Raw genomic sequence first — 57,671 nt, forward strand, 5'->3', positions numbered from 1 at the left:
TCCATGTGATGGCGAATGGCAACTCATAGCAACATGAGAGCGGATGTTTCATGCCGAAATTTCTCGTCTGCAACGTTGACCTCAAACGTTGCCCGCGAGAGACACGCTTCGGCCATGCCCCCATCTTCCCCGACGAGAGCGGGCGAGTTGACCTAGTGGGTTGTTGACCTGGTGAGTTAGAGTGCGGGCGTAGCGATCCGAGGGCTTCGGCGTCGGATTTGCAGACTGAATTGAAATTGATGTGAGAGGACATCTCGGCGCGGTCCGTCGCAGCGAGGAGGGGATTTATGTCAAACAAAAACAACACTCATTCATGGAATTATCTCACTGACGTTTTCCCGAGCACGACGACATTCTTGCGCGCTGTCACGCAATCCGCGGCCGGATCATCGAGCCGCTGCTGACCCCTTCTTCGCTTTGTTTTCAGCCCTCCGAATCGCTTACGGTTCTCAGCCGAACGATGGGTCATGACTGAACGAGCGCACGGAAGGATCACGGCGAACGCTTGATCTTCAACAGAGCAGTCGCATCGCAACAACCTTTAACCAGAAAAGTCGTCACAAGACATGTCAGACACGGAACAGGAGCGCTGGTCGCGGGTGAAGGGTCGATTGCGATCGACCGTGGGAGAGGACATCTATTCAAGCTGGTTTGCGAGAATGGATCTTGAAAGCGTGCATGGCGAGAGCGTTCGCCTGTCGGTCCCGACCCGGTTTCTGAAAAGCTGGATCCAGGCGCACTACGCCGAGCGCGTGCTGTCCTGCTGGCAAGCTGAATTACCGGACGTTCACCGGATCGATCTCACCGTGCGTTCGGCCATGCGCTGCGCCGCGCCGGTCCGGGAAGCGCCCGCGACCGATGCGCGCCACCCCGAACGCAGCGAAGGCCGGAACGGCGTTGAGTTGAAAACGGTTGCGACCGCGCCGGCGTCCGCCAACCATGACGCGCTCGGCGGCTCGCCTCTCGACCCGAGGCTGACGTTTCAAAGTTTCGTCACCGGCCGCTCCAATACGCTGGCCCACGCGGCGGCGCGGCAGGTCGCCGAAGGCCGGCGCGGCGACAGCGTGATGTTCAACCCGCTCTACATTCACGCCGGCGTGGGCCTTGGCAAAACGCATCTGCTGCAAGCCGTCACATGGGCGGGAAACGCAGGCACGGAGCGCAGGGTGCTCTACCTGACGGCGGAGAAGTTCATGTATGGCTTCGTCGCCGCGCTGAAGACGCAGACGGCGCTCGCCTTCAAGGAAGCGCTCCGCGGCATCGACGTTCTGGTCATCGACGACCTGCAGTTCCTGCAAGGCAAATCGACCCAGGCTGAGTTCTGCCACACCTTGAATGCGCTGATCGATGCGGGCCGCCAGGTGGTCATTGCAGCCGACCGGCCGCCGTCCGATCTGGAAAGCCTCGACGATCGCGTGCGGTCGAGACTCGCCGGCGGGCTCGTGGTCGAAATGGGATCGCTCGGCGAGGAGCTTCGGCTCGGCATCCTGCGGTCGCGGGTTGAAGCCGCCCGAGTCCACCACGCCAGTTTCGACGTGCCGGAGCCGGTCCTGGATTACCTCGCGAAAGCGATCACGCATAACGGCCGCGACCTCGAAGGCGCGATCAACCGGCTTCTGGCGCACAGCAAGCTCAACGCCCAGCCGGTCACGCTGGAAATGGCCGAGCGCGAGGTCCGTGACCTGGTCCGTCCGCAGGAACCCCGGCGCATCAAGATCGAGGACATCCAGCGGGTCGTTGCGCGGCAGTACAATGTAAGCCGCTCGGACCTTCTGTCCTCGCGCCGCACCGCCAACGTGGTGAGGCCGCGGCAGGTCGCGATGTATCTGGCTAAAACGCTGACGTTGCGTTCCCTGCCCGAGATCGGCCGCCGGTTCGGGGGCCGGGATCACACCACCGTGCTGCACGCCGTGCGCAAGATCGAGGCGCTGGTGTCGAAGGACACGACGCTCTCCGACGAGGTCGAACTGCTGAAACGCCAGTTGCAGGAATAGGCGCGGAGCGGGAAAAATCCTTCCGGAAAAAGCCGGACCATGGCGAACCACAGGGGCTTGCGCAGGAAGCACTTCCGCGTCACCTTACGGCCCCGCCGGATTTAGGCGATATCAGCCTTGAGCTTCGAGGCATCGCTTGAACTCCGAGGTCTCGGCGCCGCGAGTCCTCGCGGCATTTTCAGCACACGACCTGAACCTGGATCGGACGGATTTGCAATGAAGGTCACCGTCGAACGCGCGCAACTGCTGAAATCGCTCGGCCACGTCCATCGCGTTGTCGAACGGCGGAACACGATTCCGATCCTGGGAAACGTGCTGGTCCGCGCCGAGAACGCCAAGCTGTCGCTGAAGGCGACCGATCTCGATCTGGAGGTGACGGAAACGCTGGCGGCGGAAACCGGCACTGTGGGCTCGACCACGGTTCCAGCGCATATGTTCTACGACATCATCCGCAAGCTGCCCGATGGCGCGCAGATCGTGCTGGAAGGCGATGGCGACCGCTCGGTTCTGACGATCCGCGCCGGGCGCTCCCGCTTCACCCTGCAGACGCTGCCGGAGAATGATTTCCCCGATCTCGCGGCCGGCGAGATGACGCATTCTTTCACATTGGCCGCGGCAGACCTGAAGCGGCTGATCGATCGTACCCAGTTCGCGATCTCGACCGAAGAGACCCGCTATTATCTCAATGGCATCTACCTGCACGGCGCGGGCACCGCAAACAACGCGACGCTGCGCGGCGTCGCGACCGACGGTCATCGCCTAGCGCAACTCGATCTCGCTTTGCCGAAGGGCGCCGAGGGAATGCCCGGCGTCATCATTCCGCGCAAGACGGTCGGCGAGGTGCAGCGGTTGATCGAGGATAGCGAGGCCGAGATCGGAATCGAACTGTCGCAAGGCAAGATCCGCTTCACCCTCGGCAACGTCGTGCTGACCTCCAAGCTGATCGACGGCACCTTCCCGGACTACGGCCGCGTGATCCCGCAGAACAACGACAAGGAACTGGTCGTCGACAAGAAGGATTTCGAGGCCGCGGTAGATCGCGTCTCGACGATTTCCAGCGAGCGCGGCCGCGCCGTGAAGCTGGCGCTGTCAGCGGGCAAGCTCGTTCTGTCCGTGACCAATCCCGATTCCGGCAGCGCCACCGAGGAGCTTGAGGTCGAATACGCCTCCGACGCACTCGATATCGGATTCAATTCACGCTATCTCCTGGATATCGCCGCGCAGATCGAGGGCGAAGCCGCGGTGCTGAAGCTCGCCGATCCCGGATCGCCGACGCTGGTGCACGACAGGGATTCCAGGGGCGCGCTCTACGTCCTGATGCCGATGCGGGTGTGAGGAATCTCTCGGATCGCGAGGTCTCCAATTTCGCTCTCTCCCCTTGCGGGAGAGGGAAATATTGCCCGGCGTCATGATTCCCTCCCGCGTTCGCCGCCTGAGCCTCACCCACTTCCGCAACTACCGCGCCGCGACGTTCGAGACGCGCAGCAACATGATCGTGCTGGTCGGACCGAACGGTGCCGGCAAGACCAATTGCCTCGAAGCCATTTCGCTGCTGTCGCCGGGACGCGGATTGCGTCGCGCGACACGCGACGACATCGCGGACAACACCGGAGACGGCTCCTGGGCGGTGTCGGCCGAGATGCAAGGCGCGCTCGGCCTTGCGACGCTCGGCACCGGCATCGACGCGCCGGGCAATGAAGCGGCTCCAAGCGGCCGGCGCTGCCGGATCGACCGCGAGCCCGTCGCATCGGCCGCCGCGTTCGGCGACCATCTGCGCATGGTCTGGCTGACGCCCTCGATGGACGGCCTGTTCACCGGGCCGGCGTCGGACAGGCGGCGTTTCCTCGACCGTCTGGTGCTGGCGATCGACAGTGAACACTCCGGCCGCGTCTCGGCGCTGGAGCGCAGCCTGCGCTCGCGCAACCGCCTGCTGGAAATGCGTCACCACGACGATCTCTGGTGCGAGGCCATTGAGCGTAAAACCGCCGAGCTTGCGGTCGCGGTCGCGGCGATGCGCGCGCAGACCGTGACGCGCCTTACGGCCGCGCTGGAGGCGCGCGGCGGGGGCTCCTCATTCCCCGCGGCAAGCATCCACCTCGACGGCTGGATGGAGAACGCGCTGCTGACCGAGCCGGCCACTGTGGTGGAGGATCGCTACCGCGAAATCCTGCGCGCCAGCCGCCCTCGCGACGCCGCCGCCGGCCGCACGCTCGAAGGCCCGCATCTCACCGATCTGGAGGTGATCTATGCGCCGAAGAACATGCCGGCGAAGGAGGCCTCCACAGGCGAGCAGAAGGCGCTCCTGATCGGCCTGGTGCTGGCCCACGCCCGCCTCGTGGCCGAGATGACGGGCATCATCCCGCTGCTGCTGCTCGATGAAGTCGTGGCTCACCTCGATCCCGACCGCCGCGGCGCGTTGTTCGGCGAGCTTGCCGGCCTCGGCGCCCAGGTCTGGATGAGCGGCGCCGACCCGGCCGCCTTCGCCAACCTCAGTGCCGGCAGCGAAACCTTCAGGGTGGACTCCGGCCGGATCACGCGCGAGCCGCCCACGTAATGCCATAGGAACCGCTCGGGACGGGAGCTGGAGAATCCCGCAGCTTTCGTCCCCGAGGCGACGGCTCCGATGGTTGCGAATCGCGATGTGGGAAGCTTCGCGAATCGCCTGTTTCCGCCCTTGAAAAACTCCACAAAAATACCATTTATTCAATATCTTACGTGGCACAACTTTGCGCTAGTCGCGGTGCCGCTTTCGTGCCAGAAATAGACTTCTCAGCCGCATCGACCGCGTCTGTCCCGGGACACCTCTGAAGGCCTTTCATGAACGAACCTGCCCGGCAGCAAATTGCCGATACCGAATCTGTCGCGGCCATCGAATATGGCGCGGAATCGATCAGGGTGCTCAAGGGCCTCGACGCCGTGCGCAAGCGGCCCGGCATGTATATCGGCGACACCGATGACGGCTCCGGCCTGCACCACATGGTTTATGAAGTGGTCGACAACGCCATCGACGAGGCGCTGGCGGGACACGCCACCGCCGTCGAGGTCATTCTCAACGCTGACAATTCAGTCACGGTGCGCGACGACGGCCGCGGCATTCCCGTCGACATCCACAAGGGCGAAGGCGTCTCGGCGGCTGAAGTCATCATGACGCAGCTGCACGCCGGCGGAAAGTTCGATCAGAACTCCTACAAGGTCTCCGGCGGACTGCACGGCGTCGGCGTCTCCGTCGTCAACGCGCTCTCCAGCAAGCTGACCCTGCGCATCTGGCGCAGGGACAAGGAACACCTGATCGAATTCGCCAACGGCGACGCGCTGGCGCCGTTGAAGGTCGTCGGCGACGCCAACGGCAGGCGCGGCACCGAAGTCACTTTTCTCGCCTCGACCGAGACCTTCACCAACATCGAGTATGATTTCGCCACGCTGGAGCATCGGCTGCGCGAACTCGCGTTCCTGAACTCCGGGGTCAACATCCTGCTCTCGGACATGCGCCACGCCGTCGAGCGGCGCGAGCAGATGATGTACGAAGGCGGCGTGGTCGAATTCGTCAAGTATCTCGACCGCAACAAGAAGGCGATGGTGGCGGATCCGATCATGGTCCGCGCCGAGATGAACGGCATCAGCGTCGAGGCCGCGCTGTGGTGGAACGACAGCTACCACGAGAACGTCCTGTGCTTCACCAACAACATTCCGCAGCGCGACGGCGGCACCCATCTCGCCGGCTTTCGCGGCGCCCTGACCCGGCAGGTCAACGGCTATGCCGATGCCATGGCCAAGAAGGAGAGGATCGCGCTGACCGGCGACGACTGCCGCGAGGGATTGACCGCGGTGCTTTCGGTGAAAGTGCCGGATCCGAAATTCTCGTCGCAGACCAAGGACAAGCTGGTGTCGTCGGAAGTGCGTCCCGTGGTCGAGAACGTCATCAACGAGGCGCTCGCCGCCTGGTTCGAGGAGCATCCGACCGAGGCGAAGCTCATCGTCGGCAAGGTGGTCGAGGCCGCGGCGGCGCGCGAGGCCGCGCGGAAGGCCCGCGAACTGACACGGCGCAAGGGCGCGCTCGATGTCGCCTCGCTCCCCGGCAAGCTCGCCGACTGCCAGGAACGCGATCCGGCGAAATCGGAACTGTTCATCGTCGAGGGAGATTCGGCCGGCGGAAGCGCCAAGCAGGGCCGCAACCGTGAATTCCAGGCCGTCCTGCCGCTCCGCGGCAAGATCCTGAACGTCGAGCGCGCGCGCTTCGACAAAATGCTGTCGTCCGAGCAGATCGGCACGCTGATCACCGCGCTCGGCACCGGAATCGGCCGCGAGGATTTCGACCTCTCGAAGCTACGCTATCACAAGATCATCGTGATGACCGACGCCGACGTCGACGGCGCGCATATCCGCACGCTGCTCCTGACCTTCTTCTTCCGCCAGATGCCGGCGCTGATCGAGGCCGGCCATCTCTATATCGCGCAGCCGCCGCTCTACAAGGTGACCCGCGGCAAGTCCGAACGATACCTGAAGGACGAGCGCGCGCTGGAAGACTACCTGATCGAAACCGGGCTCGACGACTGCGTGTACAAGCTCGCCACGGGCGAAGACCGCGGCGGCCGCGACCTGCTGGCGCTGGTGGATGACGCCCGCGTGATCCGGAACGTGCTGCAGAATCTGCATGGCCGCTACAACCGCGGCGTGATCGAGCAGGCGGCGATCGCCGGCGTGATGAATCCGAGGATCACCGAAAATCTGGCGACGGCAACCGCCGCCGCCGATTACATCGCCAGGCGACTGGATGCGCTGGCCGACGAGGTCGAGCGCGGCTGGGTCGGCCGCTTTGTCGAGGGTCAGGGCTTTTTCTTCGAGCGCACCGTGCGCGGCGTCAAGGACGTCGCCATGATCGACGACGCGCTGCTCGGCTCGGCCGATGCGCGCAAGCTCGATGAATACGCTGGCAGGCTGCAGGAAGCCTATCCGCGCCCCGGCCTCCTGCGGCGCAGGGATACCGAAACCGCGATCCATGGTCCGGTCAGTCTGTTCGAGGCGGTGACCGACGCCGGGCGCAAAGGCGTCGCGCTGCAACGCTACAAAGGCCTCGGCGAGATGAACCCGGACCAGCTCTGGGAGACCACGCTCGACGTCAGCGAGCGTTCGCTGCTGCAAGTGAAGATCAAGGAGGTCGACGAGGCCGATGACATCTTCACCAAGCTGATGGGCGATGTGGTCGAACCGCGCCGCGAGTTCATCCAGGACAACTCGCTCAGCGCCAATGTGGACGTGTGAGCCGGCGACGCCTCACCTTCCCTCAAAAAAGCGGTAGCGCTCGCGACAGCTATCGGATGACGCCGGAGGTGAAGCCGGGTCTGCGATGCGGCGGCTTGATTTCCTTTTTCAGGAAACATCGCGCGGCTTTGCCAGCGTATCCCGGCCGCGCATAGGTCCAGGCCCGGCACTTGCTATCGGCATCGCAGGCATGCCTGCAAACCTGATCGGCGTCGGCTCTCTCGTCTTTCCTGATCTCGAAATTGCGATAGTCGCCGCCCGAGCGATCGGTGGAGGTTTCCACCGGGCCTATCCGTCGCTCGATCACGCCCGCGCCGCGGACACCGGACACGCAGCACCGATTCGCGATCCGCTGGGGCACGGCGTTCTTGAGCCAGCATACCGCGGTTTCCGACCGTTCATTCGGATAGCTGAAGCTCCAGGCGCGGCAACGGCGGTCGCGTTCGCATGCCAGGCCGCAATCGACCGGATCGCCCGACCGCAGCGGCACCCGCAGATAGTCGGCGCCGGGCCGGTCAAAATTGACCTGAGCACTGGCCGGACGCACCGCCGGAACAGAGCTCCACAACAGCGCGGCCAGCAGAACCAGGCCCACCTTCAGTGCATGGACTTTCATCACCTGCCGTAAAGCAGCGCATCCCCAACGAGGACGTGCGCGGATAGGAGTCATTAAATCGCGCCCTCAATGTACGTTGGATGAACAACCGCAAGCCGCTGACCCGATGATACCCCGATTCGGCGGAGTCGATCGCTTCGAACCTGCGAAGCAACGGATGCGTCATCGCCAGCCGTTCCTCCGCAGTTCGTGATGCAAACCTCCTCTGTAGCGCTCCAAGCAAACACGTCGTGCGGCTTGAGCTTGGTGACCCGCCGCCCGCGTGAAGAAAACGCGTCAAAATAAAATCATCGATCCCCGCTCTGATTCCATCAGAAGCGAAATGCTCTAGGCCGGATCGACATTCACGGCAGCCAGATCAGGGCTGCGGCCAGGTGAACGAAGCCCGTGAAGTGAACGGTTCGCCTGTCGTAGCGGGTGGCGAAACGGCGGAAGTGCTTGAGACGGTTGAAGCAGCGCTCGATGCGGTTGCGGTGCTTGTAGAGACCGGCGTCATGCGGGATGATGATTTTGCGCGTCCTGTTTGAGGGGATCACCGCTTCGGCGCCCATGCCGGCGATGAGTGCACGCAAGGCGTTGCTGTCATAAGCCTTGTCGGCCAGCACGGCGTCCCCGGCCTGGGCTTCGAGCAGCGCGGGGGCTTGTGTGACGTCTCCGACCTGCCCGGCGGTGACGATGAAACGCAAGGGTCGGCCCAGCGCATCGGCGAGCATGTGGACCTTGGTGGTCAGTCCACCTCGGGAACGCCCCAGCGCCTGATCCTTGGCCCCCCTTTTCCGGTAGCCGCCTGCTGATGGGCTCGAACGATGGTTGAGTCGAGCATCAGATACTGGTTGTCGCGATCGGCTGTCAGGGTGGAGAACACCCGTTCCCACACACCGGCATGGCACCACCTGCTGAACCGCCGATGCACCGTCTTCCAGCGACCATAGCGCTCCGGCAGGTCACACCAGTGCGCGCCGGATCGCAGCACCCACAGGCAGCCGTTCACAAACAACCGATTATCCGATCCCGTCCGTCCCGGATCAGAGGCCTTGCCTGGCAGCAACGGTGCAATCTTCGCCCACTGATGATCGCTCAGCTCATACCGCTTGATCCCCATCGTGCAGCTCCGTGTCAGAATCACGGAACCCTATGAATCAGCGATCAGACCGCCTGGGAATCCTGAATGTCGATCCGGCCTAGAGCATGATCCGATCAAGTTGAATCGGACCATGCTCTGGAAATGATTGTCCGGTCGCATTTTCTTGCGGCGAACCGGGTATCCGGTTCGTCAGAAAAGGCTCTCACATCACTTCCACCACTTCGGTTCCAGTTGATTGCTTTTGATTGCTTTTGATTGCTTTTCCGCAAGCTGCTTGTCGGGGCAGCCTTTGCCGTGGCAGCATGGCGGCGGCTGGTTCAGCACCGGGACATGCATGAGCGCGCAACGCCGAAGCTACGAGAGCGGTCACAAGCCGAAATATCTGGTCGTGGTCGATGACAGCGCGGAATGGGATCGTGCCGTTTATTATGCGAGCCGCCGCGCCATCCGCGTCGGCGGAGGCATCGTGATGTTGCGCGTGGTGGAGCCGGAAGACCGTAATCAGGAATGGCTCGGCATCGCCGAGGTGATCCGCGCCGAGGCTTATGAAGGCGCGGATGCGGCGCTCGACCGCGCCTCCGGCCGGGCCAACGGGATCGCCGCGATCACGCCGGAGCGGATCATTCGCGAGGGCGATCCGCTCGAACAAATTCTGGATGTCATCGAGAAGGATTTGGATATATCGATGCTGGTGCTCGCCGCCAGCGGTGGTCCCGAAGGTCCGGGTCCGATCATCACGACGCTGGCCAAGACCGCCGGGAACTTTCCGATCCCGGTGACGATCGTGCCGGGCACCCTGACGGATGACGCGATCGACGCGCTGTCGTAGCATGTTCGTTTCTGACTGAATCAGGAAGCGAAGCGCTGGATTATTGTTTTGGCGCGTTTTCTTCACGCGAACCGGCATCCCATCCCCGGGTCAAGCCCGAGGACATGCTTCGCTCGAAAGCGCCATGGAGCATGATCCCGAGCGGTGGGAACCGGCTTCGGATAAGATCACGCCCGATCCGATCAAAATTGAGGATGCGGCTTCGGCTGCCCTCGCTTCAACGCCCTTGACCGTGCCTTTGCGATGGCTATCTGCTAGGGGAACCTACGCGCCGGCCTTGAACCGGCGACGACGGAGAGACCGATGTTCATTCAGACCGAAATTACCCCCAATCCCGCCACCTTGAAGTTCCTTCCGGGTCGCACCGTCCTCGGCAAGGGCACGATGGAGTTCACCAGCGCCAGCACCACCGCCCGCTCGCCGCTCGCCGTGAAGCTGTTCGCCGTGCACGGCGTCGCCGGCGTATTCTACGGCTCGGATTTCATCACGGTGACGAAAGACGAGGGCAGCGACTGGCAGCATCTCAAGCCGGCCATCCTCGGCGTCATCATGGAACACTATATGGCGGGTGCGCCGCTGTTGGCGGACGGCGAAGGGTGCAGTGAAGCGAACGCCGACAGCGACGTCGAATTCTTCGATGAAGCGGATGCCGAGACCGTGACCTTGATCAAGGACCTGATCGAGACGCGGGTGCGGCCGGGGGTCGCCGATGACGGTGGCGATATCACCTTCCGCGGCTTCAGGGACGGAATCGTCTATGTGAACATGAAGGGTGCGTGCTCCGGGTGCCCGTCATCGACGGTGACCTTGCGGAACGGCATCCAGAACCTGCTGAAACACTTCGTGCCCGAGGTCGTCGAAGTACGGCCGGTTTAGAGCTTGGCGACGACCACCAGCCGCTTGATTTTGCCGCTCTTGTAGGCGCGCAGGAATGCATCGTAGTTCTTGAACGACACGCAGCCGTTGGAGGCGCCGCTCGGCCCGAGCATATAAGTGTGCGCCAGCAGGCCAGTGCGCCCGTATATCTTGTCCTCGCCGCCGATCGGTTTCAGCCTGATCGCCTCCACCCCGTGGAACGGACGTTCCCGCAACGACAGGTCGTAGATATGCGGCGGCGTCACGCCCCGCATCTTTCTGTCGGCGTAGCGTGGATCGTCCATCATTTTGCCAAGCCCGGAATGCGCTTCGAGCCTGGTGCCGTCCGGCAGGTAGACGGTACGCGCGGAAATGTCATAAATGGCGGTGGATTCATGTTGCGGGATGCTCCCGAGGGTCAGGCTCTCACCGTCGCTGCTCACCCCGCCGTCGGGCGCCGCGAACGCCAGTTTCAGGCCGGCCGCGGGTCTGCCGAACAGTTTCTCGAAGATCGACGGTTTGTTCGGCTCCGGCGCGACAGCGGCGCTGGCCTGTGCGATCTCGCTGCGGGACGGGGCGGAGGCAGCCTGAAGCTGACGCAGTTCGGAGGGACGCGGCGCCGGCATCGGAACAATCGAGGAGATTTGCGACGCCTGCGGAAGCGGCAGGATCTCCGGCGGAGCCTCGGCGAGAGAGGAGACGGCGATCTGCGAGGCCGCCGCGGGCTCGAAGGTGCCGGGCGGGGGACCGAGCAGGCGCGGACCGTACAGCAACGCGGTGCGGGCCCTCGCTTGGGGATCCTCGGCACGGGCCTTGGTTACTCCGGCCTTGGTTACTCCGGCATTGGCTGCCCGGTTCTTGGAGACAGGAGCCTTGGAAACAGGAAACCTGGCCGCGCGGACCCCGGCGATAGCCTGTGGGGCGCGAACGCCCGGGATCTCCTCCAGGGCCTCATACGCGGCTGCGATGCGATGCACAGGCTCCGCTGAACGACCCGAGACAACTGGCGGCAATGAGGCCGTGACCAGCTCTGCGGGTTCAAATCCGCCGGAAACACGGGTGTAGAGCGTCCAGGCGCAGGCTAGCCCGATGCAGGCGAGCCCGGCGAAACCCAATATATTCTGAGGAACCGCCTTGCGGGGCAGATCGGCGGAGTGAGCCGCGGCCTCATAGTAACGTCTGCCCGTAACGTACGTCATTCGCCCCACGTCCAGAGTCACGGCCTTTCCGGTCTCCGCGGGCGGTGCACCAAGATGCTGCACGCCGCCGGCATGTCCGGATCAAGACTGCGCATGGCTGATTCGCTAAACCCCAAAGTTCCCCACGAAGCTGTGGTAGAGTGCTGAGCGCCATTAAGGCGACTTTTAGTTAAATGCGGATTAAATATGAGTCGGACCCCAGGCCCATGATAAACCGCGCGATCGCGGCAATCTCGTGTCTAAAACCCGGGTTCCTGCATCCAAACCGCAGGTAATTCTCGGGCAAGGGTGCTAGTCTGGTCCGATGCTCGTCCTTGCGATCGACACCGCCCTCGATGCCTGTGCCGCCGGCATACTGGACACCGACGAAGGCCGCCTGATCGCTCAGGAAACGCTCCCGATGAAGCGCGGCCACGCGGAAACCCTGATGCCGCTGATCGCCAGGGTCATCGAATCCGCGGGAATCGGCTTTAAGGCGCTGGACCGCATCGCCGCGACCACCGGCCCCGGCAGCTTCACCGGCCTGCGCGTGGGGCTGTCGGCCGCGCGCGGCATCGCGCTGGCCGCCGACAAGCCGGTGGTCGGCGTAACCACCCTCGCGGCCTTTGCGGCCCCGGTGATCGGCGAGGATCGGAAGCCGCCGGTGATCTCCGCCATCGATGCCCGGCATGATCAGGTTTATTTTCAGGCCATGAGCGGTGACGGCGCCGCGCTGATCCAGCCGCGCGTCGCGCCGGTCGCGGAAGCGCTTGCGGCATCCCGCTTCGGCGCGCCGCATCTGGTCGGAAATGCCGCGAGGCTTCTCGCCGATCGCTGGCCCGCGCACGCCCCGCCCCCGGTCGCGGTCGATCAGCAGGCAGCGCCCGATATCGTCTGGGTGGCGTGGCTTGGCGCGGCGGTCAGCCCGGATGCGGCGCCTCCGCGCCCGTATTACCTGCGCGCGCCCGACGCCAGGCCGACCGGCGACACCCTGCTAAAACCACGGACGCTGGCCGCATCATGATGACATGGTTCCCCGGGAGGGAACGCGCCGTTCCCATTGTCGAGCCCGCGAGCCCGAACGACGCGGCGCGCCTTGCCGCGATTCACGGCGCATCGTTTCATCGCGGCTGGGGTGAAAGCGAATTCGAGACCATGATCGCCGAGCGCAACACGCTGGTTCAGCGTCTGCGGCTACGATCGAACGTGATCGGTTTTGCCGTCTCCCGCATTGCCGCGGACGAGGCCGAGATCCTGTCGATCGCCATCGACGCCGGCTATCGCGGCCAGGGGTTTTCGCGCAACCTGCTGCTCACGCACCTTGGCCACCTCGCCGGGCGCGGCGTGCGGACGGTATTTCTCGAGGTGGAGGAAAATAATCAACCGGCGCGGCGTCTCTATGAACGCGCCGGCTTCGCCGTCGTCGGACGCCGCGAACGTTACTATCGCGAGGCGGGTGATCTGGAACTGAACGCATTGGTGATGCGCCGCAACTTGTCGTAACCTCTGCGGAGTGGCAAAAGGAGCCAGGGAGAACCACCGGCAACGGTGCATCGGTTTTTTCGTCCGGTCGCACTCCTTATATCGTTCGCGCGCATTATCTTACGCACATATGAGCGGATCATGCGCCATCGGAACCGGACACTAGAGATGATGGCCCTAAAATCGACGCCTGTGCAGAAGCCCACCACGATCGAGGCGCGTTGCGCGGCCGCCGGAATGCGCATGACCGAACAGCGCCGGGTTATCGCGCGCGTGCTCGCGGAGGCGTCCGATCATCCCGACGTCGAGGAGCTTTACCGGCGCTGCGCCGGGGTGGATGACAAGATCTCGATCTCGACGGTCTATCGCACGGTGAAGCTGTTCGAGGATGCCGGCATCATCGAGCGGCACGATTTCCGCGAAGGCCGCGCGCGCTATGAGACGATGCGCGACAGCCACCACGATCATCTGATCAACCTGCGCGACGGCCAGGTTATCGAATTCACTTCGGATGAGATCGAGAAACTGCAAGCCGAGGTCGCGCGCAAGCTCGGCTACCGGCTGGTCGATCATCGGCTCGAACTCTATTGCGTGCCGATGGATGACGAATAAGTCGCGGGTGCCTGTCGAAATGCCGGAAAGCCGCATGCCGCCGCGCAAGCTGCACATCAAATCCTACGGTTGCCAGATGAACGTCTACGACGCCCAGCGCATGGCGGACACGCTGGCGGTCGAAGGATATGTCGAGACCACCAGCGCCGAGGACGCCGACCTCGTCATTCTCAACACCTGCCACATTCGCGAGAAGGCGTCCGAGAAGGTCTATTCCGAGCTCGGCCGCCTGCGCGCAGCCAAGGATCAGGCGGCGCGTGATGGCCGCGGCATGAACATCGTGGTCGCCGGCTGCGTCGCGCAGGCCGAAGGCGAGGAGATCATCAGGCGCGCGCCCATGGTCGATGTGGTGGTGGGTCCGCAGAGCTATCATCATCTGCCGCAACTGCTCGCGCGCGCAAAGACCTGTGGCCGTGCGCTGGAGACCGAGTTTCCGGTCGCGGACAAGTTCGGCTTCCTGCCGCAGCCGTCGCGGCAGGCGATCCGTTCCCGTGGCATCTCGGCGTTCGTGACGGTGCAGGAAGGCTGCGACAAATTCTGCACCTTCTGCGTCGTGCCTTATACCCGCGGCGCCGAGGCGTCGCGGCCGGTGGCGAAGGTCGTCGAAGACGTGCGGCGCCTGGCGGACAACGGCGTTCGCGAGATCACCCTCATCGGACAGAACGTCAACGCCTATCACGGCGAGGGTCCCGACGGGCGGCCCTGGCCGTTCGGCAAGCTGCTGTATCGTCTCGCCGGGATTCCAGGCATCGTCCGGCTGCGTTACTCGACCAGCCATCCGCGCGACGTCGAAGACACCCTGATCGACGCCCACCGCGATCTCGACGCGCTGATGCCGTTCGTGCACCTGCCGGTGCAATCCGGATCAGACCGCATCCTCGCCGCCATGAATCGCAGGCATACCGCCGATGATTACCGCCGGGTGATCGACCGGTTTCGTCAGGCCCGGCCCGACATCGCGTTCTCCTCGGACTTCATCGTCGGCTTCCCCGGCGAAACCGAGGAAGATTTCGCCGCCACCCTCGCGCTCGTCGGCCAAATCGGATACGCTGCCGCCTATTCGTTCAAATACTCGCCCCGACCCGGAACGCCGGCGGCGGACATGCAGGAGACGGTGTCAACGGCCGACATGGACCAGCGATTGGTGCAGCTTCAGAACCTGATCGACAGCCAGCAATCCGCCTTCAACCGGACCGCGCTGGGCAGGACGATCGACGTGCTGTTCGATCGCGCCGGACGCAAGCCCGGCCAGATCGTCGGCCGCACGGCCTATCTTCAGCCCGCCCATGTGGAAGCGTCGGACGCCATCATCGGACAGGTGCTGCCCGTAACCGTCGCCAGTCTGGAACGCTACAGCCTGTTCGGAACGCTGGCGTCCAAGCCGACGTCCGGCGAACCTTCGAACCATGCCGCGACGGGCGGCGCGCAGTTCCAGACGACCGCCGGAGCCTGACCCCTTGCCCAAGAGCGCATCGGATTCCCCTCCGCTTGCTCCCAGCCGGAAACCCGAGATCCAGGGCCCGCCCGAAACGCAGGTCGTCATCGATTTCGAGGACAATCGCGCGGTATCGGCGCTGGTCGGCCCTTACGGACAGAATCTCTCGCAGCTTGAGCGCCGGCTCGGCGTGGTCGTCGATTCGCGCGGCAATCACATCACCATCGCCGGATCGCGCGACGGCTGCGACGCGGGGAAACGCGTGCTGGAAACGCTCTACGCTCAGGCGGCGCAGGGCCATGATCTCTCGCAGGGCGAGGTCGAGGGCGCGATTCGCGCCGCGATCGCGCAAGGCTCGCTGTTCGAGGACGACGTCAAGGCGCCGCGCTCAGGGTTCGAAGCCATCAATCTGCGCAAGCGTCCGGTGCGGGCGCGCACCGCCGCGCAGGATCTCTACATCCGCGCGTTGAAACGCCATGAGCTGGTGTTCGGCATAGGCCCCGCCGGCACCGGAAAGACCTGGCTCGCGGTGGCGCAGGCCACCCAGCTCTTCGAGCGCAAGGAAGTCGATCGCATTATCCTGACGCGTCCCGCGGTCGAGGCGGGCGAGCGGCTCGGCTTCCTGCCGGGCGACCTGCGCGAGAAAGTGGACCCTTACCTGCGGCCGATCTATGACGCGCTGTACGATCTGATGGACTCCCGCATCGTCGAGCGCGCGCTGCAAAGCGGCGAGATCGAGATCGCCCCGCTCGCGTTCATGCGTGGCCGCACCTTGACCAACGCCGCGATCATCCTCGACGAGGCGCAGAACACCACCTCGATGCAGATGAAGATGTTTCTGACGCGGCTGGGTGAAAACAGCCGTATGATCGTCACGGGCGATCCCTCGCAGGTCGATCTGCCAAACGGCCAGACGTCGGGACTGACGGAAGCGACGCGGCTGCTCGACGGGGTCGAAGGCGTGGCCCAGGTGACGTTCATCGCCGAGGACGTGATCCGTCATGAACTGGTGGCGCGGATCGTCGCCGCCTATGAGGGGCTGCCGCCACGGCCGGCAGCCGGCAAGCCTTGATGCCGAACATTACGTGCAGGGAACAGCCGGCCCGCGCAAGGCGCGGCGGCGAGAAACACATCATGATCCGCTCCGCTACTCCCGTGACTGAAATTCTCGTCGTCGCCGATTGCTGGCGCGCAGAGGCGGGTGCCGAGGCCGTCATTCATCGCGCCATCGCCACCGCCGCCGGGATGGTCGATAAGGACACCGGCGATGCCGAGCTTGCGATCATGCTGACCGATGACGCCGGAATCCGCACGCTCAACGCCAACTGGCGCGGTCTCGACAAGCCGACCAATGTCCTGTCGTTCCCGGCGTTGCAGCCGACCGGTCCGTGCCTGCCCGACGATCCGCCGCGTATGCTCGGGGACATTGCGATCGCCTATGAAACCCTGCGCCGCGAGGCCGGTGACGAACGCAAGACCTTCGATCATCACCTCAGCCATCTTGCCGTCCACGGCTTCCTGCATCTGATCGGTTACGACCACGAGACCGACGGGGAAGCCGAGGAAATGGAAAGTCTCGAACGTCAAATTCTGGCGCAGCTCGGAATCCCTGATCCCTATGCGCCCCCGGAACGGATGACCTGAGTGCCTTCGGAGGACCAGACCAGCGAGAGCCCGCCGGCGCAGGAGAGCCGCAACCTGCCGGTGCCGGTGCACAATGGCGAGGTTTTGCGCCCGGCCCCCGAGCGCTGGCTGATGCGCGCGATCCGCTCGCTGTTCGGATGGAAGGCGGGCTCCGTCCGGGCTGACCTTCAGGTCGTGCTCGACGCCTCAACCCCGGACGAGACCAGCTTCACCGCGGTCGAGCGCACCATGCTGCGCAATATCCTCAACCTGCACGAGCGACGCATCGCGGACGTCATGGTCCACCGCGCCGACATCGTCGCGGTCAAGCGCGATATTCCGCTCGGCGAATTGATCAACCTGTTCGAAAGCGCGGCGCATTCCCGCCTCGTGGTCTATCACGAAAACCTCGACGATCCCGAAGGCATGGTTCATATTCGCGACCTTCTCGCCTTCATGGCCCAGCGGGCGCGCACCGCGATGCCGTCCACGGCGAAACGCAAAAAGAAGACGCCACCGGCCGGTCTCGACCTGCGGGCCATTGATCTGGCGCTGCCGCTGAGCGAGGCCGACATTACCCGCAAGCTGCTCTACGTGCCACCGTCGATGCCGGCGATCGACCTGCTGGCGCAGATGCAGGCCTCCCGCATCCATCTGGCGCTCGTCGTCGACGAATATGGCGGCACCGACGGGCTGGTGTCGATCGAGGACATCGTCGAGCAGGTCGTCGGCGAAATTGATGACGAGCACGATAGCGACGAGCCGCCATCGATCGTGCGCCAGACCGAGAACTCCTTCATTGCCGATGCCCGCGCCAGCCTCGAGGACGTCCGCGCCATGATCGGCGAGGCGTTCGAGACCGGCGAAGCGGGCGAAGAGGTGGACACGCTCGGCGGCTTCCTCGTCACCTATGTCGGTCGCCTGCCGGTGCGTGGCGAGGTCATTCTGGGGCCGGGACCGTTCGAGATCGAAGTGCTCGACGCTGATCCTCGCCGCGTCAAGCGACTGCGGATCGGCCTGCGCGCCGAGCGCCCCCCGGTCCGGCCGCGCGACGGCCGACGCCGGGAGAACGCGCCGGATGCAACCTCGCAATCGCAGGGCGATCCGGCCTCTCCTTCATCGCCGGGCGACGGAGGCGACCCCCAGTGAGCCTGAGCATCGCGGGCAGCGCCAGGACGGCGGGTGTTGCCGTCACGTTGTCATGGGGATGGAAGCGCGCCTTCGTTGCGCTTGCCTCCGGCGCAGCCTCATCGCTTGCCATGGAGCCCTTCAACGCCTGGCCGTTGCTGTTCGTCACCTTTCCGGTCGCAACCTGGCTGATCGACGGCTCCGCCGGCCGTCTGCGCGGCGTGCCGGCCGCAGCGCTTGCCGGCTGGCTGTTCGGATTCGGCTATTTCGTCCCCGGCCTCTACTGGATCGGCAACGCCTTCCTTGTTGATGCGCAGACCTTCGCATGGCTGATACCGTTCGCCGTCCTTGGCCTGCCGGCCTATCTCGCGCTCTTTACGGCGCTCGGTTTCGCCCTCGCGCGCTTTATCTGGACCACGGACGCCTCGCGCATTCTCGCGCTCGCCGCCGCGCTGACGATCAGTGAATGGCTGCGCGGACACGTCCTGACAGGCTTCCCGTGGAATGCATTCGGCTACGCGCTGACGGAGCCGCTGGCGCTGGCGCAAACCGCCTCGCTGATCGGATTGTGGGGCTTGACGTTCATCGGCGTCGCCATCTTCGCGAGCCCCGCGGTGCTGATCGACGGCGGGAGCCGCGGCCGCAGACCGTGGCTCGTCCCGGTCACCGCGCTCATGCTGCTCCTCGCCATGAGCATCTACGGTTCAGTCAGGCTATCGCGGCATCCGACGGAATTCGCGGACAACGTGAAACTACGTATCATGCAGCCCAATCTGGCGCAGGACGCGCGGTTCAACTATTCCGCCAAGGCGGCGGTGATGCAGAAGTACCTGGCGCTGTCGGACCGGGCCACCGGACCGCACTCAACGGGCGTCAGCGGCGCGACCATCCTGATCTGGCCCGAATCGGCTTTCCCGTTTTTTCTGACCCGCGAAGCCGACGCGATGGCGGAAATCGCCGATCTCCTGCCGAAAGGCACGATCCTCATGACCGGCTCGGTGCGCGCTCCCGACCCGTCGCCGAACGGCAGGATCACCAGAGCTTTCAACTCGATCTATGTCATCGGCGATGACGGCGGCATCCTGTCGATCTACGACAAGCTCCATTTGGTGCCGTTTGGCGAATTCCTGCCGTTTCAGGGACTGATGGAAAAGCTCGGCTTCGTTCAACTCACCAAGGTCCAGGGCGGTTTCATTCCCGGAAAGAGCCGGCGGACCATCGAGCTTCCGAACGCCCCGAGCGTTCTCCCGCTGATCTGCTACGAGGCGATCTTTCCGGACGGGATGCAGACCAGGGGCGGTCGGCCGGGCTGGATCGTCAACCTCACCAATGACGGCTGGTTCGGCATCAGCACGGGGCCTCATCAGCATCTTCAGCAGGCGCGGCTGCGCGCCATCGAGCAGGGACTGCCCCTCGTGCGAGCGGCGAACACCGGTATTTCCGTAGTTACGGATCCCGTAGGGCGTATTGTCGCACGGCTCGATCTCGGCGTGGAAAGCGTTCTGGACTCTCGCTTGCCCGTCAACATGACGCCAACGCCCTACGCCCGCGCAGGTGATATTCCCGCCGCAATCATGGTGACCATGGCGCTCGTCCTGGTGATTCGCCGGCGTCGCGGGCACTAGCCGCGACGCGCACGTCATCTTGATCACCGGGTATCTTGATCACCGGGTACGATGTTCACGGCAGCGCTTCGTTCACACGATCGATATAATTCGTGTAACAACTTGCACGGCTGGTATAATGCAGCCGACTTATTAAATTAAGAATTGTTCTCAAGTGGTTGAGTCGAGTTTGACGATAATGGTTCGGCAAGCGTATCCACGGATCGCGGCCCCCTTCCGAGGAGACCTAGGAGATGTCTACCAAGGCGCCCAATCCTGTTGACAAGCATGTCGGCAGCCGTGTGCGCATGCGCCGCATCATGCTCGGTATGAGCCAGGAAAAACTCGGGGAAGCTCTCGGTCTGACATTCCAGCAGGTGCAGAAGTATGAGAAGGGAACCAACCGCGTCGGCGCCAGTCGCATCCAGCAGATCTCCGAAATCCTTCAGGTTCCGGTCTCGTTCCTGTTCGAGGGCAGTCCCGGCACCGGCGTCGTCAGGACCGGAGGCATGAGCGAGGCGCCCTCGCCCGCCTATGTTTCGGATTTCCTCGCGACATCCGAAGGCCTCGCGCTGACCCGCGCGTTCACCCGGATCACGGACGCCAAGCTCCGTCGCAGCATCGTCGACATGGTCGAACAGATCGCGGCGAGGGAGCCGTCCGACCAGCGCTAGCAGCCTCCCTCCAACGTTTGCAGTGACGGTTGTGGTTTCCGACCATCAGAATCCTCGTCCCCCAGGCGATGATGCTGCCCCGCTTGGCCGCACGGGGAATCGCGATCGCCCGCCAGGCTCGTTCTTCGGGCGTCGCAAGGGACACAGGCTGCGGCCGCACCAGAACGATCTGGTCGCGCAACTGCTGCCGCGCCTCGGTTTCGATCCCGCGAGGATCGGACCGTCCGGCCCGGCCGCGCTGTTCGACCCGCCGGTTGATGAGACCCGCATCGAGATCGGTTTCGGCGGCGGCGAACATCTTGTCGCCGAGGCGCTGGCGTTTCCCCGCGCCGGCTTCATCGGCTGCGAGCCCTACGTCAACGGCATGGCAAAGATCCTCGTGCAGATCGAGGCTCACGCCATCCGCAATATCCGCCTGTTCGCCGGCGATGCGTCGCAACTGCTGGCATGTCTGCCGCCAGCCTCGCTGGCGCGGATCGATCTGATCCATCCCGATCCGTGGCCCAAGCGCCGCCACTGGAAACGCCGCTTCGTTCAGGACGCGACCGTTGCGGAGATGGCGCGCGTGCTTCGGCCGGAGGGCGAATTCCGCTTCGTCAGCGACATCGACGATTATTGCGCATGGACGCTGACGCATCTGGCGCGATCACCGGACTTCCTCTGGCTCGCCGAACGCTCAGCCGACTGGCAGGATCCGTGGTCCGGTTACACCATGACGCGCTACGGCCGCAAAGCGATGCGCGAAGGCCGCCGCGCGGCGTATCTGAGGTTCCGACGCGAACGCACCGCCGTATAAAGCGGGAGCTATGGCGTTTTCGGGCGAGTGGATGCTCTGGCATCATCATTCGTCGATCGCCTGAATCGGCTTTTTGGCCTGCGTCGGCCTTGCCGAGGAGCACGAAAACAGCTATATCAGCGAAAATTTTCTCATACGATAACGTATCGAGAGTGGGCCCTTCCGGACCCGCTCTTTTTTGTTTCCTGAATGGACCCCATGCACGGGTTCCTTCAAGCAGCAACCGCCGATCGGGCGACAACGCGGTGGACGCCGTCCGCCACCATCAGGCTAATTCTTTGATCTTGAACATGACCGATCCATCTGCCCAGAACCCCGACCATGAGCTGCTCGACGAGCCGCGTCTGGTGGTCGAGCCCGGCGTCGCGGCGCGGGTCGCGGCCATCGCCGCGCCGGTGCTGCAGGGCATGGGGTATCGGCTGGTCCGCATCAAGGTCTCAGGCGAAGCGGGCTGCACGGTCCAGATCATGGCCGAGCGGCCGGACGGATCGATCCAGATCGAGGATTGCGAGGCGATCTCGAAGGCCCTGTCGCCGGTGCTCGATGTCGCCGATCCGATCGACAAGGCCTATCGGCTGGAAATCTCGTCACCCGGCATCGACCGGCCGCTGGTGCGCCGATCCGATTTCGAACGCTACGCCGGTCACCTCGCGAAGATCGAGATGGCGGTCGCCCATCAGGGCCGCAAGCGGTTCCGCGGCGTTCTTCAGGGCGTCGAGGACAACGCGGTGCGCCTGCATCGGGACGACATCCGGAATAATGACGACGAAAGCGAGGTCATGCTCGTCATGGAGGATATCGCCGACGCCCGGCTGGTTCTGACCGACGAATTGATCGCGGAATCGATGCGCCGGGGCAAGATCGCGGAACGCGAGATGAAGCAAAGCCTCGGAATTCTGCCGCCGCCTCCGCCGCACGCGAAAACCGATCCGGCAAAGCGCGGCACACCGAAACCGAAACTCGAGAACGGCAAGAAAGCACCGGGGAAAATCCCGCCGAAGAACACCAAGGAACATCGTCTGGCCGCGGAACGACTGCGGCGCGGCGACATCGATCCCATCGAAGGAGAATAAGTCATGGCCGCCGTCAGCGCCAATAAGCTCGAACTGCTGCAGATCGCAGACGCGGTGGCGCGCGAAAAGACCATCGACCGCGGCATCGTGATCGCGGCGATGGAGGACGCCATCGCGAAGGCGGCGCGGGCGCGGTACGGCAGCGAGACTGACGTTCATGCGGAGATCCACCCGAAGACCGGACAGCTCCAGCTCACCCGCCACATGCTGGTGGTCGAGCAGGTCGAGAATGCCGCGAACCAGATCTCGCTGAAGGACGCCCAGCGGGCCAATCCCGGCGCACAGATCGGCGACACCATCGCCGATACGCTGCCGCCGCTGGAATATGGCCGCATCTCCGCGCAGTCCGCCAAACAGGTGATCGTGCAGAAGGTGCGCGAGGCCGAACGCGACCGGCAGTATCAGGAGTTCAAGGATCGCATCGGCGATATCGTCAACGGGATTGTCAAGCGTGTCGAATACGGCAGCGTGATCGTCGACCTCGGCCGCGGCGAAGCCGTCATTCGCCGCGACGAGATGCTGCCGCGCGAGGTATTCCGCAACGGAGACCGCGTCCGGGCCTATATCTTCGACGTGCGCCGCGAAACCCGCGGCCCGCAGATCTTCCTGTCGCGCACCCATCCGCAGTTCATGGTGAAGCTTTTTACGCAGGAAGTGCCGGAAATCTACGACGGCATCGTCGAGATCAAGGCGGTGGCGCGCGACCCCGGTTCCCGCGCCAAGATCGGCGTGGTGTCGCGGGATTCCTCGGTCGATCCGGTCGGCGCCTGCGTCGGCATGCGCGGCTCGCGCGTTCAGGCGGTCGTCAACGAGTTGCAGGGCGAAAAGATCGACATCATCCCGTGGTCGCCGGATATCGCGACCTTCGTCGTCAACGCGCTGGCGCCGGCGGAGGTCGCGAAAGTCGTGATCGACGAGGACCGCGAGCGGATCGAGGTCGTGGTCCCCGACACCAACAACCAGTTGTCGCTCGCGATCGGACGGCGCGGACAGAACGTGCGGCTCGCCTCGCAACTGACGGGCTGGGACATCGACATCCTGACCGAGCAGGAGGAATCGGAGCGACGCCAGGCGGACTTCGAGAATGCGACCCGCATGTTCATGGAAACACTCAACGTCGACGAGGTCGTCGGGCAGTTGCTGGCGTCCGAGGGTTTCACCTCTGTTGAAGAACTGACGCTGGTCGACACGCGGGAAATCGCCGGCATCGAGGGCTTTGACGACGAAACCGCGACCGAATTGCAGAACCGGGCCCGAGAATATCTGGAGCAGCTCGAGGCCGAACTGGAAAACAGGCGCAAGGAGCTCGGCGTGGATGATGCGCTGAAGACCGTGCCCGGCGTGACCTCGAAGATGCTGGTGAAACTCGGCGAAAACGAAGTCAGGACCATCGAGGATCTGGCCGGCTGCGCCACCGACGATCTGGTCGGCTGGACCGAACGCAAGGAGGGCGAAGCGGTCAAGCACGCGGGTTATTTCGACGGCATCGAGATCTCGCGGGAGGACGCGGAGGCCATCATCATGCAGGCTCGCCTGAGTGTCGGCTGGATCAACGAGGCCGACCTCGCGAAACCGGCGGAGGCTGAGGATATCGCTGCTGAAGATCAGCCGGCCGAATGAAGAAAGCCTTGGAGCCCTTTCGCTTCTGGTGGAATCAGAAGCGAGGCTCCCAGATTTTGATTTGATGCGTTTTCTTCACGCGAACCGGTGTCCGCTTCGCTTGAAAAACGCTCTAGAGCGGGATGAGGAAAAGTGTGTAGCGGTTTTCCGCCCGCATCCCGCTCTAAAATGTTGGAATCGATCACGTTCATGGTTTTGGATCGATTCGATCCAAAACCATCGTGATCTGGGAGACGCTGAGGACATGCTCGCGATCGCCGACCCGGCAGATCTGGATCAGGGGCCGCGGACCAACAGGTCGGCGACGGCCCGGATGTGCGCGGTCACCCGGCAGGTGCGCCCGATCGGCGAGTTGATCCGGTTCGTGGTATCACCCTCGGGCGAGGTGATCGCGGACCTGAAGCGCAAGCTGCCTGGCCGGGGCTTGTGGATTTCGGCCTCGCACGCCGCTGTTGCGGAGGCGGTCCGCCGTAACCAGTTCAGCAGGGGCTTCAAGCGGGACGTCCGGGTGCCGGCCTCGCTGGCTGAGGACACCCGGCAGTTGATGGTCCGCAGCGCGATGGACGCGCTGGCCATGGTCGCCAAGGCCGGTCAGGTCGTTGCGGGATTCGCGAAAGTGGAGGACGCGCTGCTTCGTCGTCAGGCGGTGGCCCTGATCCACGCGGCCGACGGCGCCGCCGACGGAATCCGGAAACTGGACGCCGCCGTCAGGAAAATCGCCGGCCAATCCGGGGAAGCTCGGGAAATCCCGGTTGTCACCGCCCTGAACTCGGCAGAATTGGATTTGGCACTTGGCAGGGCAAATGTGATACATGCAGCCCTGCTCGCAGGTCCGGCGGGCAGGACGTTCCTGCAGCGCAGCCAGACACTGGTTCGATACCAGGATGGCGGGCAGCGGCAGGACAGCTGAACAAGGCAAGAATTCTAACGACACGACCCGTGCGAACGCGTACGGCGCAACAAGATTGGGACTGCTGAATGGTTGATACGAAAAATCCTGGCGACAAGACTCTGAGCGTCAGCCCGACCAAGACCTTGACGCTCAAGCCACGCGTCGAGCAGGGCACCGTGCGCCAGAGCTTCAGCCACGGCCGTACCAAGCAGGTGGTCGTTGAAAAACGGGGCAAGCGTCGAATCGGCGGCGACTCTCCGGGCCCGGAACCGGCTGGAACCTCGGAGCCGGCCAGCGCCAGGACGCCGGCCGCCAAGGCTCCGCCGGCTCGCGCGGCGACACCCGCCGCTCCACGCGCCGGTTCGGGCGTCGTGTTGCGGAAACTCACCGAGGACGAGCGCAGCGCGCGCGCAAGCGCTTTGGCCGAGGCCAAGGTGCGCGCCGAGGAGGAACGCCGGATCGCGGAAGCCGAAGCCGCCCGCCGCAACAGCAAGGAAGGCATCGAGCAGGCCGAGCGCGAGGCCGCCGAGGCCCGCCGCAAGGCCGAGGAAGAGCGCCACCGCCAGGAAGAAGAGGCCAAGCGCAAGGCCGAGATCGAAGCCAAGCGCCGCTTCGGACAAACCGAGTCCAAGCCCGCGCCGGCCAAGACCACGACGACGACCACGCGCGCGGCGCCTCCGGCGCGGCCGGCCGCGGTTGCAGCCGACGGCAGCGACGAGGACGAGGCTCCGCGCCTGGTGCGCCGTCCCGGCGGTCCCGCACGTCCCGTTATCGCCCCGAAGCCGGCCGCCAAGCCGGCGCCCGCCAAGCAGCGCGGCCGCCTGACGCTGGTGACGGCGCTCAGCGCCGACGACGTGCGCGAGCGGTCGATCGCCTCGTTCCGCCGCCGCACCCAGCGCCTGAAGGGTCATGCCTCGAACGAGCCGAAGGAAAAGCTGGTTCGCGAGGTCGTGGTGCCGGAAGCGATCACCATCCAGGAACTCGCCAACCGCATGGCCGAGCGCGCGGTGGACGTGATCCGGATGCTGATGAAGCAGGGCGCGATGCACAAGATCACCGACGTGATCGACGCCGACACCGCGCAGCTCATCGCTGAAGAACTGGGCCATACCGTCAAGCGCGTCGCCGCAAGCGACGTCGAGGAAGGCCTGTTCGATGTGGTCGACAACTCCACCGATATCGAGCCCCGCTCGCCGGTGGTGACCGTGATGGGTCACGTCGACCACGGCAAGACCTCGTTGCTCGACGCGCTGCGCCATGCCAACGTGGTGTCGGGCGAAGCCGGCGGCATCACCCAGCATATCGGCGCCTATCAGGTCACCTCGCCGGAGAGCGGCAAGAAGATCACCTTCATCGACACGCCGGGCCATGCGGCCTTCACCGCGATGCGCGCCCGCGGCGCCAAGGTGACGGATCTTGTCATTCTGGTCGTCGCCGCCGATGACGGCGTCATGCCGCAGACGATCGAGGCCATCAATCACGCCAAGGCCGCCAAGGTCCCGATGATCATCGCGATCAACAAGATCGACAAGCCCGAGGCGAAGCCGGAGCGCGTGCGCACCGAACTGTTGCAACACGAGGTGCAGGTCGAATCGATGGGCGGCCAGGTGGTCGACGTCGAGGTCTCCGCCAAGAACAAGACCAACCTCGACAAGCTGCTGGAAATGATCTCGCTGCAGGCCGACCTGCTCGACCTCAAGACCAATGCGTCGCGGCCCGCCGAAGGCACCGTGATCGAGGCCAAGCTGGATCGCGGCCGCGGGCCCGTCGCCACCGTGCTGGTCCAGCGCGGCACGCTGCGGGTCGGCGACATCATCGTGGCCGGGGCCGAGATGGGACGCGTCCGGGCCCTGATTTCGGATCAGGGCGAAACCGTCAACGAGGCCGGCCCGTCGGTGCCGGTCGAGGTGCTGGGCTTCAACGGACCGCCGGAGGCCGGCGACCGGCTTGCGGTGGTCGAGAACGAGGCCCGCGCCCGCCAGGTCACCAGCTATCGCGCCCACCAGAAGCGCGAAAACGCCGCGGCGAGCACCTCCGGCATGCGCGGATCGCTCGAGCAGATGATGTCGCAGCTCAAGACGGTGGGCCGCAAGGATTTCCCGCTGATCATCAAGGCCGACGTTCAGGGCTCGCTGGAAGCCATCCTCGGCTCGCTGGAAAAGCTCGGCACCGACGAAGTCGCCGCGCGCATCCTTCATGCGGGCGTCGGCGGCATCAGCGAATCCGACGTCACGCTGGCTGAAGGCTTCAACGCCGCGATCATCGGCTTCAGCGTCCGCGCCAACAAGGAAGCCGCGGCCGCGGCCAAGCGCAACGGCATCGAGATCCGCTACTACAACATCATCTATGACCTCGTGGACGACGTGAAGAAGGCGATGAGCGGATTGCTCGCGCCGACGCTGCGCGAAACCATGCTGGGCAACGCCGAGATCCTGGAGGTGTTCAACATTTCCAAGGTCGGCAAGGTGGCCGGCTGCCGCGTGACCGACGGCAGCGTGGAACGCGGCGCCAACGTCCGCCTGATCCGCGACAACGTCGTGGTGCACGAAGGCAAGCTGTCGACGCTGAAGCGTTTCAAGGACGAAGTGAAGGAAGTCCAGTCGGGGCAGGAGTGCGGCATGGCGTTCGAGAGCTACGGCGACATGCGCGTCGGCGACGTTATCGAGTGCTACCGCGTGGAGACCATCCAGCGCTCGCTGTGAGTCCAAATCTCGCGAGAGCGTCGGATCAACTCGAATGCGACGTCATGCCCGGCTTTGTCCGGGCATGCGCGTCTTGAGAAACTCTACAGGAAGAACAAACACGTCGATGGCCGGGACAAGCCCGGCCATGACGAGTGTTTTTCGAAGGACGTTCATGCCGCGTCGTCACCAGCCAGAGAAACATCCCGGCGGCTCGCACCGCCAGCTGCGCGTCGCGGAAACCGTGCGTCACGCGATCGCGGATATCCTGGCGCAGGGTCAGGTTCATGATCCCGTTCTTGAAGGACACCTCGTCACCGTGCCCGAAGTCCGCATGTCGGCCGACCTCAAGCTCGCGACAATCTACGTGATGCCGCTCGGCGGCCGCGACACCGCTGACGTGATCGATGCGCTGGATCGCAACAGAAAATTCCTGCGCGGCGAAATCGCGCGGCGCGTTAACCTGAAATTTGCACCTGACATCCGCTTCCGCGTCGACGAGCGATTCGACGAAGCGGAACGTATCGAGAAGTTATTGAGAACGCCTGCGGTACAGAGAGATCTCGCACCGGATACCGACGAAAGCTGACCGATCATGACCACGCCTGACGCCGCCATCGACTCCAAAATCAGCGATTCGAACGGCGCCGACAAAAATAAATCCGCGGCCGACGATAACGCCTTCAACGCGCCGGGCCGGAAAAGACACCACAACAACCAGCCGCGCCGCGACAAGCGTGACGTCCATGGCTGGGTTGCGCTCGACAAGCCGGTCGGCATGACCTCGACCCAGGCGGTCGCGGTGGTGAAGCGGCTGTTCTCCGCCAAGCGCGCCGGCCACGCCGGGACGCTCGATCCGCTCGCCTCCGGCGGCCTTCCGATCGCGCTCGGCGAGGCCACCAAGACGGTGCCGTTCGTGATGGACGGCCGCAAGCGTTACCGCTTCACGGTGGCCTGGGGCGAGGAACGCGACACCGACGACACCGAGGGCCGCGCGGTGGCGACCAGCGCCGAGCGCCCCACGGCGGAGGCGATCATGGCGCTGCTGCCGAGCTTCACCGGCAAGATCGAGCAAATCCCGCCGCAATATTCGGCAGTGAAGATCCAGGGTGAGCGCGCCTACGATCTGGCGCGCGACGGCGAGGTCGTGCCGCTGGCGCCCCGCCCGGTCGAGATACACCATTTAAATCTTGCCGATCATCAGGATAGCGGACATTCGGTGTTCGAGGCCGAATGCGGCAAGGGAACCTATGTCCGAGCGCTCGCCCGCGACATGGGGCGGCTGCTGGGCTGCTACGGCCATATCTGCGCGCTGCGCCGGACGCTGGTCGGCCCGTTCGACGAGACGAGCATGATTCCGCTGGAACATCTGCAGGCTTTGTGCGATAGAGCCGCGTCTGGCGAGGGAAACCTCGCCGACGCGCTTTTGCCCGTTGAGACCGCGCTGGACGACATCCCGGCACTGGCCGTCACACGGGCGGATGCGGCAAGGCTCCATCGGGGCCAAGCCGTTTTGTTGCGCGGACGGGATGCGCCCAATATGAGCGGCACGGTTTATGTCACGGTGGCGGGCCGGCTTCTGGCCCTTGCCGAGCTTGGCAATGGCGAACTCATCCCCAAGCGCGTGTTCAACCTCTCCGGACTGACCGCCAGTCCCCATCGCCAAGGATAGTTTACGATGTCGATTGCCGCAGAACGCAAAGCGGAAGTCATCAAGACCAGCGCCAACAAGCCCGGCGATACTGGTTCGCCCGAGGTTCAGGTCGCGATCCTGTCGGAACGCATCGCCAACCTCACCGCGCACTTCAAGATCCACACCAAGGACAATCACTCGCGCCGCGGGTTGTTGAAGCTGGTGTCGACGCGGCGCTCGCTTCTTGACTACGTCAAGAAGAAGGACGAGGCGCGTTACAAGGCGCTGCTCGAAAAGCACGGCATCCGTCGCTGATCGATCGCTCACATGGCCGGGGCTGGCGGATGCGAAACGTCGTATCCACCGCGCCCGGTGAATATCACCGCACCGGCGCGTTTGTGTCCGCCTGTGCGTTAGCCCAGCCGCATTCCGGCGGCTGGCGCAAATGGGCTTCGTGCCCAGCCGCGCGGGACGAAAGGCCGGAGGCCTGCGCCCGCACCCCCGGGAGGGACGAACGCCATTTCCACCTCGAGGCCATTTCCACCTCGAGGCCATGGCAGGATCGCCGGACGCTGCGCGAACCGCCAGCGTCCCGCAATCTTGGCATGGTCTTATGGCATCTGGCGTCCGCCATTCCGGGATCCGATGAAAGAAGGATCCGATGTTCAATCAACACTCCGTTGAAATCGATTGGGGCGGACGTCCCCTCAAGCTTGAAACCGGCAAGATCGCGCGCCAGGCCGACGGCGCCGTCGTCGCCACCTACGGCGAGACCGTCGTGCTCGCCACCGTGGTCGCCGCCAAGTCGCCGCGCGAGGGCGTCGACTTCCTGCCGCTGACCGTCGACTACCAGGAAAAGACCTATGCGGCCGGCCGCATCCCCGGCGGTTACTTCAAACGCGAAGGCCGCCCGACCGAGAAGGAGACGCTGGTCTCCCGCCTGATCGACCGCCCGGTCCGCCCGCTGTTCGCCGATGGCTGGCGCAACGAGACCCAGGTGATTGTGACCGTGCTGTCGCACGACATGGAGAACGACCCGGACATCCTGGCGATGGTCGCCGCCTCGGCGGCGCTGACGCTATCCGGCGCGCCGTTCAAGGGCCCGATCGGCGCCGCCCGCGTCGGCTTCATCAATGATGAATACGTGCTCAACCCGACGCTCGACGAAATCGTCGACACCCAGCTCGATCTGGTCGTCGCCGGCACGGCGGACGCGGTGCTGATGGTCGAGTCCGAGGCCAAGGAGCTTTCGGAAGAGATCATGCTCAAGGCGGTGATGTTCGGCCACCGCCACTTCCAGCCGGTGATCGACGCGATCATCGAACTCGCCGAGAAGGCCGCCAAGGAACCGCGCGAACTCAAGGTCATCGACGATACCGAGATCGAGAAGGAGATGCTCGGCCTGGTCGAGCAGGATCTGCGCGCGGCCTACGCCATTCCCGTCAAGCAGGACCGCTACGCGGCGGTCGGCAAGGTCAAGGAGAAGGCGCTTGCGCACTTCTTCCCGGAAGGCCAGGAGCCGAAATACGACAAGCTGCGCGTCGCCGGCGTGTTCAAGGAACTCGAGGCCAAGATCGTTCGCTGGAACATCCTCGACACCGGCAAGCGCATCGACGGCCGCGACGTCAAGACGGTGCGCAATATCGTCGCCGAGGCCGGCGTGCTGCCGCGCGCCCACGGTTCGGCGCTGTTCACCCGCGGCGAGACCCAGGCGATGGTGGTGACCACGCTCGGCACCGGCGAGGACGAGCAGTATATCGATTCGCTGGCCGGGACGTACAAGGAGACGTTCCTGCTGCACTACAACTTCCCGCCCTATTCGGTCGGCGAGACCGGCCGCCTCGGCGGCGCCAAGCGCCGCGAGATCGGCCACGGCAAGCTGGCGTGGCGCGCGATCCGCCCAGTGCTGCCGCCGCATCACGAGTTTCCCTACACCATCCGCGTCGTCTCGGAGATCACCGAGTCGAACGGCTCGTCCTCGATGGCGTCGGTGTGCGGCGCCTCGCTGTCGCTGATGGACGCCGGCGTCCCCCTGAAGCGGCCGACCGCGGGCATCGCGATGGGACTGATCCTGGAAGGCGAGCGCTACGCCGTGCTGTCCGACATCCTCGGCGACGAGGACCATCTCGGCGACATGGACTTCAAGGTGGCGGGCACGGAAGCGGGCATCACCTCGCTGCAGATGGACATCAAGATCGCCGGCATCACCGAGGAGATCATGAAGGTCGCGCTCGGCCAGGCCAAGGACGGCCGCATCCATATTCTGGGCGAGATGTCCAAGGCGCTCGATCGCGCCCGCGCCGAACTCGGCGAACACGCGCCGCGGATCGAGACCTTCAAGATCCCGACCGACAAGATCCGGGAAGTGATCGGCACCGGCGGCAAGGTGATCCGCGAGATCGTCGAGAAAACCGGCGCCAAGGTCAACATCGAGGACGACGGCACCGTCAAGGTCGCCTCCAGCGACGGCGAATCGATCAAGGCCGCGATCAAATGGATCAAGTCGATCGCCTCCGATCCCGAGGTCGGCGAGATCTACGAAGGAACGGTGGTCAAGGTGATGGAGTTCGGCGCCTTCGTGAATTTCTTCGGCGCGAAGGACGGCCTCGTTCACATCAGCCAGCTCGCCGCCGGCCGCGTGCAGAAGACCTCCGACGTCGTCAAGGAAGGCGCCAAGGTCAAGGTCAAGCTGCTCGGCTTCGACGACCGCGGCAAGACCCGGCTGTCGATGAAGGTGGTCGACCAGGAAACCGGCGAGGACCTCGAAGCCAAGCAGAAGGCCGAAGGCGACGCGCCGCGGGAAGCCGCAGGCGAGTAGGCATGTAGCGTTTTCGAGCGAAGCATGTCCCCGGGCTTGACCCGGGGATGGAATCCGGTTCGCGTGAAGAAAACGCATCACTCAATGTCATGGAGCCTCGCTTCTGATTCCATCAGAAGCGGAAAGGCTCAAGTGACGACGCTTCACCGGGGCACGGCGAACTCCCTCCCCCGCGAGCGGGAGACTCAAGGGCCGTTCGCCGCAACACACCCCTTCACGACCTCGCCCAGCGCCGCGAAATCGGCCCTGCGCGGCGAGGTCCTGCGAAACGCCAGCCCGATGCAGCGGCCGGGCTGCGGATCCTGAAGCCGCAGAATCTTGACGCGCTCATCGCGCGCCTCGACATCGGCCGCGATCTGCGGGATCAGCGTCAGGCCGTAGCCGCCGGCCACCATCTGCATCACCGTGGCGAGGCTGGATGCGCCGAACGTCATGCCGGTCGCGCCGGATGATGGCCCCCGCGGGATCGTGGCGCAGAACGCGAGAGCCTGATCGCGCAGGCAATGGCCGTCCTCAAGCAGGATCAGCCGCGACTGATCGATGTCGCGCGCCGCCACGCGGCGTCCGCAGGGCCGGGGATCGCTCGCCGGCACCGCGAGCAGAAACAGGTCGTTGAACAGTTCAAGCGTATCGATATCGGGTTCGCCGAGCGGCAGCGCCAGCATGGCGGCGTCAAGCGCACCGCCCTTGACCTCCTCGACCAGCAGCCGGGTCTGCGTCTCGCGCAATTCCAGTTCGAGATCAGGAAATTGCGACTGAAGCGCCGGCAGGATGCGCGGCAGCAGGTACGGCGCGAGCGAGGGAATAATGCCGAGGGTCAGGCGTCCTGTCAGAGGGCGGCCGCGGTGACGGGCGAAATCGACGAGATCGCGCACTGAGGCCAGCACGTCCTCGGCACGGCGGGAAATCTCGCGGCCGATCTCGGTCAGCATCACCTCGCCCGGCCGTCGCTCCACCAGCGTCACGCCAAGAAACTGTTCCAGTTCCCGGATCTGCATCGACAGCGCCGGCTGGGTGATGGCGCACGCCTCGGCTGCGCGCCCGAAATGACCGTGTCGGGCGAGCGCGGCGAGGTAGCGGAGCTGTCGGAGGGTGACCATTCTCGATCAGATATACTTATCATGATACAAAGACAAATCGAATGGACCTTATCACTGATCTCCTTCACACTTGCCGCATCCTCATGTTGCCGGAGGACCGCTGCTGGCTGACCCGAACTCTATCCACGACCGACGCCGGCGCGCCCGGACAAAAGGCGAGCATAGCTCCACGTCGATCACTCCCTCGGTGAACCGCGGCTTCTGAATGGCGATGGCGGCCGACCGGCAACGCGACAGCATGGCATCGGAGACAATCATGGACGCAAAGACAAATGACGGAAAAGCGGGTCAATGCCCGTTCACGAGCGGTCGCGGACACAAGAATCGCGACTGGTGGCCGGAGCAGCTCGATGTTCAGGTCCTTCATCAGAAATCAAACCTGTCCAACCCGATGGGCCGGGACTTCGACTACGCCAGCGCGTTCGCAAGCCTCGACCTGAACGCCGTCATCGCCGATCTGAAGGCGCTGATGACGGATTCGCAGGACTGGTGGCCGGCCGATTTCGGCCACTACGGCGGACTGATGGTCCGCATGGCATGGCATAGCGCGGGCACCTATCGCATCACCGACGGCCGCGGCGGCGCCGGTGGCGGCCAGCAGCGTTTCGCGCCGCTGAACTCCTGGCCGGACAACGTGCTGCTCGACCGGGCGCGCCGCCTGTTGTGGCCGATCAAGCAGAAGTACGGCCGCAAGATTTCCTGGGCCGACCTTTATGTCCTCGCGGGCAATGCCGCGCTGGAATCGATGGGTTTCAAGCCCTTGGGCTTCGCCGGCGGCCGTGTCGACGAATGGGAGCCGCAGGAATTGTTCTGGGGTCCGGAAGGCGCCTGGCTCGGCGACGAGCGCTACAGCGGCGAACGTGAGCTGGCGGAGCCGCTCGCCGCGGTGCAGATGGGCCTGATCTACGTCAATCCGGAAGGGCCGAACGGCCAACCGGACCCGCTCGCTGCCGCCAAGGATATCCGCGAGACATTTCTCCGCATGGCGATGAATGACGAAGAAACCGTCGCGCTGATCGCGGGCGGCCACACCTTCGGCAAGACCCACGGCGCCGGCGACGCGTCGCTGGTCGGACCGGTGCCGGACTCCGCCCCGATCGAGGATCAGGGACTCGGCTGGAAGGGCCGGTTCGGCACGGGCAAGGGGGCTGACGCAATCGGCAGCGGCCTGGAAGTGACCTGGACCCAGACGCCGACCAAGTGGGACAACAACTTCTTCGACACGCTGTTCGGGTTCGAATGGGAGCTGACCAAGAGCCCTGCCGGCGCGCACCAGTGGAGGGCGAAGGACGCTCCGGCCATCACCCCGGACCCCTTCGACGAGTCGAAGAAGCACGTGCCGACCATGCTGACGACGGATCTGTCGCTGCGCTTCGATCCTATCTACGGCGAAATCTCGAAGCGCTTCCATGAGAATCCCGACCAGTTTGCGGACGCCTTCGCCCGCGCCTGGTTCAAGCTGACCCATCGCGACATGGGACCCCGCGACCGCTATCTCGGCCCGCTGGTGCCAAAGGAAGTGATGATCTGGCAGGATCCGATCCCGGCCGTGGACCATGAGTTGGTCGACGACAACGACATCGCCGACCTGAAGGCGAAAATCCTCGCCTCCGGCTGCACCGTGGCGCAGCTGGTCTCGACCGCCTGGGCCTCGGCCTCCACCTTCCGCGGCTCCGACAAGCGCGGCGGCGCCAATGGGGCGCGCATCCGGCTTGCCCCGCAGAAGGATTGGGAGGTCAACCAGCCGATCCAGCTGAAAGCGGTGCTGGCGAAGCTCGAAGAGATCCAGGCCGAATTCAATGACGCGCAGACAGGCGGCAAAAAGGTCTCGCTCGCCGACCTGATCGTGCTCGGCGGATCGGCCGCGGTCGAGAAGGCGGCCAGAGACGCCGGGATCGACTTGAAGGTGCCATTCACGCCCGGCCGCATGGATGCGTCGCTGGACCAGACCGACGTGGAATCCTTCGCGCCGCTTGAGCCGCGCGCGGATGGCTTCCGCAACTACATCAGCGACAGGCACCAGTTCATGGCGCCCGAGGAGGCGCTGGTGGATCGCGCGCAACTGCTGAACCTGACCGGACCGGAGATGACGGTTCTCGTCGGCGGCCTGCGCGTGCTGGGCGCCAATGCCGCAGACTCTAGGCATGGCGTCTTCACCACCCGCCCGGGCAAGCTGACGAACGACTTCTTTGTCAACCTGCTCACCATGGATACCGAGTGGCAACCGGTCGCCGGTCAGGACGGCGTTTACGAAAGCCGCGACCGCAAGACCGGCACGCTGAAGTGGACGGGCACGCGCGTCGACCTGATCTTCGGCTCGCACTCCCAGCTCCGCGCATTCGCGGAAGTCTATGCGTGCGCAGACTCCGGCGAGAAGTTCGCGAACGACTTCGCCGCCGCATGGGCCAAGGTCATGAACGCCGATCGCTTCGATCTCAAGGCCTGATCGCGACAACACACCTCAACGCCATAGCCCCTGCGATTTCCCGCAGGGGCTTTTCCATGAGAGCATGATATTTGAGAGCGGGATGCGGGCGGAAAACCGCCGCACACTTTTCCTCATCCCGCTCCCGTGTCGCGATATGGCCATCCCCTCCTGTTTATGCGGGATCGCCTGAAGAAAGGACCGCTGTTCGATGATGAAACTCTACTGGTCGCCGCGCTCGCGCTCGTTCACCGCGCTCTGGCTGATGGAGGAAACCGGACAACCCTATGAGCGGGTTCTGATCGACATCTCCACCGGCGCGCAGAAGACGCCGGAGTTTCTCGCCGTCAACCCGATGGGGAAGGTGCCCGCGCTGACCGACGGCGCTATCGCGATCGCCGAAGCGGCGGCGATCTGCGCCTACGTCGCCGAGCGTTTCCCGGATGCGAAGCTGGCCCCGCCGCTCGGGGATGCGCGCCGGGCAAAATATCTGCAATGGCTGTTCTTCGGACCGAGTTGCATTGAACCGGCGCTGCTCCAGATCTTCGCCAAGCTCCAGGTGCCATCGAGCACGGCCGCGTGGGGGGACGCCACGCAGGTGTTCGACGTTCTCGACAAGGCCGTGGAAAAGGGGCCGTGGATTCTCGGCGACGACTTCTCCGCCGCCGACATCGTGATCGGCTCCGGGCTGAACTTTGCGATCCGCCAGTTCAAGATGGTGCCGCCGCGGCCAGCTTTCGATCGCTACATCGACCGCTGCGTGGCGCGGCCGGCGTTTCAACGCGCGGAGAAAATCGCGGCGGGCTGATCCACCTCTCCCCTTGTGAGAGCAGATGCGACCGCCGCACCGCTTCGCGCCGGAGCCCTACTTCGCCGTGTCGTTCGGCGCGCCGTTGCTCATGCCTTCGCTCCGCAGCGCGTCAGGCTGCGGCATAGCGATGATGTTGTAGCCGGAATCGACGAAATGAATCTCGCCGGTGACCCCGCCGGACAGATCCGACAACAAATAAAGCCCGGCGCCGCCGAGTTCGTCGAGACTTACGCCGCGCCCCCGCGGCGAATGTTTCTGCTGGAACGCGAACATGAAGCGCGCGTCGCCGATGCCGGCGCCGGCCAGCGTGCGGATCGGGCCGGCCGAAATGGCATTGACGCGAATGTTTTGCGCGCCGAAATCGACCGCCAGATAGCGCACCGATGCTTCCAGCCCCGCCTTGGCCACGCCCATCACGTTGTAGTTCGGCATCGCGCGGTCGCCACCGTTATAGGTCAGCGTGAGCATGCTGCCGCCATCTGGCATCAGTTCGGCGGCGCGTTTGGCCGCCTCCGTGAAGGCGAAGCAGGAGATCAGCATGGTGCGCGCGAAATTCTCGCGCGTCGTGTCGGCGTAGCGGCCGTTCAGCTCGGCCTTGTCGGAGAACGCGATGGCGTGAACCAGAAAATCCATCTTGCCCCAGGCCTTGCCGATATCGGCGAACACCTTGTCGACAGAAGCGATGTCCTCGACGTCGCACGGCAGCACCATTGTGCTGCCGACCGATTCGGCGAGCGGCCGCACCCGCTTGGCCAGCGCCTCGCCCTGATAGGTGAAGGCCATTTCCGCGCCGTGGGCGGCCAGCGTCTTGGCGATGCCCCAGGCGATCGAGTGGTCGTTGGCGACGCCCATGATCAGGCCGCGCTTGCCTTGCATCAGGTGTGTCATGTGGAAACTCCGTCATGCCCGGCCCCGTGCCGGGCATCCACGCCTTGGCGGCGTGGACAGGTTGGAAGGTTGGGATGGCCGGGTGATCCGCGCAAGACGCGCTTCGCGCCAAGCCCGGTCCTGAAAAATCTGTACTGCGACCGCCGCCGGTCTTGCGAGCAGCCGCTACAAATCAGGCATCCAGTCGTTTGAAAACCAGCGTGGCATTGGTTCCGCCGAAGCCGAACGAATTCGACATCACCGTGCCAATCCTGGCGTCGTCGATACGCTTACGCACGATCGGCATATCCGCGAACACCGGATCGAGTTCGGTGATGTTGGCGCTTTCGCAAATGAAGCCGTTGTTCATCATCAGAAGCGAGTAGATCGCCTCCTGTACGCCGGTCGCGCCGAGCGAATGCCCCGTCAGCGATTTGGTGGCGGAGATCGGCGGACACTTGTCGCCGGCGCCGAACACCTTGCGGATCGCCTCGATCTCCGGCGGATCGCCGGCCGGCGTCGAGGTCGCGTGCGGGTTGATGTAGTCGACTTTGGTTTTCACCGTCGACAGCGCCATCCTCATGCAGCGCTCGGCGCCCTCGCCCGACGGCGCGACCATGTCGTAGCCGTCCGACGTCGCGCCATAGCCGGCGACTTCGCCGTAGATGCGCGCCCCGCGAGCCTTGGCGTGTTCGAGTTCCTCCAGCACCACGACGCCGGCGCCGCCGGCGATCACGAAGCCGTCGCGACTGACGTCATAGGCACGCGAGGCTGTCGCCGGCGTATCGTTGTATTTCGAGGACATCGCGCCCATGGCGTCGAACAGCACCGAGAGCGACCAGTCGAGTTCCTCACAGCCGCCGGCGAAAATGATGTCCTGCTTGCCGATCTGAATGGTCTCATAGGCATTGCCGATGCAGTGGTTGGAGGTCGCGCAGGCGGACGAGATCGAATAGTTGACGCCCTTGATCTTGAACCAGGTGGCGAGCGTCGCCGATGCGGTGGACGACATCGCCTTCGGCACCGCGAACGGGCCGACGCGCTTGGGCCCCTTACTGCGGGTGATGTCGGCCGCTTCCACGATCGTGCGCGCGGACGGACCGCCCGAGCCCATGATGATCCCGGTGCGTTCATTGGAGACCTCGTTCGGCTCAAGACCCGAATCGCGAATCGCCTGCTCCATGGCAACGTGATTCCACGCCGCGCCCTCGGCCAGGAAGCGCATCGCGCGGCGATCGACCACGTCGGCCGGGTTCAGCGTCGGCGCACCCTGCACTTGGGAACGGAAGCCAAGCTCGGCATACTTCTCCGCGCGCGTGATGCCGGACTTGGCCTCGAAGAGACTGGACAGCACTTCCTGCGTGCTGTTTCCGATCGATGAGACGATACCCATCCCCGTGACGACCACCCGCCTCATGATCTCCTCGCCCCAAAGTCATGTTGTCTCATGAAGCGTCCTCGTCAAAAATCGCAAGCTGAACCACGCGGCGGCCCCGGCTGTCAGGCCCCCGGCCCTGCATCCTGCTTGAACAGACCGACCTTCAGGTCTTTCGCGCGGTAAATAATATCATCGTCGGCGGAAAGCCACCCGTCCGCGATCCCGAGCACCAGCTTCGAGCGCATCACCCGCTTGATGTCGACATTATATACGACCTTGCGAACGGGCGGCAGCACCTGGCCGGTGAACTTCAGCTCGCCTAAGCCGAGCGCCCGGCCCCGGCCTTCGCCCCCGGTCCAACCGAGGAAAAATCCGACCATCTGCCATAGCGCATCGAGGCCGAGGCAGCCGGGCATCACCGGATCGCCCTTGAAATGGCAGCCGAAAAACCAGAGATCGGGTTTGACGTCGAGTTCGGCGCGGATCAATCCTTTTCCAAACTCCCCGCCATCCTCGTTTATATCGGTGATACGATCGAACATCAGCATCGGCGGCAACGGCAACTGGGCGTTTCCCGGTCCGAACAGTTCCCCCCGGCCGCACGCCAGCAAACCCTCATAATCATAGCTGCTGCGCCGGTCCTGCATGCTGCGTGGCCTCTCTGTTGGGCAATTTATGATTGGAGAGGCGCACGAGACGTGTATGCACCTCGGTCGGACACCGATCCCGAGATCCGCGCCATCCGTGGGCTCTCTAACACAGGGTCCGAAGGGGGCAAAGAGCACCTGTGGCCGCGAATCGCCGAATGCAAGCCGTCCGGAGGGAACGAGCCTATCCCGTGCCGATTCACACCGGCCGACAGCCCAACCGACCGAGAGGCGCTTACAGGATCGCGCGCAGGATGTATGTTGGTCGGTGCAGTTTCGCCGCTGCCACCCTTCGACATCGGCCACTAATAGTGAGATCGGACCAGTTTTGAGCCATTCTAGTTGCGAAAAACTTGCATCTGAACGCCTTTGTTCCTATAGTTTGAGATAGTTGGTCCCTATAGGGACTGTTGACGGCTGGATAAGAGCTTTTCGAATGCCTGGCGTGAGTACAAGCGAGAACATCGTGGTTGTGACCGAAGAGGATCGTGATATCGCGGCGATCGGTCACGGACGGCAGCCGACTTTGACGGGCTGCCCCTGGCACGACGTCAACGAAATGCTGCAATCGGTCGGGCTGCGGCCGACGCGGCAGCGCATGGCGCTGGGCTGGCTGCTGTTCGGCAAGGGCGCGCGCCACCTCACGGCGGAAATGCTTTACGAAGAAGCGACCCTCGCCAAGGTTCCCGTCTCGCTGGCCACCGTCTACAATACGCTCAATCAACTGACCGACGCCGGATTGTTGCGCCAGGTCAGCGTTGACGGCACCAAGACCTATTTCGATACCAACGTCACCGCCCACCACCACTTCTACCTCGAAAACAATCACGAGCTGGTCGACATTCCCGATCCGCATCTGGTGTTGCAGAAGATGCCGAACGTGCCGGAAGGTTACGAGATCAGCCGCATCGACATGGTCGTGCGCCTGCGCAAGAAGCGCTGAACCGCCGCACGGCCTCGATCGCGTTCGCATTGCCCGGCCCTGCGCCGGGCATTTGTTTTTTGTGAGAGGTGTGTTTGTGCGAGAGGCGCCTGGGGCGTTTTCGAGCCAGGCATGTCTTCGTGGTGGGTCGAGGAGAGTGATTCGCGCGAAGAAGCGTGTCGAAGCAAGATCATGGAGCCGCGCATCGAACTCTGTCGGGAGCGGAACGGCTCCCCCCCCCCCCCGCAATTCCGGCGAACACGACCTGCCGACAATCAGTTGATTTTCTCGTCGGCGTAGACGCCCCAGAGCCGCTGTTGCTCGATCCACCCATCGAAACCGTCGCCCGTGACATGGCACCATCCAGCGGCGCAACGCTTGACCTGGGTTACGACGCCGGCCTGCAAGCGGGCGGCCACATTGCCTTGAACATCGGCGCGATCATACAGCGGCGTGAAGTCGTCTTTCGCCTTCATCGTGACGACCGCGGTACGGCGGCCTGACAGCAGCGAGTGATAGACCCAACCCTCGGCGCCCTCGGAATCCCGGATGCGGCGCCAGTTCTCGAATTCCGCGGTGATTTCGACGGGAAGGCCGGCCTTGGTATAGACCCAGGCGACGTCGTTATCCTTGGTCGGGCCCGCGCGGACGTTCACATGATCGGACTTCAGGCTCACATAGCGCGGAACCGGCAGACCGCTGGTGGACAGCGCGGAATCCTTGGCGTCGGCTGTCGTTTCGATCGCGACCGCACCCAGCGTCGCGGCTGCGAACACCATGGAAAGAACGCGCCATCTCACCGTCATCACCTGCCCCCCGAGAAGCTCACCATGCCGCCGGACCCGGCCGCCCGCCCTCCGGACCCCGTCTTGCCTTGGCACGACCTTCTGCTAGAGAGGACCAAACCCAGGATGACCGGGCACGCCCGGGAAAGTGCACGTAAGATGCGAGGAACCCGGGATACCAGGGCGACGCCGATATCAGCCAGCGGCTGCAGTTTCGATCGTGTGGGTTAACAGGGCCTGAATGCGATCGCATTTTCGCCACGGGCCGTTTCCCGGATTCGAACGCACCCTGGCGTAGCGGCGTCACTTCGTTTCTCATCAAGGGGTTGACGCAGCGGTCTGCGAACTTCGAAACCGGAAACTAGAGAGCACCCAATGTCGATCAAGAAGAAGCCTCTGGTTGTCGTCACGCGCAAGCTGCCCGACTCGGTCGAGACCCGAATGCGCGAACTGTTCGATGCGCGACTCAACCTCGACGACCGGCCGATGACGCCCGACGAGCTGATCGACGCCGTCCGTACCGCCGACATCCTGGTTACGACGGTGACCGACCATATCAACGCGGCGGTGTTGAAACAGCCCGACTGCAAGCTGAAGCTGATCGCGCAGTTCGGCAACGGCGTCGACAACATCGATGTCGTCGCCGCGCACGAGCACGGCGTCACCGTTACCAATACGCCGAACGTTCTCACCGAAGACACCGCCGACATGACCATGGCGCTGATCCTCGCGGTGCCGCGCCGTTTCATCGAAGGCGCGGCGCTGCTGACCGCGGGCGGTGACTGGCCGGGCTGGTCGCCGACCTGGATGCTCGGCCGGCGTCTTGGCGGCAAGCGGCTCGGCATCATCGGCATGGGCCGCATCGGTCAGGCCGTGGCGCGCCGGGCCCACGCCTTCGGGCTGCAGATCCACTACCATAACCGCAAGCCCGTGGCGCCGAAGATCGCCGACGAGCTCGGCGCCACCTATTGGGATTCGCTCGACCAGATGCTGGCGCGGATGGACATCATCTCGGTGAACTGTCCGCACACCCCGGCCACCTTCCATCTGCTGTCGGCGCGCCGGCTCAAGCTGATCCGCAAGGACGCCTATATCGTCAACACCGCGCGCGGCACGGTGATCGACGAGGACACGCTGACCAAGCTGATCGAGGCCGGCGAGATCGCTGGCGCGGCGCTTGACGTGTTCGAGCACGAACCAGCGGTCAACCCCAGGCTGGTCCGCCTCGCCAAGGCCGGCAAGGTGGTGCTGCTGCCGCATATGGGGTCCGCCACCATCGAGGGCCGCGTCGAGATGGGCGAGAAGGTCATCATCAACATCCGCACCTTCCTCGACAACCACAAGCCGCCGGACCGCGTGCTGCCGAGCATGTTGTAAGCGATGCGTTCGGCATGACGCGATGGAGCCTGCGTGCTCCTTCCTTTTTTCCCTCTCCCCTTGCGGGAGAGGGAAGAAGAAACCGCCTCAGCAATAGCCGCTTAAATCGGTGATGGTCGGATGATCGCCGTTAAGCGGATTTGACGGATCGCGCCTGTAATTCAGCGTCTCGAACCGCATCGCGCGCGCATCCACCATCAACAGACGCCCGACCAGCCCCTCCCCGAATCCGACGATCTCGCGGATCACCTCCAACGCCGTCATCGATCCGAGCACGCCGGCCAGCGCGCCGAGAATGCCCGCCTGCTGGCAGCTCGGCACCGTGCCCTCGGGCGGCGGTTCGGGGAACAGGCAGCGGTAGGTCGGATTGAACACGCCATCGGCGTTCTTCTCGTGCGCGCGGATCGTCGTCAGCGATCCGTCGAACACCCCGAGCGCGGCGGTCACCAGCGGCTTCTTCGCCAGAAAGCACGCATCCGCCACCAGATAGCGGGTAGCGAAATTATCCGAGCCCTCGGCGACGATGTCGTAGTCCGCCAAAAGCGCCATCGCGTTCGACGCATCCAGCCGCATATGGTGCGCGCGGAACGCGACATGCGGGTTGAGCGCGCGGATTTTGTCCGCGGCGCTCTCGACCTTGGGGCTGCCGATATCCGGCGTCGCATGAATGATCTGGCGTTGCAGGTTCGACAGCGTCACGACGTCGTCATCGATGACGCCGAGCGTCCCCACGCCCGCGGCCGCCAGATACATCAGCGCCGGCGCGCCGAGACCGCCCGCTCCGATCATCAGCACGCGCGCATTGCGCAACGCGTTCTGGCCCGGACCGCCGACCTCGCGCATCACGATGTGCCGGGAATAGCGTTCAAGTTCGTCGGCGCTCAGCATGGTCCTGCCGTTCTCTCCGTCAATCAGGCGCCGCACGCAGACCACAACCCCGATGGCCGCTGTTGCCGGCCCAGCAGATGTGTTTCAATAGCGCCGTTTCAACGGAGACGAAAGCTGCCATGCGAGCGACGATCGCCGCGGTGTTGATGATCGTGGCCACCACGATGTACGCTCAGGCGCAACCCGGCAACCCCGTCGGACGGACAAAAGGTAAACCGGAAGCCGCCGTCTCCCCGCCGGCGCAAACTCCGGCCGATACCGTGAGGGCGATGGCGTCCGCGGCGCGGCAAGCGTTGCAATCCGACCTGGCATGGACCGGTCACTATAACGGCCTCATCAACGGCGAGGTCAGCGACCGGATGATTGCCGCGATCAAGGCATTCCAGAAGGAGCGGGCCGGCAAGCAGACCGGCGTGCTCAACCCGCAGGAACGCGGCGTTCTCGCCGCTGCCGCGCGGAAGGCGCGGGCGAATGTCGGATGGAAAATCGCGGCAGACGCTGCGACCGGCGTCCGGCTGGGCCTGCCCATGAGGCTGACGCCTCAGCAATCGAGCGCAGGCGACGGCACGACTTGGAGTTCCTCAACCGGCACCATCCAGATCAGCGTGACGCGCCGCAAGGAGTCCGGCCTCACAACCGCCAGGCTTGCCGATCACGCACGCAAACAATCGCCCGGCCGCAAGGTCACCTACAGCGCCGTCAAGCCGGACGTCTTCGTGCTGTCGGGCACACAGGGCCTGAAGAAATTCTACATGCGCGGCCAGCTTCGCGACAGCGAAGCCCGCATCCTGACCATTCTCTACGATCAGGCGACCGAAGGCGTCATGGAGCCGGTGGTGATCGCGATGTCGAGCGCGTTCGATCCGTTTCCGGCGAACGGTCCGCCGCCGCGCAAGCTCGTGGAATATGCAAGCGGGGTGATCGTCAGCGACGGCGGCGCGATCCTGACCGGTCACGAGGCCACCGACGGATGCCGGTCGATCGTCGTCACGGGCCACGGCTACGCCGACAGGATCGCCGGCGACAAGGACCACGGCCTCGCGCTGCTGCGAGTCTATGGCGCGCACGGGTTGCAGCCGATCCCGCTCGGCCGCGCTGCGGCCAAAGGCGGCGTCGATCTTGTCGGCATCACCGATCCGCAAAACCAGGGCGGCGGCTCCGCCATCAGTCGCGTCAAGGCGTCGGTGTCGGGAGGCGACGGCGGTGAATTGATGCTGACGCCCGCGCCCGCGTCAGGCTTTTCCGGCGCGGCGGCGCTCGATGCAAACGGAAAGCTCGCAGGGCTGGCGCTGGTGAAGCCCGCGGACATCGCCGGGCTTTCGGGCGCGACGCCTCCCGCGCAGGCCGTGCTCGCTCCAGCGCAAGCCCTGCGCGCTTTTCTGAAAGCCAACGACTTGGACCCGTTCGACGGATCGTTCGATGCGGAGGCCGCCGTGGTTCGCGTCATCTGCGTGCGGAGATAAACCGGCTCGCTATAGCGTTTTCCGGCTAAGTGGAATCCGGTTAGCCGTAAGAAAACACGTTCAATCAAAAACTTGCGTATTCTGATCGCAAAACCGGTATCCACTTTTGCGGAATACGCGCTAAGGCGGTTTACGTCTGGCAGACCGGACACCAGAACGTCGAGCGTCCGTTCTGGGTGAAGCGCTTCACGGCGCCCTTGCATGCCGGCGTCCGGCATTTGTCACCCTCGCGATCGTAGACCTGGAATGAATGCTGGAAGTAGCCGAGTTCGCCCGTGGTCTGTCGATGATCGCGAAGCGAGGAACCTCCCGCCTCGATCGCCTGATTGAGCACGTCGCGAATGGCCCCAACCAGTCGTTCGGCGCGTTCGGACGGCGCGCCGGTTTTCATGGCGAGCGTTGCGGCGAGACGGCGCGGCGACAACCGCGCGCGAAACAACGCCTCGCAGACATAGATGTTGCCGAGCCCCGCGACCACGCGCTGATCGAGCAACGCGGCCTTGAGGCTGGTCTTCCTGTTGCGGCAGCCATGCGCCAGCACGGCCGCGTCGAATTCGTTGCCGAGCGGCTCAGGCCCGAGTCCTTTCAGCAGCGGCTCGTCGCCGAGCGCCGAGCGGGCCACAATCTTCATGTATCCGAAACGGCGCGGATCGTTGAAGACGATCTCGGCGCGGGAGGACATCGTGAAACGCACATGATCGTGGACGCGGTCCTCGCCGCGCGGTCGATGAAAATCGCCGGGCACCGTAACGCCAGCCGCATCGATCACGCGGAACGAGCCGGACATGCCCAGATGCATCAGCAACACGTCGCCGGATGCGAGGTCCGCCAGCAGGTACTTTGCCCGCCGTCCGAGCCCTGTCACGGCCTGACCCTCCAGGCGGGCGACGAAATCGGTCTGGAACGGAAACCGAAGATCCTTGCGCCGGGTCTCGGCGCGGACGATGGTCGCGCCCTCCATCGCGGGCTGCAAGCCCCGGCGTACGGTTTCGACCTCGGGAAGTTCGGGCAACGCTTCGCTCGTTTCGTGGATTGTCCGGCGTTTCAGGCCGAAGTCTCACCTTCTTCGCTGAACACAAGCCAATTATAGAATGGATCGGCCGGCTCGACCTCGCTTGTAGCGCAGCGCAGCATGGCAGGCTATGGTCCGGTTATGGAGAAGACGGGCATGGATCGCGAGGACCAGACGACGCATTTCGGCTTCAGGGACGTCCCCCTGGGGGACAAGCAGACGCTGGTGAACGACGTCTTTCACAGCGTCGCGCGGCGTTACGACCTGATGAACGATCTGATGTCCGGCGGGCTGCACCGCGTCTGGAAGGACGCGATGATCACGACGCTGAATCCGCCGCGCAACGATGCGCCGTTTTCGCTGCTCGACGTCGCCGGCGGCACCGGAGACATCGCCTTCCGCGCGGCGAAAGCCGCGGGGTCCGGATTTCAGGCCACCGTGTGCGACATCAATCCGGACATGCTCGCGGTCGGCCGCGAGCGTGCGACCAAGCAGCATCGCGATCATCAGGTGTCGTTCGTCGAAGGCAACGCCGAGACCCTGGCGTTCGCGGATCGCGGTTTCGACGCCTACACCATCGCCTTCGGCATCCGCAACGTGCCGCGCATCGACGCGGCGCTGCGCGAGGCGTTTCGGGTGCTGAGACCGGGCGGCCGGTTTCTCTGCCTTGAATTCTCGACGGTCGATGTGCCCGGACTCGACAAGATCTACGACCTGTTTTCCTTCAAGATGATACCGCCGCTCGGCCGCGCCGTCACAGGCGACGCCGACTCCTATCGGTATCTAGTCGAATCAATCCGCAAGTTTCCCAAGCCGAACGCCTTCGCCGAGATGATCCGTGACGCCGGCTTCGCCCGCGTGTCCTGGCAGGCGCTTTCCGGCGGCATCGTCGCGTTGCATTCGGGCTGGCGTTTGTGATCTCCGCACTGGGCCATGTCGCGCGGCTGGCGCGCGCCGCGTTCGTGTTCGCGCGCGAGGGCGTGTTCGGCGTGGTCGATCCATCGCTGGTGCCGGCTCCCGGCCAGCTCGCGCTGCGCATGGCGCGGCTGATCGAGCGCCGTGGCGCGAAATCCGGATCGCGGTTGACGCGCGCGCTGACGCGGCTCGGGCCGGCCTATCTCAAGCTCGGACAGTTCCTGGCCACGCGCCCCGATGTCATCGGCGTCGCCATGGCGCGCGACCTGGAAAGCCTGCAGGACCGCCTGCCGCCGTTTTCGCAAGCGGAAGCCGAAGCGGTGGTCGCGGCGGCGCTGGAGAAGCCCGTCGCGGACGCCTTCGCCAATTTCGGACCTTCGGTGGCGGCGGCCTCGATCGCGCAGGTTCATCGCGGCGAGGTCGAAAAAAACGGCGTCCGCAGACAGGTGGCGATCAAGGTGCTGCGGCCCAACGTCGCCACGCGTTTCCGCCGCGATCTCTCCGATTTCTTTTTCGTCGCCAACAACGCCGAGGCGCATTCGGCCGAGGCGCGGCGGCTGCGCCTCGTCGAGGTCATCAACACCATGTCGCGATCGGTGGCGATGGAGATGGACCTGCGGCTGGAAGCGGCCGCGCTGTCGGAGATGGCGGAGAACACCCGCAACGATCCCGACTTCCGCGTGCCCGAGGTGGACTGGGACCGCACCACCCACAACGTGCTGACGATGGAGTGGATCGACGGCATCGCGCTGAACGATCATGCGCGTCTTGCGCAATCGAAAGCCGACCTGCCCGAACTGGGCCGCAAGGTGATCCAGAGCTTTCTGCGCCACGCGTTGCGCGACGGCTTCTTTCACGCCGACATGCATCCGGGCAACCTTTTCCTCGACGGTTCGGGCCGTCTGGTCGCGGTCGACTTCGGCATCATGGGACGGCTGGGCCTGAAAGAGCGCCGTTTCCTCGCCGAAATCCTGCTCGGCTTCATCACCCGCGACTACCGCCGCGTCGCCGAGGTGCATTTCGAGGCCGGCTACGTGCCGGGCCATCACTCGGTGGAGAATTTCGCGCAAGCCATCCGCGCCATCGGCGAGCCGATCCACAATCGTACCGCCGAGGAAATCTCGATGGCCAAACTCTTGACCCTGCTGCTGGAGGTCACCGGCCTGTTCGACATGCAGACGCGGCCCGAACTGATCCTGCTGCAAAAAACCATGGTGGTGGTCGAAGGCGTGGCGCGCAGCTTCGATCCCAAACTGGACATCTGGACGGTGGCCGATCCGGTGGTTCGCGAATGGATCACGGAGAACCTCGGCCCGCTGGGGCGGATGCAGGGCGCGATCGCCGGCGCCGGAGAGCTGGGCCGCCTGCTTGCCTCCTTGCCCGCGATCGCCTCGCGTTCGGTGGCGGTGCTTGAGCAAGTGGAGACCATGACCCGCGACGGGCTGGTGCTCGCACCCGAAACCGTCGCCACGCTGGCCTGCGCACGGGCAAGGCAGAACCGCTGGCGGACCATCGCGCTCTGGATCATCGCCGTGACGCTGCTCGGCATTCTATGGGCCGTCAGCAGCCGGTTGATCTGATATCAATGCAATCATATGATGAAATCAAATGATATCGATCCGGATGCAGCGCAGGGAGCGAAATGGCCAGCCTGACCGTCCGCAAACTCGACGACGCCGTTAAGGCCCGGCTGCGAGCGCGCGCCGCAGTTTCCGGCCGCTCGGTGGAGGAGGAGATCCGCGTCATCCTCCGTGAGGCGACCGTTATTCCCCCCCCCACGGCGTTCGACGATCCGGCCTCCCGCAACGCAGCATCTCTGCGTGACAAAGGCTTCTTCAACGTTTCCAGTCGATTGACGAAAGTGACAGTGATCGTCGGCGGCGGGATCGCCGCCTACAAGGCGCTCGACCTGATCCGGAGGCTCAGGGAACGCGGATTTTTTGTGCGATGCGTCATGACAAATGCTGCGCAGCAATTCGTCACGCCGCTCAGCGCTGGATCCCTCTCTAACGAGCGTTGCTATACGGATCTGTTCGATGCCAGCAGCGAATTCGACGCGGGCCATATCCGGCTCGCCCGCGACTGTGACCTCATCGTGGTGGCGCCCGCCACCGCTGACCTGATGGCAAAGATGGCAAACGGCCTCGCCAACGATCTGGCGAGCGCCATTCTGCTCGCCTCCGACAGGCCGGTTTTGCTGGCGCCGGCGATGAATCCGCTGATGTGGAATAACCCGGCGACACGCCGCAACGTGGCGCGGCTCGCGCGCGACGGCGTCGCCATGATCGGCCCCGACGCCGGCGAGATGGCGGAAGCAGGTGAAGCCGGCGTCGGCCGCATGGCCGAGCCCGTGGCGATCGCCGCCGCCGCCGCGCGGATGCTCGGGCCACCGCAAACGCAAGCGCAACCTCTAAAAGGCCGTCGCGTCCTGATTACCGCCGGCCCGACCCGGGAGGCGATCGATCCGGTGCGCTACATCGCCAACCGCTCCTCGGGCAAGCAGGGCTTTGCCATCGCCGCGGCGGCGCAGGCGGCGGGAGCCGAAGTGACGCTGATTTCTGGCCCCGTGGATCTCGACGACCCCCCCGGCGTCACTGTGGCGCATGTCGAATCCGCGCGCCAGATGCTGGCGGCCGTCGAGGCGGCGCTGCCTTCCGACATTGCGATTTTCACCGCCGCGGTCGCCGACTGGCGTGTCGCGCATGCAGGTGCGCAGAAACTGAAGAAAACCGAAGCCGGAGTGCCGCCGCTGCAACTGATCGAGAACCCGGACATTCTCGCGACCATTTCGAACCTGCGCGACGAACGCCCGCCGCTCGTGATCGGCTTCGCCGCCGAGACCGAGCATCTCATCGGCAACGCCAAGGCGAAATTCGCGCGCAAGGGCTGCGACTGGATGATCGCCAATGACGTATCGCCGGGAACCGGCGTGATGGGCGGCGACCGCAACACCGTGCATCTGCTGACGCGCGGCGAAGACGGAGAGATCAGGACCGAGTCCTTCCCCGTCATGACCAAGGAAGAGGTGGCCGCCATGCTGATCGAACGCATCATCTCAGCCCTGCCGGGTCCGGCGGCATGAGCGATCCGATCAAGGTCGATGTCCGGCAACTGCCGCATGCCGAGGGCCTTCCGCTGCCGTCCTACCAAAGCACCCAGGCGGCCGGTCTTGACCTCATCGCCGCGATTGGCGAACAGGCGCCGCTGGTTCTCGCGGCAGGCCGGCGGGCCATGGTGCCGACCGGGCTCGTCATCGCGCTGCCCGATGGATACGAGGCGCAGGTGCGGCCGCGCTCCGGCCTCGCCGCACGGCATGGCGTGACCGTGCTGAATTCGCCCGGCACCGTGGATGCCGACTATCGCGGCGAGATCAACGTGCTTCTTGTGAACCTCGGCAGCGAGGCCTTCACGATCCGCCGCGGCGAGCGTATCGCGCAGATGATCGTCGCGCCGGTGACTCGCGTGGAACTGGTGCGCGCGGCGGCGCTGCCGGCGACGCCACGCGGCAGCGGCGGATTCGGCTCGACCGGGCGTTAGAGCCTTTTCGTTTCCGATTGAATCGGAAGCGGAGCTTCAGACCGGCCGTGACGCGTTTTCGTCACACGAACAGATCACCCGCTCCGGTCGCGCAAAAACCGATTCAATTTTACAACAATCGTTTCGTAAATGTCGCGGCTACGCATTTTTCCGCCGCCCGATTCCCGTTCACGGTCTGGACTCTAGCCCCTCGAATCCGCTTAAGCATAATGGTGGTCGATTCGTGAACGGCGAACGGGTTGCCGATCGAATATCATCGCGCGGTTTTGGGGCAAAGATGTCAGGCGTAATCGGGGTGATGCGTCGGACCTTGCTGTCATGCACCTCGCTGGTGCCGGGCGGCATCGCGGGCGCCGGCGCGGTCAGCCTCATCGACACCTCACCTGCCTGGGCCGCAGAACCGGCGCTGAACGAGCGGCTGATCCAGGCCTTCATGAATCTCAGCCGACAGGATCTGACGGCGCTGGCGATGGCGCTTGGCGTGCTGAGCTTCTCGGTGGTCGCCGCTATCCTGCTGATGCGCACGCGCATCCGCGCCGCCGCAAATGAGCAGCGTTTGCGCAGCGAGCTCCGCGAACTTCAATCGGAGGCCGACCGTTTTCGCGCGCTGCTGTTCGTGGAACCGCAGATTCTGATTTCGTGGGGCGCGGGCGAGGAACGGCCCCAGATCAGCGGCGATATCGCGCTGCTGTTGCCGCAGGATGCAAAACAGCCCTTGCGGATTCTGGCGTTCGGAACCTGGCTGCCGCCCGAGCCGGCGTTGCAGATGGATCACGCGGTCGATGCGCTGCGCAGCGCCGGAGAAGGTTTCCTGCTCAATCTGGTCACCTCGGCCGGCCGCACCGTGGAAGCGATGGGCCGCGCCATCGGCGGCCAGGCCATCGTGCGCATCCGTGATCTCGGCGGCCTGCGGCGCGACCTCGCCGAGATGACGCTGCGGCACGACAGTCTGCTGGCGGAGACGGAAATGCTGCGGGCCTTCGCGACCGCGGCGCCCTGGCCGCTCTGGGCGAGAGGCAAGGACGGCAAGCTTTCCTTCGCCAACCAGGCCTATGCGCGCGCTACCGAGGCCGCCGACTCGGCCGACGCCATCCAGCGCAACCTCGAACTGCTCGACAGCGAGGACCGGACCGCGATGTCGCGGGCGCTGAACGACCATGCCACCTTTGCCGCGCGATTGCCGATCATCATCGGCGGCGAGCGGCGCATGTACGACGTTCACGCACTCCGGACCGGCGGCGGAAGCGCCGGCATCGCGCTCGACGCCAGCGAGGCGACGGCGCTGAGCGGGGCGCTGGCGCGGATGGCGGACGCGCATCGCCGGACCCTCGACCAACTGTCATCCGGCGTCGCCGTGTTCGACGGCCAGCGGCGGCTCGCTTTCTACAACGACTCCTACCGCCGGCTGTGGGACCTCGACCGGCCCTTCCTCGACGGACATCCCGACGATTCCAGCGTGCTCGATCGCCTGCGCGCGGGGCGCAAGTTGCCGGAGCAGCCCGACTTCCGCGCCTGGAAAGCCCGCCTGCACGAAGCCTATCGCGCCAACGAGGCCGTCAAGGACGTATGGTATCTGCCGGACGGACGCGCGCTCAGCATCGTCACCACGCCGAATCCGGAAGGCGGCGTCACCTATCTGTTCGACGATGTCACCGAAAGCCTGGATCTGGCCCGCCGATATGACCGGCTTATCAACGTGCAGCGCGAGACCCTCGACAGCCTGACCGAAGCGGTCGCGGTGTTCGGCAGCAACGGCCGCGCGCAGCTTTTCAATCCGGCCTTCGCGCGGATGTGGAAGCTTTCGCCCGAGGCGCTGGCGCAGCAGCCGCATATCGATACGGTCGAGGCGTGGTGCAAGCCGCTGTTCGACGACGACGACGCCTGGCGGACGATCCACAAGGCCGTCACCGGCATCGACAATCGCACCGCGGTGCCGCTCAAGCTCGAGCGCAAGGACGGCAGCATCCTGGACTGCATGACCATGCCGCTGCCCGACGGCGCCACCATGCTGACCTTCCACGACATCACCGATAGCGAGAACGTGGAGCGCGCGCTGCGCGAACGCAACGATGCGCTCGAGGCCGCCGACCAGATGAAGGTCGATTTCGTCCACCACGTCTCATACGAACTGCGCTCGCCCCTGACGACCATCATCGGCTTCGCGCACCTCATGAACGATCCCGGCACCGGACCGCTCACCGAGAAGCAGGCCGAATATGTCAACTACATCACCTCGTCGACCGACGCGCTGCTGGCGCTGACCAACAACATCCTCGACCTCGCCACCATCGATGCGGGCGCCATGACGCTCGAACTCGGGCCGGTCGACGTCCGCAAGACCATCGCGGCGGCGGCGGAAGGCATTCAGGACCGGCTGACCCGCGACCGCATCGTGCTGAATGTCGACGTCGATCCGGACATCGGCGACTTCATCGGCGACGAGCGCCGCATCATTCAGGTCCTCTATAATCTACTTGCCAACGCCGCGGGCTTCTCGCCACCGGACGCCGTGATCACGGTCAGCGCCCGGCGCACCGAACACAGCGTGAGGTTCGCCGTGATGGACGAAGGCCCCGGCATTCCGCCGGACGTCAGGGACAAGGCGTTCGACTGGTTCGAAAGTTACGCGAACGGATCGCGGCATCGCGGCGCGGGCCTTGGCCTCTCGCTGGTGCGCTCCTTCGTTGAACTCCACGGCGGACGCGTGCATTTCGATCCCGCCATCAAGAGCGGGACCAGGGTCGTTTGCGACTTTCCGCTCGACCGGGGCGCCCACCGGAACGCCGCCGAATGAGCGAGCCGTCGAGATTCGCGACCGCGCTCGTCAACGAGACCGCGACCGCGCATCTGATGGCCGACCTCGCACTGCTGATCGGTCCCGGCGACGTCATCACGCTGTCGGGCGATCTCGGCGCGGGCAAGACCGCGGCCGCCCGCGCCTTGATCCGGTATCTGGCCGGCGACGACACGATCGAGGTGCCGAGCCCGACCTTCACGCTGGCGCAGCATTACGATCTGCCGCCGCATCCCCTGCTTCACGCCGATCTCTATCGCATCAGCGGTCCCGGCGAACTGGACGAGATCGGCCTCGCGCCGCTGCCCGAGGACGCGGTGGTCCTGATCGAATGGCCGGAGCGCGCCGCCGGCGGCCTGCCCGCCGACCGGATCGACATCGCCATCAGCCATCGCCCGGCGCTCGGATCAGCGGCGCGCTCAGCCGAGATCACCGGCTACGGCAAGGCCGCATCGCAAGTCGCGCGGCTGGCGTCGCTGCGGCGGTTTCTTGACGATGCCGGTTATCTCGACGCAAGACGGCAGCGCATGGCGGGCGACGCCTCGACGCGCTCATATGCCCGGTTGATCCGCGACGACGCCAGCTTCATCCTCATGAACGCGCCGAAGCGGCCCGACGGACCCGCGATCCACGACGGCAAGTCCTACAGCGCGGCGGTGCACCTTGCCGAGGACATCAAGCCCTTCGTCGCCATCGCGCACGGCCTGCGCGGTCAGGGCTTTTCCGCGCCGGAGATCCATCATGCCGATCTGGAGTCGGGATTCCTGATCACCGAGGATTTCGGCAGCGCCGGCTTTGTCGAGGGCACGCCGCCGGCGCCGATCGTCGAGCGCTATCAGGCGGCGACCGACCTGCTCGCCGCGCTGCACGGCCGGACGCTGCCGGACACGCTTCCCTTGACGGCGGATACGGCCTACGCGATTCCCGCGTTCGACCTTGAGGCGATGCTGATCGAGGTCGGCCTGATGCTGGACTGGTATCTGATCGACCGCGGCATTGAACCAGACGAAGGCCTGCGCGCGGAATTCCTGGCGATATGGCGCGCGTTGCTGGCGAAGCCGGATGCCGCGTCCAGAACCTGGGTGTTGCGTGACTTCCACTCGCCCAACCTGATCTGGCTGGAACAGCGGCGCGATATCGGAAAGGTCGGCATCATCGACTTTCAGGACACCGTGCTCGGTCCCGACGCCTATGATCTGGTCTCGCTGTTGCAGGATGCGCGCGTGGACGTCCCCGAATCGATCGAACTTGCCTTGCTCGCCCGTTACGCGAAGGCGCGGCTGGAGTGTGAAGCGCATTTCGATCCCGCCGGTTTCGCCGAGACGTATGCCATCATCTCGGCGCAACGCAACACCCGGCTGCTCGGCACGTTCGCGCGGCTCAATCGGCGCGACGGCAAACCGCACTATCTGCGGCATCAACCCCGGATCTGGACCTATCTCACCCGCTCGCTCGCGCACCCGGCCTTGTCGGCGGCGAGAGCGTGGTACCGGAATCACGTCCCGCCTCCCGCGGGTTGAACCATTTTGTTTTACGCCTTTTTAGAAGTCGCGGGTGTAGCTTCACGACGCCGGTTCTATCCCTCGGATCGCGGCACAGTCCTCCTCCCAAGGCGGAGCACATCATGGGCACGGAACGGCGTAAAGGCGAGCGCGTCACCTTCGAGCGCGGCTACAGCGCGCACATGATGGGCATCGACGGCACCTGGCGCCGCAACTGCACCATGGAGGATGTGTCGGAAATCGGAGCCAAGCTGACCGTCGAAGGCTCCATCGAAGGACTGCACCTGAAGGAATTCTTCCTCCTGTTGTCATCCACGGGCCTCGCCTATCGCCGCTGCGAGCTGGCCTGGGTCAATGGCGACCAGATCGGCGTCAATTTCCTGAAACAGACCGACAAGAAAAAAAAGACCACCCGGCAGAACAGCGCCACGGCCGACGCCTGATCCACATCCGCCCGGTATCATCCGGCAGTCTCCCCATGTCATGGCCTCGTCATCATCTCGGGCGTGTATGGCCGGAGTCATCGATGCGATTCGCAACGGGTCGCGATCTTCGTTTCAAACCGCTATGGATTCGTCGCTTGTTTTTCGTTTCAGCATGATCTTTTCCGAGCACCGGTTTCCACTTTTCGGGATCATTCTCTATAGCGTTTTCGAGCGAAGTGGATACCGGTTCGCGTGAAGAAAACGTGTTAAATCAAGGTTATAGAGCCCCGCTTCTGATTCCATCAGAAGCGAAAAGGCTCTAGTTCGTTGGATCGACAATGTGCGTGAGCCAGTGTGGTGGTTCAGAAGTTCGCTTCATTGCCCCATCGAGTCCGTCAAGCAAACTTCTGAACCTAAACCACACTAAAATCATAAAGTTGCTGGTGTGCCTTTGATTCCGAAGTTTGCATCAAAGGTTGCGACAAGGGTACGCGAACTTCGGAATCGGGACTCCAGAACATGCCGACCACTCCCACCAAAGCCATGGTGCTCGCCGCGGGCCTCGGCCTGCGCATGCGGCCGCTGACCGAACGGATGCCCAAGCCCATGGTGCCCGTGGCCGGCAAGCCGCTGCTCGATCACGTGCTGGACAGGCTGGCGGACGCGGGCGTCAGCGAGGCTGTCGTCAACGTGCGCTATCTGCCCGACCAGATCATCGATCACGTCGCTCACCGCGACCGGCCGAAGATCATCATCTCCGACGAGCGCGACCAGGTGCTTGGCACCGGCGGTGCGGTGGTGAAGGCCCTGCCGCTGCTCGGCGACGCACCGTTCTTCCATCTCAATGCCGACACGATATGGATCGACGGCGCGCGTCCCAACCTGACGCGGCTGACCGAGGCCTTCGATCCCGCGAGCATGGACATTCTGCTGCTGATGGCGCCGACCGCGAGCAGCATCGGCTACAGCGGCAGCGGCGACTACGCCATGCTCCCCAACGGAGCGCTTCGCAGGCGACAAGAGAACCAGATCGTGCCGTTCGTCTATGCGGGAGCCGCCATCCTGTCGCCCGCGCTGTTCGACGGCGCGCCGGCAGGCGAGTTTCCGCTGACCGCGATATTCGACCGGGCGGGTGAACGGGACCGGCTGTTCGGCCTGCGGCTCGACGGCGTCTGGATGCATGTCGGAACACCCGATGCGGTCCAGGCCGCGGAGAAAGCCGTGCTCGCGAGCCTCGACGCCTGACGGCTGCCTTTCAAATCTTCACCGCTTCCGGAGGATTCTCCGGCGAAGTGGATTCCACTTCGCCCGAAGGTTAAATCCCGCCTATGTCATGATATGCCTGATCTCGAATCAGGATCCTCCATGCGCGTCCGCAACGTCCCCTCCTCAGTGCCGTTTCTGCGCGCGGTCATCACCGCGCTGGTCGACGGGGAGCTGATCGAGGGATTCCGTCCGCGCGCGCAGCCCGAACGGCTTGCCGAAGCCACGCTCTATCTGCCGACCCGCCGCGCCGGCCGCATGGCGCGCGATATTTTCCTCGACGTGCTGGATACCGACGCCGTGATCCTGCCGCGCATCGTCGCGCTCGGCGGAATCGACGAGGACGAACTGGCTTTCGCGCAGGCCGTCTCGTTGCCGCCGGAGACGCTCGAACTGCCGCCGGCGCTGGACGGGCTCGCGCGCCGCCTCGCGCTCGCCCAGCTTATCGACGCATGGGCGCGGCGGCTGAATCTCGGTGACGGCGAGCCAGCGCGGGCCCCGCTGGTGCTCGGCGGTCCGGCCTCGACGCTGACGCTTGCCGCCGATCTCGCGCGACTGATGGACGACATGGCCACGCGCGGCGTGGACTGGCGCGCGCTCGACGGGCTGGTGCCCGAGGCGCTCGACCGCTACTGGCAGATCACGCTCGATTTCCTGAAGATCGCGCGCGACTACTGGCCGGCTCACCTTCAGGAAACCGGCCGGATCGAACCCGCGGCGCGGCGCGACCGCCTGATCGAAGCCGAAGCCGCGCGTCTCGCCGCCCATCATGTGGGACCGGTGATCGCGGCGGGCTCCACCGGCTCGATGCCGTCGACCGCGAAACTGCTGCACGCCATCGCCACGCTGCCGCAAGGCGCGGTCGTGCTGCCAGGACTCGACACCGACCTCGATGAAGAGGCGTGGAGGTTGATCGGCGGCGTCAGGGATAAAGCGAGCGGCGCGTTCATCACGCCGCCCGCCGCCGGTCATCCGCAGTTCGCGCTGCACGGCCTGCTCGCGCGCTTCGGCATCAAACGATCGGAGGTGAAAGCGCTCGGCTTCCCCGCGCCATACGGGCGCGAAATGCTGGCGTCCGAGGCGATGCGGCCCGCGGAGGCGACCGCGCAATGGCATACCCGGCTCGCCGAACCCGAGGTCGCGGATAAGATCGCGGCCGGACTGCAAAATCTCGCCGTGATCGCGGCCGCCAATCCGGAAATGGAAGCGCTCGGCATCGCCGTCGCCATGCGCGAGGCGCGCGACCTGAACAAGACCGCGGCGCTGGTGACGTTCGACCGCGCGCTGGCGCGGCGGGTGATGGCGGCGCTCGGCCGCTGGAATCTCGCCTTCGACGATTCGGGCGGCGATCCGCTGATGGACACGCCTGCTGGAATCTTCGCACGGCTGGCCGCCGAGACCGCGTGCAACGGTCTGGAGCCCCCGACCCTGCTGGCCTTGCTGAAGCATCCGCTGTGCCGGTTGGGACGCGCGGCGGGCGGCTGGTCGCGTGCCATCATAGCGCTGGAGCTTGCGATCCTGCGAGGCCCCCGGCCGCCGCCGGGCGGCAAGGGCCTCGCGGACGAATTCGCGCGCTTTTGCGATGAGCGCGACCAGCTCGATCGCGGCGAGAGTTCCTCGTTGCATCGCAGCGAGCCCCGCGCGGCGCTGAAACCGGACCATCTCGACGATATC

At 64.7% G+C, this 57,671-nt stretch carries 49 protein-coding genes (1 of these 49 running past the window's edge); 38 read left to right on the forward strand and 11 right to left on the reverse strand.

Going from position 1 to position 57,671, the window contains the following annotated elements:
• The first annotated feature begins 566 nt into the window (after window positions 1-566).
• From dnaA to gyrB, 4 genes are all read left to right on the forward strand, one after another.
• Complete coding sequence (dnaA, locus tag NWI_RS00015) at window positions 567-1,994, forward strand: chromosomal replication initiator protein DnaA (RefSeq protein WP_011313340.1); 1,428 nt, start codon at window positions 567-569, stop codon at window positions 1,992-1,994.
• Window positions 1,995-2,210: 216 nt separating this feature from the next.
• Window positions 2,211-3,329, forward strand: coding sequence for a DNA polymerase III subunit beta (gene dnaN / locus NWI_RS00020; RefSeq protein ID WP_011313341.1), 1,119 nt, complete (start codon window positions 2,211-2,213; stop codon window positions 3,327-3,329).
• Window positions 3,330-3,402: 73 nt separating this feature from the next.
• Window positions 3,403-4,548, forward strand: a complete 1,146-nt coding sequence (gene recF, locus NWI_RS00025; protein ID WP_041344615.1) for a DNA replication/repair protein RecF — start codon at window positions 3,403-3,405, stop codon at window positions 4,546-4,548.
• Between the two features lie 263 nt (window positions 4,549-4,811).
• Window positions 4,812-7,253: a DNA topoisomerase (ATP-hydrolyzing) subunit B gene (gyrB, locus tag NWI_RS00030; RefSeq protein WP_011313343.1), complete on the forward strand. Its 2,442-nt coding sequence runs from the start codon at window positions 4,812-4,814 to the stop codon at window positions 7,251-7,253.
• 49 nt (window positions 7,254-7,302) lie between these two features.
• On the opposite strand, the gene NWI_RS00035 is transcribed toward gyrB, so the two are convergent.
• Together NWI_RS00035 and NWI_RS16560 are read right to left on the reverse strand one after the other, a co-directional pair.
• Window positions 7,303-7,869 (reverse strand): PAN domain-containing protein, encoded by a 567-nt coding sequence (locus NWI_RS00035; RefSeq protein ID WP_041344616.1) that lies wholly within the window; start codon window positions 7,867-7,869, stop codon window positions 7,303-7,305.
• A gap of 344 nt (window positions 7,870-8,213) precedes the next feature.
• Window positions 8,214-8,965, reverse strand: a protein-coding gene (locus tag NWI_RS16560) for an IS5 family transposase (RefSeq protein ID WP_430691791.1) whose coding sequence is annotated in 2 segments (ribosomal slippage) — window positions 8,214-8,635 and window positions 8,635-8,965 — 753 coding nt in all. Because the reading frame shifts where the segments join, the coding sequence is not laid out codon by codon here.
• 322 nt (window positions 8,966-9,287) lie between these two features.
• Here NWI_RS16560 and NWI_RS00050 point away from each other — a divergent pair.
• Window positions 9,288-9,782, forward strand: coding sequence for a universal stress protein (locus tag NWI_RS00050; protein ID WP_011313347.1), 495 nt, complete (start codon window positions 9,288-9,290; stop codon window positions 9,780-9,782).
• A gap of 303 nt (window positions 9,783-10,085) precedes the next feature.
• On the forward strand, window positions 10,086-10,658 hold the full coding sequence (locus NWI_RS00055) for a NifU family protein (RefSeq protein ID WP_011313348.1): 573 nt from the start codon (window positions 10,086-10,088) through the stop codon (window positions 10,656-10,658).
• On the opposite strand, the gene NWI_RS00060 is transcribed toward NWI_RS00055, so the two are convergent.
• On the reverse strand, window positions 10,655-11,836 hold the full coding sequence (locus NWI_RS00060) for a DUF2778 domain-containing protein (RefSeq protein ID WP_041345241.1): 1,182 nt from the start codon (window positions 11,834-11,836) through the stop codon (window positions 10,655-10,657). The two genes, NWI_RS00055 and NWI_RS00060, sit on opposite strands and share 4 nt — an antisense overlap.
• Before the next feature lie 304 nt (window positions 11,837-12,140).
• Here NWI_RS00060 and tsaB point away from each other — a divergent pair, with 304 nt between their 5' ends.
• The 12 genes from tsaB to nusA all read left to right on the forward strand — a co-directional run bounded on the left by tsaB (window position 12,141) and on the right by nusA (window position 23,862).
• Complete coding sequence (gene tsaB, locus NWI_RS00065; RefSeq protein WP_011313350.1) at window positions 12,141-12,839, forward strand: tRNA (adenosine(37)-N6)-threonylcarbamoyltransferase complex dimerization subunit type 1 TsaB; 699 nt, start codon at window positions 12,141-12,143, stop codon at window positions 12,837-12,839.
• Window positions 12,836-13,318, forward strand: coding sequence for a ribosomal protein S18-alanine N-acetyltransferase (gene rimI, locus NWI_RS00070; protein ID WP_011313351.1), 483 nt, complete (start codon window positions 12,836-12,838; stop codon window positions 13,316-13,318). The genes tsaB and rimI overlap by 4 nt, the downstream gene beginning before the upstream one ends.
• Window positions 13,319-13,465: 147 nt before the next feature.
• Window positions 13,466-13,909: a Fur family transcriptional regulator gene (locus NWI_RS00075; RefSeq protein ID WP_041344617.1), complete on the forward strand. Its 444-nt coding sequence runs from the start codon at window positions 13,466-13,468 to the stop codon at window positions 13,907-13,909.
• 19 nt (window positions 13,910-13,928) lie between these two features.
• Window positions 13,929-15,362: a tRNA (N6-isopentenyl adenosine(37)-C2)-methylthiotransferase MiaB gene (gene miaB, locus NWI_RS00080; RefSeq protein ID WP_011313353.1), complete on the forward strand. Its 1,434-nt coding sequence runs from the start codon at window positions 13,929-13,931 to the stop codon at window positions 15,360-15,362.
• 4 nt (window positions 15,363-15,366) lie between these two features.
• On the forward strand, window positions 15,367-16,416 hold the full coding sequence (locus tag NWI_RS00085) for a PhoH family protein (RefSeq protein ID WP_011313354.1): 1,050 nt from the start codon (window positions 15,367-15,369) through the stop codon (window positions 16,414-16,416).
• A 62-nt stretch (window positions 16,417-16,478) separates the two neighbouring features.
• A complete protein-coding gene (gene ybeY / locus NWI_RS00090; RefSeq protein WP_041345245.1) occupies window positions 16,479-16,988 on the forward strand; it encodes an rRNA maturation RNase YbeY in 510 nt (169 codons plus the stop codon).
• Window positions 16,989-18,116, forward strand: a complete 1,128-nt coding sequence (locus NWI_RS00095) for a hemolysin family protein (protein WP_011313356.1) — start codon at window positions 16,989-16,991, stop codon at window positions 18,114-18,116.
• 2 nt (window positions 18,117-18,118) lie between these two features.
• Window positions 18,119-19,720 (forward strand): apolipoprotein N-acyltransferase, encoded by a 1,602-nt coding sequence (gene lnt / locus NWI_RS00100; protein WP_049750602.1) that lies wholly within the window; start codon window positions 18,119-18,121, stop codon window positions 19,718-19,720.
• Between the two features lie 233 nt (window positions 19,721-19,953).
• Complete coding sequence (locus NWI_RS00105) at window positions 19,954-20,373, forward strand: helix-turn-helix domain-containing protein (protein WP_011313358.1); 420 nt, start codon at window positions 19,954-19,956, stop codon at window positions 20,371-20,373.
• A 22-nt stretch (window positions 20,374-20,395) separates the two neighbouring features.
• The gene (gene trmB, locus NWI_RS00110; protein ID WP_011313359.1) at window positions 20,396-21,169 is read left to right on the forward strand and encodes a tRNA (guanosine(46)-N7)-methyltransferase TrmB; all 774 of its coding nucleotides are present in this window, start codon (window positions 20,396-20,398) and stop codon (window positions 21,167-21,169) included.
• A gap of 290 nt (window positions 21,170-21,459) precedes the next feature.
• Window positions 21,460-22,242, forward strand: a complete 783-nt coding sequence (gene rimP / locus NWI_RS00115) for a ribosome maturation factor RimP (RefSeq protein ID WP_011313360.1) — start codon at window positions 21,460-21,462, stop codon at window positions 22,240-22,242.
• 3 nt (window positions 22,243-22,245) lie between these two features.
• The gene (gene nusA / locus NWI_RS00120; protein WP_011313361.1) at window positions 22,246-23,862 is read left to right on the forward strand and encodes a transcription termination factor NusA; all 1,617 of its coding nucleotides are present in this window, start codon (window positions 22,246-22,248) and stop codon (window positions 23,860-23,862) included.
• Here the strand turns inward: nusA and NWI_RS00125 are convergent.
• Window positions 23,847-24,053 carry a hypothetical protein gene (locus NWI_RS00125; RefSeq protein ID WP_041344618.1) on the reverse strand — a complete coding sequence of 69 codons (207 nt, stop codon included), beginning with the start codon at window positions 24,051-24,053 and terminating at the stop codon, window positions 23,847-23,849. The genes nusA and NWI_RS00125 overlap by 16 nt on opposite strands.
• Window positions 24,054-24,106: 53 nt before the next feature.
• On the opposite strand from NWI_RS00125, the gene NWI_RS00130 reads away from it, so the two are divergent.
• The 6 genes from NWI_RS00130 (at window position 24,107) to pnp (ending at window position 31,886) form a co-directional block, all read left to right on the forward strand.
• Complete coding sequence (locus tag NWI_RS00130; protein ID WP_011313362.1) at window positions 24,107-24,772, forward strand: RNA-binding protein; 666 nt, start codon at window positions 24,107-24,109, stop codon at window positions 24,770-24,772.
• Between the two features lie 68 nt (window positions 24,773-24,840).
• Window positions 24,841-27,456 carry a translation initiation factor IF-2 gene (infB, locus tag NWI_RS00135; protein ID WP_011313363.1) on the forward strand — a complete coding sequence of 872 codons (2,616 nt, stop codon included), beginning with the start codon at window positions 24,841-24,843 and terminating at the stop codon, window positions 27,454-27,456.
• 154 nt (window positions 27,457-27,610) lie between these two features.
• Window positions 27,611-28,024: a 30S ribosome-binding factor RbfA gene (gene rbfA, locus NWI_RS00140; RefSeq protein ID WP_041344619.1), complete on the forward strand. Its 414-nt coding sequence runs from the start codon at window positions 27,611-27,613 to the stop codon at window positions 28,022-28,024.
• Between the two features lie 6 nt (window positions 28,025-28,030).
• A complete protein-coding gene (gene truB / locus NWI_RS00145; RefSeq protein WP_011313365.1) occupies window positions 28,031-29,107 on the forward strand; it encodes a tRNA pseudouridine(55) synthase TruB in 1,077 nt (358 codons plus the stop codon).
• 6 nt (window positions 29,108-29,113) lie between these two features.
• Window positions 29,114-29,383: a 30S ribosomal protein S15 gene (rpsO, locus tag NWI_RS00150; RefSeq protein WP_011313366.1), complete on the forward strand. Its 270-nt coding sequence runs from the start codon at window positions 29,114-29,116 to the stop codon at window positions 29,381-29,383.
• 346 nt (window positions 29,384-29,729) lie between these two features.
• On the forward strand, window positions 29,730-31,886 hold the full coding sequence (gene pnp / locus NWI_RS00155) for a polyribonucleotide nucleotidyltransferase (RefSeq protein ID WP_011313367.1): 2,157 nt from the start codon (window positions 29,730-29,732) through the stop codon (window positions 31,884-31,886).
• A gap of 185 nt (window positions 31,887-32,071) precedes the next feature.
• Here the strand turns inward: pnp and NWI_RS00160 are convergent, their stop codons facing one another.
• Entirely contained in the window at window positions 32,072-32,986 is a 915-nt protein-coding gene (locus NWI_RS00160) for a LysR substrate-binding domain-containing protein (RefSeq protein ID WP_011313368.1), read from the reverse strand.
• A 256-nt stretch (window positions 32,987-33,242) separates the two neighbouring features.
• Here NWI_RS00160 and katG point away from each other — a divergent pair, with 256 nt between their 5' ends.
• Together katG and NWI_RS00170 are read left to right on the forward strand one after the other, a co-directional pair.
• Entirely contained in the window at window positions 33,243-35,432 is a 2,190-nt protein-coding gene (gene katG / locus NWI_RS00165) for a catalase/peroxidase HPI (protein WP_011313369.1), read from the forward strand.
• 190 nt (window positions 35,433-35,622) lie between these two features.
• Window positions 35,623-36,219 (forward strand): glutathione S-transferase family protein, encoded by a 597-nt coding sequence (locus NWI_RS00170; protein ID WP_011313370.1) that lies wholly within the window; start codon window positions 35,623-35,625, stop codon window positions 36,217-36,219.
• A gap of 57 nt (window positions 36,220-36,276) precedes the next feature.
• On the opposite strand, the gene fabI is transcribed toward NWI_RS00170, so the two are convergent.
• The 3 genes from fabI to fabA all read right to left on the reverse strand — a co-directional run bounded on the left by fabI (window position 36,277) and on the right by fabA (window position 39,114).
• Window positions 36,277-37,110, reverse strand: coding sequence for an enoyl-ACP reductase FabI (gene fabI / locus NWI_RS00175; RefSeq protein WP_011313371.1), 834 nt, complete (start codon window positions 37,108-37,110; stop codon window positions 36,277-36,279).
• A 172-nt stretch (window positions 37,111-37,282) separates the two neighbouring features.
• Window positions 37,283-38,506, reverse strand: a complete 1,224-nt coding sequence (gene fabB, locus NWI_RS00180) for a beta-ketoacyl-ACP synthase I (protein ID WP_011313372.1) — start codon at window positions 38,504-38,506, stop codon at window positions 37,283-37,285.
• An 83-nt stretch (window positions 38,507-38,589) separates the two neighbouring features.
• Window positions 38,590-39,114, reverse strand: a complete 525-nt coding sequence (gene fabA / locus NWI_RS00185; RefSeq protein WP_011313373.1) for a 3-hydroxyacyl-[acyl-carrier-protein] dehydratase FabA — start codon at window positions 39,112-39,114, stop codon at window positions 38,590-38,592.
• Window positions 39,115-39,550: 436 nt separating this feature from the next.
• Here fabA and irrA point away from each other — a divergent pair, with 436 nt between their 5' ends.
• A complete protein-coding gene (irrA, locus tag NWI_RS00190) occupies window positions 39,551-40,057 on the forward strand; it encodes an iron response transcriptional regulator IrrA (protein WP_011313374.1) in 507 nt (168 codons plus the stop codon).
• A 254-nt stretch (window positions 40,058-40,311) separates the two neighbouring features.
• Here irrA and NWI_RS00195 read toward each other — a convergent pair whose 3' ends face one another.
• Complete coding sequence (locus NWI_RS00195) at window positions 40,312-40,815, reverse strand: SH3 domain-containing protein (protein ID WP_430691792.1); 504 nt, start codon at window positions 40,813-40,815, stop codon at window positions 40,312-40,314.
• A 381-nt stretch (window positions 40,816-41,196) separates the two neighbouring features.
• Here NWI_RS00195 and NWI_RS00200 point away from each other — a divergent pair, with 381 nt between their 5' ends.
• Complete coding sequence (locus NWI_RS00200) at window positions 41,197-42,198, forward strand: 2-hydroxyacid dehydrogenase (protein ID WP_011313376.1); 1,002 nt, start codon at window positions 41,197-41,199, stop codon at window positions 42,196-42,198.
• 87 nt (window positions 42,199-42,285) lie between these two features.
• Here NWI_RS00200 and NWI_RS00205 read toward each other — a convergent pair whose 3' ends face one another.
• Window positions 42,286-43,086: a HesA/MoeB/ThiF family protein gene (locus tag NWI_RS00205; protein WP_041344620.1), complete on the reverse strand. Its 801-nt coding sequence runs from the start codon at window positions 43,084-43,086 to the stop codon at window positions 42,286-42,288.
• A gap of 119 nt (window positions 43,087-43,205) precedes the next feature.
• Between NWI_RS00205 and NWI_RS00210 the strand changes: the two genes are divergently transcribed.
• Window positions 43,206-44,549 (forward strand): serine protease, encoded by a 1,344-nt coding sequence (locus NWI_RS00210; RefSeq protein WP_011313378.1) that lies wholly within the window; start codon window positions 43,206-43,208, stop codon window positions 44,547-44,549.
• Between the two features lie 130 nt (window positions 44,550-44,679).
• Here NWI_RS00210 and mutM read toward each other — a convergent pair whose 3' ends face one another.
• On the reverse strand, window positions 44,680-45,561 hold the full coding sequence (mutM, locus tag NWI_RS00215; RefSeq protein WP_011313379.1) for a bifunctional DNA-formamidopyrimidine glycosylase/DNA-(apurinic or apyrimidinic site) lyase: 882 nt from the start codon (window positions 45,559-45,561) through the stop codon (window positions 44,680-44,682).
• 156 nt (window positions 45,562-45,717) lie between these two features.
• On the opposite strand from mutM, the gene ubiE reads away from it, so the two are divergent.
• The 9 genes from ubiE to addB form a co-directional block, all read left to right on the forward strand.
• Window positions 45,718-46,479, forward strand: a complete 762-nt coding sequence (ubiE, locus tag NWI_RS00220; RefSeq protein WP_041345250.1) for a bifunctional demethylmenaquinone methyltransferase/2-methoxy-6-polyprenyl-1,4-benzoquinol methylase UbiE — start codon at window positions 45,718-45,720, stop codon at window positions 46,477-46,479.
• Entirely contained in the window at window positions 46,476-48,056 is a 1,581-nt protein-coding gene (gene ubiB, locus NWI_RS00225) for a 2-polyprenylphenol 6-hydroxylase (protein WP_011313381.1), read from the forward strand. Before ubiE ends, ubiB begins: the two co-directional genes overlap by 4 nt.
• A gap of 62 nt (window positions 48,057-48,118) precedes the next feature.
• Window positions 48,119-49,558, forward strand: a complete 1,440-nt coding sequence (gene coaBC / locus NWI_RS00230; RefSeq protein ID WP_011313382.1) for a bifunctional phosphopantothenoylcysteine decarboxylase/phosphopantothenate--cysteine ligase CoaBC — start codon at window positions 48,119-48,121, stop codon at window positions 49,556-49,558.
• Window positions 49,555-50,013, forward strand: a complete 459-nt coding sequence (gene dut / locus NWI_RS00235) for a dUTP diphosphatase (RefSeq protein ID WP_011313383.1) — start codon at window positions 49,555-49,557, stop codon at window positions 50,011-50,013. The genes coaBC and dut overlap by 4 nt, the downstream gene beginning before the upstream one ends.
• Window positions 50,014-50,290: 277 nt before the next feature.
• On the forward strand, window positions 50,291-52,807 hold the full coding sequence (locus tag NWI_RS00240; RefSeq protein ID WP_011313384.1) for a PAS domain-containing sensor histidine kinase: 2,517 nt from the start codon (window positions 50,291-50,293) through the stop codon (window positions 52,805-52,807).
• Window positions 52,804-54,327 (forward strand): bifunctional tRNA (adenosine(37)-N6)-threonylcarbamoyltransferase complex ATPase subunit type 1 TsaE/phosphotransferase, encoded by a 1,524-nt coding sequence (locus NWI_RS00245; RefSeq protein WP_011313385.1) that lies wholly within the window; start codon window positions 52,804-52,806, stop codon window positions 54,325-54,327. Before NWI_RS00240 ends, NWI_RS00245 begins: the two co-directional genes overlap by 4 nt.
• 104 nt (window positions 54,328-54,431) lie before the next feature.
• Complete coding sequence (locus NWI_RS00250) at window positions 54,432-54,752, forward strand: PilZ domain-containing protein (protein ID WP_011313386.1); 321 nt, start codon at window positions 54,432-54,434, stop codon at window positions 54,750-54,752.
• 501 nt (window positions 54,753-55,253) lie between these two features.
• Complete coding sequence (locus tag NWI_RS00255; RefSeq protein WP_011313387.1) at window positions 55,254-55,979, forward strand: nucleotidyltransferase family protein; 726 nt, start codon at window positions 55,254-55,256, stop codon at window positions 55,977-55,979.
• A gap of 120 nt (window positions 55,980-56,099) precedes the next feature.
• On the forward strand, window positions 56,100-57,671 hold the beginning of the coding sequence (gene addB, locus NWI_RS00260) for a double-strand break repair protein AddB (protein ID WP_011313388.1). 1,590 nt of this gene lie beyond the right edge of the window; 1,572 of the gene's 3,162 nt are visible here — the first part of the coding sequence; its start codon is at window positions 56,100-56,102; its stop codon lies beyond the right edge, outside the window.

Origin of the sequence: Nitrobacter winogradskyi Nb-255 (genome assembly GCF_000012725.1) — a bacterium.
GTDB classification, from domain to species: Bacteria; Pseudomonadota; Alphaproteobacteria; order Rhizobiales; family Xanthobacteraceae; genus Nitrobacter; species Nitrobacter winogradskyi.

What these genes read in the sequence shown, in the direction of transcription:
- NWI_RS00250 (WP_011313386.1), top strand. Translation starts at nt 54,432, where the DNA reads ATGGGCACGGAACGGCGTAAAGGCGAGCGCGTCACCTTCGAGCGCGGC.
- NWI_RS00060 (WP_041345241.1), bottom strand. Translation starts at nt 11,836, where the DNA reads ATGACGTACGTTACGGGCAGACGTTACTATGAGGCCGCGGCTCACTCC.
- rimI (WP_011313351.1), top strand. Translation starts at nt 12,836, where the DNA reads ATGATGACATGGTTCCCCGGGAGGGAACGCGCCGTTCCCATTGTCGAG.
- NWI_RS00075 (WP_041344617.1), top strand. Translation starts at nt 13,466, where the DNA reads ATGATGGCCCTAAAATCGACGCCTGTGCAGAAGCCCACCACGATCGAG.
- fabA (WP_011313373.1), bottom strand. Translation starts at nt 39,114, where the DNA reads ATGCAGGACCGGCGCAGCAGCTATGATTATGAGGGTTTGCTGGCGTGC.
- katG (WP_011313369.1), top strand. Translation starts at nt 33,243, where the DNA reads ATGGACGCAAAGACAAATGACGGAAAAGCGGGTCAATGCCCGTTCACG.
- infB (WP_011313363.1), top strand. Translation starts at nt 24,841, where the DNA reads ATGGTTGATACGAAAAATCCTGGCGACAAGACTCTGAGCGTCAGCCCG.
- NWI_RS00195 (WP_430691792.1), bottom strand. Translation starts at nt 40,815, where the DNA reads ATGGTGTTCGCAGCCGCGACGCTGGGTGCGGTCGCGATCGAAACGACA.
- recF (WP_041344615.1), top strand. Translation starts at nt 3,403, where the DNA reads ATGATTCCCTCCCGCGTTCGCCGCCTGAGCCTCACCCACTTCCGCAAC.
- NWI_RS00130 (WP_011313362.1), top strand. Translation starts at nt 24,107, where the DNA reads ATGCTCGCGATCGCCGACCCGGCAGATCTGGATCAGGGGCCGCGGACC.
- ubiE (WP_041345250.1), top strand. Translation starts at nt 45,718, where the DNA reads ATGGATCGCGAGGACCAGACGACGCATTTCGGCTTCAGGGACGTCCCC.
- NWI_RS00050 (WP_011313347.1), top strand. Translation starts at nt 9,288, where the DNA reads ATGAGCGCGCAACGCCGAAGCTACGAGAGCGGTCACAAGCCGAAATAT.
- irrA (WP_011313374.1), top strand. Translation starts at nt 39,551, where the DNA reads ATGCCTGGCGTGAGTACAAGCGAGAACATCGTGGTTGTGACCGAAGAG.
- rimP (WP_011313360.1), top strand. Translation starts at nt 21,460, where the DNA reads ATGACCGATCCATCTGCCCAGAACCCCGACCATGAGCTGCTCGACGAG.
- NWI_RS00125 (WP_041344618.1), bottom strand. Translation starts at nt 24,053, where the DNA reads ATGAACGTGATCGATTCCAACATTTTAGAGCGGGATGCGGGCGGAAAA.
- gyrB (WP_011313343.1), top strand. Translation starts at nt 4,812, where the DNA reads ATGAACGAACCTGCCCGGCAGCAAATTGCCGATACCGAATCTGTCGCG.
- dnaA (WP_011313340.1), top strand. Translation starts at nt 567, where the DNA reads ATGTCAGACACGGAACAGGAGCGCTGGTCGCGGGTGAAGGGTCGATTG.
- fabI (WP_011313371.1), bottom strand. Translation starts at nt 37,110, where the DNA reads ATGACACACCTGATGCAAGGCAAGCGCGGCCTGATCATGGGCGTCGCC.
- miaB (WP_011313353.1), top strand. Translation starts at nt 13,929, where the DNA reads ATGCCGGAAAGCCGCATGCCGCCGCGCAAGCTGCACATCAAATCCTAC.
- NWI_RS00240 (WP_011313384.1), top strand. Translation starts at nt 50,291, where the DNA reads ATGTCAGGCGTAATCGGGGTGATGCGTCGGACCTTGCTGTCATGCACC.
- nusA (WP_011313361.1), top strand. Translation starts at nt 22,246, where the DNA reads ATGGCCGCCGTCAGCGCCAATAAGCTCGAACTGCTGCAGATCGCAGAC.
- rbfA (WP_041344619.1), top strand. Translation starts at nt 27,611, where the DNA reads ATGCCGCGTCGTCACCAGCCAGAGAAACATCCCGGCGGCTCGCACCGC.
- ybeY (WP_041345245.1), top strand. Translation starts at nt 16,479, where the DNA reads ATGATCCGCTCCGCTACTCCCGTGACTGAAATTCTCGTCGTCGCCGAT.
- NWI_RS00170 (WP_011313370.1), top strand. Translation starts at nt 35,623, where the DNA reads ATGATGAAACTCTACTGGTCGCCGCGCTCGCGCTCGTTCACCGCGCTC.
- rpsO (WP_011313366.1), top strand. Translation starts at nt 29,114, where the DNA reads ATGTCGATTGCCGCAGAACGCAAAGCGGAAGTCATCAAGACCAGCGCC.
- dnaN (WP_011313341.1), top strand. Translation starts at nt 2,211, where the DNA reads ATGAAGGTCACCGTCGAACGCGCGCAACTGCTGAAATCGCTCGGCCAC.
- tsaB (WP_011313350.1), top strand. Translation starts at nt 12,141, where the DNA reads ATGCTCGTCCTTGCGATCGACACCGCCCTCGATGCCTGTGCCGCCGGC.
- coaBC (WP_011313382.1), top strand. Translation starts at nt 48,119, where the DNA reads ATGGCCAGCCTGACCGTCCGCAAACTCGACGACGCCGTTAAGGCCCGG.
- NWI_RS00205 (WP_041344620.1), bottom strand. Translation starts at nt 43,086, where the DNA reads ATGCTGAGCGCCGACGAACTTGAACGCTATTCCCGGCACATCGTGATG.
- NWI_RS00160 (WP_011313368.1), bottom strand. Translation starts at nt 32,986, where the DNA reads ATGGTCACCCTCCGACAGCTCCGCTACCTCGCCGCGCTCGCCCGACAC.
- fabB (WP_011313372.1), bottom strand. Translation starts at nt 38,506, where the DNA reads ATGAGGCGGGTGGTCGTCACGGGGATGGGTATCGTCTCATCGATCGGA.
- NWI_RS00210 (WP_011313378.1), top strand. Translation starts at nt 43,206, where the DNA reads ATGCGAGCGACGATCGCCGCGGTGTTGATGATCGTGGCCACCACGATG.
- NWI_RS00055 (WP_011313348.1), top strand. Translation starts at nt 10,086, where the DNA reads ATGTTCATTCAGACCGAAATTACCCCCAATCCCGCCACCTTGAAGTTC.
- NWI_RS00105 (WP_011313358.1), top strand. Translation starts at nt 19,954, where the DNA reads ATGTCTACCAAGGCGCCCAATCCTGTTGACAAGCATGTCGGCAGCCGT.
- dut (WP_011313383.1), top strand. Translation starts at nt 49,555, where the DNA reads ATGAGCGATCCGATCAAGGTCGATGTCCGGCAACTGCCGCATGCCGAG.
- NWI_RS00245 (WP_011313385.1), top strand. Translation starts at nt 52,804, where the DNA reads ATGAGCGAGCCGTCGAGATTCGCGACCGCGCTCGTCAACGAGACCGCG.
- NWI_RS00200 (WP_011313376.1), top strand. Translation starts at nt 41,197, where the DNA reads ATGTCGATCAAGAAGAAGCCTCTGGTTGTCGTCACGCGCAAGCTGCCC.
- pnp (WP_011313367.1), top strand. Translation starts at nt 29,730, where the DNA reads ATGTTCAATCAACACTCCGTTGAAATCGATTGGGGCGGACGTCCCCTC.
- NWI_RS00035 (WP_041344616.1), bottom strand. Translation starts at nt 7,869, where the DNA reads ATGAAAGTCCATGCACTGAAGGTGGGCCTGGTTCTGCTGGCCGCGCTG.
- truB (WP_011313365.1), top strand. Translation starts at nt 28,031, where the DNA reads ATGACCACGCCTGACGCCGCCATCGACTCCAAAATCAGCGATTCGAAC.
- NWI_RS00255 (WP_011313387.1), top strand. Translation starts at nt 55,254, where the DNA reads ATGCCGACCACTCCCACCAAAGCCATGGTGCTCGCCGCGGGCCTCGGC.